General features: G+C 60.5%; 43 protein-coding genes and 1 pseudogene (2 of these 44 running past the window's edge). 21 read left to right on the plus strand and 23 right to left on the minus strand.

The window, feature by feature from the left end; translation table 11 throughout:
- Together smc and IB246_RS16830 are read right to left on the minus strand one after the other, a co-directional pair.
- Positions 1–1,258, minus strand: the 5' portion of a protein-coding gene (gene smc / locus IB246_RS16825; protein ID WP_008037755.1) for a chromosome segregation protein SMC. 2,231 nt of this gene lie to the left of the window's left edge; the window shows 1,258 of its 3,489 coding nt (coding positions 1–1,258); it begins with the start codon at positions 1,256–1,258; the stop codon falls past the left edge of the window.
- A 2-nt stretch (positions 1,259–1,260) separates the two neighbouring features.
- Positions 1,261–1,920 (minus strand): GntR family transcriptional regulator, encoded by a 660-nt coding sequence (locus IB246_RS16830; protein WP_008037757.1) that lies wholly within the window; start codon positions 1,918–1,920, stop codon positions 1,261–1,263.
- A gap of 266 nt (positions 1,921–2,186) precedes the next feature.
- Between IB246_RS16830 and xdhA the strand changes: the two genes are divergently transcribed.
- The 4 genes from xdhA to guaD all read left to right on the plus strand — a co-directional run bounded on the left by xdhA (position 2,187) and on the right by guaD (position 8,308).
- The gene (gene xdhA / locus IB246_RS16835; RefSeq protein WP_008037760.1) at positions 2,187–3,641 is read left to right on the plus strand and encodes a xanthine dehydrogenase small subunit; all 1,455 of its coding nucleotides are present in this window, start codon (positions 2,187–2,189) and stop codon (positions 3,639–3,641) included.
- Positions 3,634–6,033: a xanthine dehydrogenase molybdopterin binding subunit gene (gene xdhB, locus IB246_RS16840; protein ID WP_008037762.1), complete on the plus strand. Its 2,400-nt coding sequence runs from the start codon at positions 3,634–3,636 to the stop codon at positions 6,031–6,033. The genes xdhA and xdhB overlap by 8 nt, the downstream gene beginning before the upstream one ends.
- Before the next feature lie 116 nt (positions 6,034–6,149).
- Positions 6,150–6,995: a xanthine dehydrogenase accessory protein XdhC gene (xdhC, locus tag IB246_RS16845; protein WP_008027370.1), complete on the plus strand. Its 846-nt coding sequence runs from the start codon at positions 6,150–6,152 to the stop codon at positions 6,993–6,995.
- 8 nt (positions 6,996–7,003) lie between these two features.
- On the plus strand, positions 7,004–8,308 hold the full coding sequence (guaD, locus tag IB246_RS16850; RefSeq protein WP_008027372.1) for a guanine deaminase: 1,305 nt from the start codon (positions 7,004–7,006) through the stop codon (positions 8,306–8,308).
- A gap of 154 nt (positions 8,309–8,462) precedes the next feature.
- Here guaD and IB246_RS16855 read toward each other — a convergent pair whose 3' ends face one another.
- Positions 8,463–9,227 (minus strand): GntR family transcriptional regulator, encoded by a 765-nt coding sequence (locus tag IB246_RS16855; RefSeq protein ID WP_008027375.1) that lies wholly within the window; start codon positions 9,225–9,227, stop codon positions 8,463–8,465.
- Between the two features lie 375 nt (positions 9,228–9,602).
- On the opposite strand from IB246_RS16855, the gene IB246_RS16860 reads away from it, so the two are divergent.
- Positions 9,603–10,796 (plus strand): benzoate/H(+) symporter BenE family transporter, encoded by a 1,194-nt coding sequence (locus IB246_RS16860; RefSeq protein WP_008037765.1) that lies wholly within the window; start codon positions 9,603–9,605, stop codon positions 10,794–10,796.
- Positions 10,797–10,979: 183 nt separating this feature from the next.
- On the opposite strand, the gene IB246_RS16865 is transcribed toward IB246_RS16860, so the two are convergent.
- Positions 10,980–11,324 carry a YggL family protein gene (locus tag IB246_RS16865; protein ID WP_008027379.1) on the minus strand — a complete coding sequence of 115 codons (345 nt, stop codon included), beginning with the start codon at positions 11,322–11,324 and terminating at the stop codon, positions 10,980–10,982.
- Between the two features lie 234 nt (positions 11,325–11,558).
- Here IB246_RS16865 and dacB point away from each other — a divergent pair, with 234 nt between their 5' ends.
- Positions 11,559–13,019 (plus strand): D-alanyl-D-alanine carboxypeptidase/D-alanyl-D-alanine-endopeptidase, encoded by a 1,461-nt coding sequence (dacB, locus tag IB246_RS16870; protein WP_008037767.1) that lies wholly within the window; start codon positions 11,559–11,561, stop codon positions 13,017–13,019.
- A gap of 128 nt (positions 13,020–13,147) precedes the next feature.
- Here dacB and IB246_RS16875 read toward each other — a convergent pair whose 3' ends face one another.
- Entirely contained in the window at positions 13,148–15,538 is a 2,391-nt protein-coding gene (locus IB246_RS16875; protein WP_008037769.1) for a GGDEF domain-containing protein, read from the minus strand.
- Between the two features lie 143 nt (positions 15,539–15,681).
- Entirely contained in the window at positions 15,682–17,952 is a 2,271-nt protein-coding gene (gene rlmKL / locus IB246_RS16880) for a bifunctional 23S rRNA (guanine(2069)-N(7))-methyltransferase RlmK/23S rRNA (guanine(2445)-N(2))-methyltransferase RlmL (RefSeq protein ID WP_008027386.1), read from the minus strand.
- 531 nt (positions 17,953–18,483) lie between these two features.
- Between rlmKL and rmf the strand changes: the two genes are divergently transcribed.
- Positions 18,484–18,699 carry a ribosome modulation factor gene (rmf, locus tag IB246_RS16885; protein WP_003223300.1) on the plus strand — a complete coding sequence of 72 codons (216 nt, stop codon included), beginning with the start codon at positions 18,484–18,486 and terminating at the stop codon, positions 18,697–18,699.
- Positions 18,700–19,065: 366 nt separating this feature from the next.
- Here the strand turns inward: rmf and IB246_RS16890 are convergent, their stop codons facing one another.
- Positions 19,066–20,085 (minus strand): quinone-dependent dihydroorotate dehydrogenase, encoded by a 1,020-nt coding sequence (locus tag IB246_RS16890; protein WP_032832392.1) that lies wholly within the window; start codon positions 20,083–20,085, stop codon positions 19,066–19,068.
- A gap of 229 nt (positions 20,086–20,314) precedes the next feature.
- Between IB246_RS16890 and IB246_RS16895 the strand changes: the two genes are divergently transcribed.
- The 7 genes and pseudogenes from IB246_RS16895 to cobA all read left to right on the plus strand — a co-directional run bounded on the left by IB246_RS16895 (position 20,315) and on the right by cobA (position 30,453).
- Positions 20,315–21,526 (plus strand): CmpA/NrtA family ABC transporter substrate-binding protein, encoded by a 1,212-nt coding sequence (locus IB246_RS16895; RefSeq protein ID WP_008027389.1) that lies wholly within the window; start codon positions 20,315–20,317, stop codon positions 21,524–21,526.
- Between the two features lie 15 nt (positions 21,527–21,541).
- Positions 21,542–22,117 (plus strand): ANTAR domain-containing response regulator, encoded by a 576-nt coding sequence (locus tag IB246_RS16900; RefSeq protein WP_008027390.1) that lies wholly within the window; start codon positions 21,542–21,544, stop codon positions 22,115–22,117.
- Positions 22,118–22,431: 314 nt separating this feature from the next.
- Positions 22,432–23,643: a nitrate/nitrite transporter gene (locus IB246_RS16905; protein WP_008027395.1), complete on the plus strand. Its 1,212-nt coding sequence runs from the start codon at positions 22,432–22,434 to the stop codon at positions 23,641–23,643.
- A gap of 7 nt (positions 23,644–23,650) precedes the next feature.
- The gene (locus IB246_RS16910) at positions 23,651–25,321 is read left to right on the plus strand and encodes a bifunctional protein-serine/threonine kinase/phosphatase (protein WP_008037772.1); all 1,671 of its coding nucleotides are present in this window, start codon (positions 23,651–23,653) and stop codon (positions 25,319–25,321) included.
- Between the two features lie 413 nt (positions 25,322–25,734).
- A pseudogene (locus IB246_RS16915) lies at positions 25,735–26,934 on the plus strand (NAD(P)/FAD-dependent oxidoreductase); the annotation flags it as partial.
- Positions 26,935–26,954: 20 nt separating this feature from the next.
- Positions 26,955–29,672 (plus strand): nitrate reductase, encoded by a 2,718-nt coding sequence (locus IB246_RS16920; RefSeq protein WP_008037773.1) that lies wholly within the window; start codon positions 26,955–26,957, stop codon positions 29,670–29,672.
- A gap of 10 nt (positions 29,673–29,682) precedes the next feature.
- Complete coding sequence (gene cobA, locus IB246_RS16925; RefSeq protein WP_008037774.1) at positions 29,683–30,453, plus strand: uroporphyrinogen-III C-methyltransferase; 771 nt, start codon at positions 29,683–29,685, stop codon at positions 30,451–30,453.
- A gap of 125 nt (positions 30,454–30,578) precedes the next feature.
- Here the strand turns inward: cobA and IB246_RS16930 are convergent, their stop codons facing one another.
- From IB246_RS16930 to ppsA, 8 genes are all read right to left on the minus strand, one after another.
- Entirely contained in the window at positions 30,579–31,613 is a 1,035-nt protein-coding gene (locus IB246_RS16930; protein WP_008027405.1) for an OmpA family protein, read from the minus strand.
- 107 nt (positions 31,614–31,720) lie between these two features.
- On the minus strand, positions 31,721–32,311 hold the full coding sequence (gene sigX, locus IB246_RS16935; RefSeq protein WP_017337463.1) for an RNA polymerase sigma factor SigX: 591 nt from the start codon (positions 32,309–32,311) through the stop codon (positions 31,721–31,723).
- 86 nt (positions 32,312–32,397) lie between these two features.
- Positions 32,398–33,222, minus strand: coding sequence for a mechanosensitive ion channel family protein (locus IB246_RS16940; RefSeq protein ID WP_008027407.1), 825 nt, complete (start codon positions 33,220–33,222; stop codon positions 32,398–32,400).
- A gap of 2 nt (positions 33,223–33,224) precedes the next feature.
- The gene (locus IB246_RS16945; RefSeq protein WP_007944521.1) at positions 33,225–33,473 is read right to left on the minus strand and encodes a hypothetical protein; all 249 of its coding nucleotides are present in this window, start codon (positions 33,471–33,473) and stop codon (positions 33,225–33,227) included.
- 63 nt (positions 33,474–33,536) lie between these two features.
- On the minus strand, positions 33,537–34,532 hold the full coding sequence (locus tag IB246_RS16950) for a zinc transporter ZntB (protein WP_008027409.1): 996 nt from the start codon (positions 34,530–34,532) through the stop codon (positions 33,537–33,539).
- A gap of 26 nt (positions 34,533–34,558) precedes the next feature.
- A complete protein-coding gene (rraA, locus tag IB246_RS16955) occupies positions 34,559–35,050 on the minus strand; it encodes a ribonuclease E activity regulator RraA (protein ID WP_008037775.1) in 492 nt (163 codons plus the stop codon).
- Positions 35,051–35,171: 121 nt separating this feature from the next.
- The gene (locus IB246_RS16960) at positions 35,172–36,161 is read right to left on the minus strand and encodes an alpha/beta fold hydrolase (RefSeq protein ID WP_032832384.1); all 990 of its coding nucleotides are present in this window, start codon (positions 36,159–36,161) and stop codon (positions 35,172–35,174) included.
- Between the two features lie 163 nt (positions 36,162–36,324).
- Positions 36,325–38,700, minus strand: coding sequence for a phosphoenolpyruvate synthase (gene ppsA, locus IB246_RS16965; protein ID WP_008027416.1), 2,376 nt, complete (start codon positions 38,698–38,700; stop codon positions 36,325–36,327).
- A gap of 174 nt (positions 38,701–38,874) precedes the next feature.
- Here ppsA and IB246_RS16970 point away from each other — a divergent pair, with 174 nt between their 5' ends.
- On the plus strand, positions 38,875–39,693 hold the full coding sequence (locus tag IB246_RS16970; RefSeq protein ID WP_008027418.1) for a pyruvate, water dikinase regulatory protein: 819 nt from the start codon (positions 38,875–38,877) through the stop codon (positions 39,691–39,693).
- A gap of 105 nt (positions 39,694–39,798) precedes the next feature.
- Here IB246_RS16970 and IB246_RS16975 read toward each other — a convergent pair whose 3' ends face one another.
- Complete coding sequence (locus tag IB246_RS16975; protein WP_192230087.1) at positions 39,799–41,208, minus strand: PLP-dependent aminotransferase family protein; 1,410 nt, start codon at positions 41,206–41,208, stop codon at positions 39,799–39,801.
- Positions 41,209–41,302: 94 nt separating this feature from the next.
- Here IB246_RS16975 and IB246_RS16980 point away from each other — a divergent pair, with 94 nt between their 5' ends.
- Positions 41,303–42,241, plus strand: coding sequence for a DMT family transporter (locus IB246_RS16980; protein ID WP_008036822.1), 939 nt, complete (start codon positions 41,303–41,305; stop codon positions 42,239–42,241).
- Positions 42,242–42,344: 103 nt separating this feature from the next.
- On the opposite strand, the gene prpD is transcribed toward IB246_RS16980, so the two are convergent.
- From prpD to IB246_RS17010, 6 genes are all read right to left on the minus strand, one after another.
- Positions 42,345–43,829 (minus strand): 2-methylcitrate dehydratase, encoded by a 1,485-nt coding sequence (gene prpD, locus IB246_RS16985; RefSeq protein ID WP_008036824.1) that lies wholly within the window; start codon positions 43,827–43,829, stop codon positions 42,345–42,347.
- 183 nt (positions 43,830–44,012) lie between these two features.
- Positions 44,013–45,203 carry a 2-methylaconitate cis-trans isomerase PrpF gene (gene prpF / locus IB246_RS16990; RefSeq protein ID WP_008036826.1) on the minus strand — a complete coding sequence of 397 codons (1,191 nt, stop codon included), beginning with the start codon at positions 45,201–45,203 and terminating at the stop codon, positions 44,013–44,015.
- Between the two features lie 56 nt (positions 45,204–45,259).
- Entirely contained in the window at positions 45,260–47,857 is a 2,598-nt protein-coding gene (gene acnD / locus IB246_RS16995; RefSeq protein ID WP_008036828.1) for a Fe/S-dependent 2-methylisocitrate dehydratase AcnD, read from the minus strand.
- 193 nt (positions 47,858–48,050) lie between these two features.
- Positions 48,051–49,178: a 2-methylcitrate synthase gene (gene prpC / locus IB246_RS17000; protein WP_008027431.1), complete on the minus strand. Its 1,128-nt coding sequence runs from the start codon at positions 49,176–49,178 to the stop codon at positions 48,051–48,053.
- A 136-nt stretch (positions 49,179–49,314) separates the two neighbouring features.
- Positions 49,315–50,205, minus strand: a complete 891-nt coding sequence (prpB, locus tag IB246_RS17005; protein WP_008027432.1) for a methylisocitrate lyase — start codon at positions 50,203–50,205, stop codon at positions 49,315–49,317.
- Positions 50,202–50,921, minus strand: coding sequence for a GntR family transcriptional regulator (locus tag IB246_RS17010; RefSeq protein ID WP_177318157.1), 720 nt, complete (start codon positions 50,919–50,921; stop codon positions 50,202–50,204). The genes prpB and IB246_RS17010 overlap by 4 nt, the downstream gene beginning before the upstream one ends.
- A 1,241-nt stretch (positions 50,922–52,162) precedes the next feature.
- Between IB246_RS17010 and IB246_RS17015 the strand changes: the two genes are divergently transcribed.
- From IB246_RS17015 to pabB, 4 genes are all read left to right on the plus strand, one after another.
- Complete coding sequence (locus IB246_RS17015) at positions 52,163–52,699, plus strand: ATP-dependent zinc protease (RefSeq protein WP_008042313.1); 537 nt, start codon at positions 52,163–52,165, stop codon at positions 52,697–52,699.
- 5 nt (positions 52,700–52,704) lie between these two features.
- Positions 52,705–54,240, plus strand: coding sequence for an inactive transglutaminase family protein (locus IB246_RS17020; RefSeq protein WP_008042311.1), 1,536 nt, complete (start codon positions 52,705–52,707; stop codon positions 54,238–54,240).
- Positions 54,240–55,226, plus strand: a complete 987-nt coding sequence (locus IB246_RS17025; RefSeq protein ID WP_008027343.1) for an alpha-L-glutamate ligase-like protein — start codon at positions 54,240–54,242, stop codon at positions 55,224–55,226. The genes IB246_RS17020 and IB246_RS17025 overlap by 1 nt, the downstream gene beginning before the upstream one ends.
- Positions 55,227–55,444: 218 nt before the next feature.
- Complete coding sequence (gene pabB, locus IB246_RS17030) at positions 55,445–56,782, plus strand: aminodeoxychorismate synthase component I (protein WP_192230089.1); 1,338 nt, start codon at positions 55,445–55,447, stop codon at positions 56,780–56,782.
- A gap of 87 nt (positions 56,783–56,869) precedes the next feature.
- Here pabB and thrH read toward each other — a convergent pair whose 3' ends face one another.
- Complete coding sequence (gene thrH, locus IB246_RS17035) at positions 56,870–57,487, minus strand: bifunctional phosphoserine phosphatase/homoserine phosphotransferase ThrH (RefSeq protein WP_008027341.1); 618 nt, start codon at positions 57,485–57,487, stop codon at positions 56,870–56,872.
- A 173-nt stretch (positions 57,488–57,660) separates the two neighbouring features.
- Here thrH and IB246_RS17040 point away from each other — a divergent pair, with 173 nt between their 5' ends.
- Positions 57,661–57,671 carry the beginning of a phosphoadenylyl-sulfate reductase gene (locus tag IB246_RS17040; protein ID WP_008042297.1) on the plus strand. It continues 730 nt past the right edge of the window, so 11 of the gene's 741 nt are visible here — the first part of the coding sequence; the start codon lies at positions 57,661–57,663; the stop codon falls past the right edge of the window.

A 57,671-nucleotide genomic window follows, 5' to 3' on the forward strand; every position in this document is an offset into this window, starting at 1 on the left:
TCTGACGATCAGCCAAACGCTCCATGCTGGTTTCCAGCTGCTGGATGCGTGACTGCTGGACTTCGGACTGGCGACGCGGTTCGGCGGCGGTCAGGTTGAACGTGTCCCACTGCTCCTGCCAGCCGTGCATGGTGGTTTCGGATTCTTCCAGCGCAGCGGCGGCTTCTTCGGCGGCGGCGCTGGTGACTTCCTGCTCCGGCGTGAGCATGTCCAGCTCTTCGCCGAGGGTCAGCAGCAACGTGCGGTCGTGGCCCAGATGCGACTCGGTTTCCAGGCGTGCGCGCTCGGCTTCTTTCAGATCGTCTTGCAGCTGACGCAGGCGCTGCTGCCCGTGCTGGATGCTCTGCTCGACCCGGGCGATGTCGCCACCGACCGAATAGAAACGCCCCTGCACCAGATTGAAGCGCTCCGACAGGTCATGGTGCCCGTCGCGAAAGCGTTCGATGCTCGCGTCGGCGTTGCGTTGCTCGGCCACCAGCGCTTCGAACGTGACTTCCTGGGTGCCAATGATCGCTTCGCGCTGGCCGACCTGTTCGTTCAAGGCTTGCCAGCGCAGGGCCGACAGTTGGGCCTTGAGTTGACGCTCCTCGCCCTTGTATTCCTGATACTTCTTGGCCGCCTCGGCCTGGCGGTGCAAGCGTTCAAGCTGACGCGTCAGCTCTTCGCGCAGGTCCGTCAGGCGCTCCAGGTTTTCGTGGGTGCGACGAATGCGGTTTTCGGTCTCGCGCCGGCGCTCCTTGTACTTGGAGATGCCCGCCGCTTCTTCAATGAAGTTGCGCAAGTCTTCGGGCTTGGACTCGATCAGCTTGGAGATCATCCCCTGCTCGATGATCGAGTAGCTGCGCGGGCCCAGGCCGGTACCGAGGAAGATGTCGGTGATATCGCGGCGACGGCACTTGGTGCCGTTGAGGTAATAGGTGGTCTGGCTGTCGCGGGTCACTTTGCGGCGAATGGAAATTTCCGCATAGGCGGCGTATTCGCCAAGCAGGGTGCCGTCGGTGTTGTCGAACACCAGCTCGATGCTGGCCTGGCTCACCGGTTTACGGCTGGTCGAACCGTTGAAGATGACGTCGGTCATCGACTCGCCGCGCAAGTTCTTGGCCGAGCTCTCGCCCATCACCCAGCGCACGGCGTCGATGATGTTCGATTTGCCGCAGCCATTGGGCCCGACCACCGCCGCCATGTTACTGGGGAAGTTCACCGTGGTCGGATCGACGAAGGATTTGAACCCCGCCAGCTTGATGCACTTGAGCCGCACGCTTAAGCGTCCGTCAGGGCAGAAATCACCAGATCGCAACTGCGCTGGCAATACGCGGTCAGCACGGTGCGAATCAGCGCATGGTCACGGGCGATCACGGCCGCGAGCAAGCGTTCGAACAGTTCCAGATACTCGCTCATCGAGGCCTTGCGCTGCTCCAGGGCGAGGAAGTACGCACGGCTCATGGCCGGTTGCAGATTCTCGACGGTTTCCTGCAAGTACGGGTTGTTGGCAAACCCGTACGTGGCGCGCATCACATTGAAACTGTCGTCGACGAAGGCATGGATGTCCTGGCGCTCGTAGCTCGCGGTCAGGCGCTGCTGGATCTGCACGAACGGCGCCAGGTCGGCCTGGACTTGCCAGCCAGTGGCCACGGCATTGGCGAGCAGGATGTACATCTCGCCCATCAGCGCGCACAGGCTCTGCACCTTGTGGGCGGTGAGTTCGGTCACATGCGCGCCGCGTCGCGGCAGGATCGCGATCAGGTGGCGACGCTCGAGGATCAGCAAGGCTTCGCGGACCGAGCCGCGGCTGACATTGAGGGCCAGCGTGACCTTCTGTTCCTGGATGCGCTCCCCGGGCTTCATTTCGCCACGAATGATGCGTTCGGCGAGGTGGTGAGCAATTTGCTCGGCGAGGCTGTCCGGCGCCTTGAACGTCATGGGTGTCCTTCAAATTCTTCGATCTGTACAAGCGGCGCAGTGTAGCGCACATGAGGGGTCATGGCGGAGTGCCCACTCGGCGGTTTTTGGCACGAATCCCGCAAAAAGCAGGCTAACCCGCAAGGGTCAATAATGAAGGAACGAGTCGTTGATCGACAAAATGCTATTTCCTGACCTTTAAGTCAGAAAATCATTGACCGCAAAGTCAGACCTGATAAATTCGGTCCAAGTCGGTTAACAACAATAATGAGTCTGCGAGGCCTTCCGTGATCCAGTTTTTACTTAACCAGGAACTCCGTAGCGAGCACGCCCTGGACCCAAACCTGACCGTGCTCAATTATCTGCGCGACCATGTGGGCAAACCCGGCACCAAAGAAGGTTGCGCCAGCGGTGACTGCGGCGCCTGCACCGTGGTGGTCGGCGAGTTGCAAACGGATGACGATGGCCGCGAACACATTCGCTATCGCAGCCTCAACTCGTGCCTGACGTTCGTTTCGTCGCTGCATGGCAAACAACTGATCAGCGTCGAAGACCTCAAGCACCAAGGCGAACTGCACAGCGTGCAGAAAGCCATGGTCGAGTGCCACGGCTCGCAATGCGGCTTCTGCACCCCCGGTTTCGTGATGTCGCTGTTCGCGCTGCAAAAGAACAGCGAACAACCGGACTCGCATAAAGCGCACGAAGCACTGGCCGGCAACCTCTGCCGCTGCACCGGCTATCGGCCGATTCTGCAAGCCGCCGAGCAATCCTGCTGCGGCAAGCAACCCGATCAATTCGACGCTCGCGAAGCCGAGACCATTGCACGTCTGAAGGCCATCGCGCCGACCGATATCGGCGAACTCAACAGCGGCGACAAGCGCTGCCTGGTGCCGCTGACCGTCGCCGATCTGGCCGACCTCTACGACGCTTATCCACAGGCCCGGCTGCTGGCCGGCGGTACGGACCTGGCGCTGGAAGTCACGCAGTTCCACCGCACGCTGCCGGTGATGATTTACGTCGGCAACGTCGCCGAGATGAAGCGCATCGAACGCTTTGACGATCGCCTGGAAATCGGCGCCGCCACCGCCCTCTCCGATTGCTATGAAGCCTTGAACGCCGAGTACCCGGACTTCGGCGAATTGCTGCATCGCTTCGCTTCGTTGCAGATCCGCAACCAGGGCACCCTCGGCGGCAACATTGGCAACGCCTCGCCGATCGGTGACTCGCCACCGCTGCTGATCGCCTTGGGTGCGCAGATTGTGCTGTGCAAGGGCGAAACCCGCCGCACCCTGGCCCTGGAAGATTACTTCATCGATTACCGCGTCACGGCGCGTCAGGAAAGCGAGTTCATCGAGAAGATCATCGTGCCGCGTGCCAGCGCCGAACAACTGTTCCGTGCGTACAAGGTTTCCAAGCGTCTGGACGATGACATTTCCGCCGTTTGCGCCGCCTTCAACATCCGCTTGGAAAACGGTGTGATCGCCGACGCACGCGTTGCCTTCGGCGGCATGGCTGCCATCCCGAAACGCGCCGCCAACTGCGAAGCCGTATTACTCGGTTCACCGTTCAACAACGCCACCGTCGAACGCGCCTGCGCCGCACTGGCCGAAGATTTCACGCCGCTCTCGGACTTCCGCGCCAGCAAGGAATACCGCCTGCTCAGCGCGCAAAACCTGCTGCGCAAATACTTCATTGAACTGCAAACGCCGCACATCGAGACTCGGGTGACCGCTTATGTCTAATCATCACGCTGTAGAGAAGACCCAAGCCGAACTGGCTGAACTGTTCGCCAAGGACCTGACCACCGGCGTCGGCCGCAGCGTCAAGCACGACAGCGCCGCCAAGCATGTGTCCGGTGAGGCGCAGTACATCGACGACCGTCTGGAATTTCCGAACCAGCTGCACGTTTACGCACGGCTGTCGGACCGCGCTCACGCGAAAATCATCAGCATCGACACCAAGCCTTGCTACGCCTTCGAAGGCGTGCGCATCGCCATCACCCACGAAGACGTGCCGGGGCTGAAAGACATCGGCCCGCTGATGCCCGGTGATCCGTTGCTGGCCATAGACACGGTGCAGTTCGTCGGTCAGGTCGTCATGGCCGTGGCCGCCCGCGACCTGGAGACCGCACGCAAAGCTGCCATGGCCGCGGTGATCGAATACGAAGACCTGGAACCGGTGCTGGACGTGGTCGAGGCCTTTCGCAAGAAGCATTTCGTGCTGGACAGTCACACCCATGAACGTGGTGATTCAGCGGGCGCGTTGACGACAGCGAAAAATCGTATCCAGGGCACGCTGCACATTGGCGGCCAGGAGCACTTCTACCTCGAAACGCAGATCTCGTCGGTGATGCCCACTGAAGACGGCGGGATGATCGTCTACTGCTCCACGCAAAACCCCACCGAAGTACAGAAACTGGTGGCGGAAGTGCTGGACGTGTCGATGAACAAAATCGTCGTCGACATGCGCCGCATGGGCGGTGGTTTCGGCGGCAAGGAAACCCAGGCGGCGAGCCCGGCATGTTTGTGCGCCGTCATCGCGCACCTCACCGGCCAGCCAACCAAAATGCGCCTGCCGCGCGTTGAAGACATGCTGATGACCGGCAAGCGTCACCCGTTCTATGTCGAGTACGACGTGGGCTTTGACGACAGCGGGCGCCTGCACGGCATCCAGCTGGAACTGGCGGGTAACTGCGGCTGCTCGCCGGACCTGTCGAACTCGATTGTCGACCGTGCGATGTTCCACGCCGACAACTCGTACTACCTCGGCGATGCGACCATCAACGGTCATCGCTGCAAGACCAACACCGCGTCGAACACCGCTTACCGTGGCTTCGGCGGCCCGCAAGGCATGGTCGCCATCGAAGAAGTGATGGACGCGATTGCCCGGCATCTGGCCCTCGACCCGCTGGCGGTGCGCAAGGCCAACTACTACGGCAAGACCGAGCGCAACGTCACCCATTACTACCAGACCGTCGAGCACAACATGCTCGAGGAAATGACCGCCGAACTGGAAGAAAGCAGCCAGTACGCCGAGCGCCGCGAAGCGATCCGCCGCTACAACGCCAACAGCCCGATCCTGAAAAAAGGCCTGGCGCTGACCCCGGTGAAATTCGGTATTTCCTTCACCGCCAGTTTCCTCAACCAGGCCGGTGCGCTGGTGCACGTCTACACCGACGGCAGCATCCACCTGAACCACGGTGGCACGGAAATGGGCCAGGGCTTGAACACCAAAGTCGCGCAGGTCGTGGCCGAAGTGTTCCAGGTGGAAATGGACCGCGTGCAGATCACCGCGACCAACACCGACAAGGTGCCGAACACCTCGCCGACCGCCGCCTCCAGCGGTGCTGACTTGAACGGCAAAGCTGCGCAAAACGCGGCGGAAATCATCAAGAAACGCCTGGTGGAATTTGCTGCGCGCCAGTACAAGGTCAGCGAAGAAGACGTGGAATTCCACAACGGTCACGTACGGGTTCGCGATCACATCCTGACGTTCGAAGCGCTGATCCAGCAGGCGTATTTCGCTCAGGTCTCGCTGTCGAGCACCGGCTTCTACAAGACCCCGAAAATCTTCTACGACCGCAGCCAGGCACGTGGTCGGCCGTTCTACTACTACGCGTTCGGCGCGGCGTGCTGCGAAGTGATCGTCGATACGCTGACCGGCGAGTACAAAATGCTGCGCACCGACATTCTCCACGACGTCGGCGCCTCGCTGAACCCGGCCATCGACATCGGTCAGGTCGAGGGCGGTTTCATCCAGGGCATGGGCTGGCTGACCATGGAAGAACTGGTCTGGAATGCCAAGGGCAAACTGATGACCAACGGCCCGGCGAGCTACAAGATTCCGGCGGTGGCGGACATGCCGCTGGACCTGCGGGTGAAGCTGGTGGAAAACCGCAAGAACCCGGAAGACACGGTGTTCCATTCCAAGGCTGTGGGCGAGCCGCCGTTCATGCTCGGCATCGCGTCGTGGTGTGCGATCAAGGACGCCGTGGCGAGTCTGGGTGATTACAAACATCAACCGAAAATCGATGCGCCGGCGACGCCGGAGCGGGTGTTGTGGGGCTGTGAGCAGATGCGGCAGTTGAAGGCGGCGAAGGCCGTTGAAACCGAAACCGAGTTGGCTTCGCTCTAAGACCGAGGCGCGGCCAATCGCTAGCAGGCTAGCTCCCACAGGGGAATGCGATCAACTGTGGGAGCTAGCCTGCTAGCGATGAGGCCCGGATAGACAACAGAAATGTTGAGGTGAATATGTACAACTGGATCGACGCCCTCGCCGACCTGCAAAACCGCGGTGAACCCTGCGTGTTGGTGACCATCATCGAAGAGCTCGGCTCGACGCCGCGCAATGCCGGTTCAAAAATGGTCATCAGCGCCAGCCAGACCTTCGACACCATCGGTGGCGGGCATCTGGAATACAAGGCCATGCAGATCGGCCGCGAAATGCTCGCCAGTGGCAAGCAGGACACGCACCTGGAGCGCTTCAGCCTCGGCGCCAGCCTCGGCCAGTGCTGCGGCGGCGTGACCGTGTTGCTGTTCGAACCGATGGGCCAGGTACAGGCGCAGATCGCCGTGTTCGGTGCCGGCCATGTCGGTCGCGCACTGGTGCCGCTGCTCGCCAGCCTGCCCTGCCGGGTGCGCTGGATCGATTCGCGGGAAGATGAATTCCCTGAACAGATCCCCCACGGCGTGCGCAAAATCGTCGCCGAAGAGCCGGTGGATGAAATCGACGACCTGCCCGCCGGCAGCTACTGCATCGTCATGACCCACAATCATCAGCTCGACCTTGAACTCACCGCTGCGATCCTCAAGCGCAACGACTTCGCCTACTTCGGCCTGATCGGTTCGAAAACCAAACGGGTGAAGTTCGAACACCGCCTGCGCGACCGTGGTTTTGACAGCAGCGTGCTGCAACGCATGCGCTGCCCGATGGGCATCGGCGAAGTCAAAGGCAAATTGCCTGTGGAAATCGCCATCTCCATCGCCGGCGAAATCATCGCCACCTATAACGCGAATTTCGGCCAGCACACCGCCAGCGCCGGATCGTCGATTGCCAAATTGCTGCCTGCCTCACGCCGCAGCCAAGCCTCTAATTGAGAACGCCCATGCCTCTGACTCGCAAAGCCTACCGCGCCGCCATCCTGCACAGCATCGCCGACCCCGCTGAAGTGGGGATCGAAGCCTCGTACGAGTATTTCGAAGACGGTTTGCTGGTGGTCGATAACGGCCAGATCAGCGCGCTCGGTCACGCCAGCGAATTGCTGCCAACCCTGCCCGCCGATATCGAGATCACTCATTATCAGGACGCGCTGATCACCCCCGGTTTCATCGACACCCACATCCACTTGCCGCAAACCGGCATGGTCGGTGCCTACGGCGAGCAGTTGCTGGACTGGCTCAACACCTACACCTTCCCGTGTGAAAGCCAGTTCGCCGACAAGACTCACGCCGACGAAGTCGCAGACATTTTCATCAAGGAACTGCTGCGCAACGGCACCACCACTGCGCTGGTATTCGGCAGCGTGCACCCGCAATCGGTGAATTCGTTCTTCGAAGCGGCTGAACAGCTGGATCTGCGGATGATCGCCGGCAAGGTGATGATGGACCGCAACGCGCCGGACTACCTGACCGACACCGCCGAATCCAGCTACGTCGAAAGCAAGGCGCTGATCGAGCGCTGGCACGGCAAGGGTCGCTTGCACTACGCCGTCACGCCGCGTTTCGCCCCGACCAGCACCCCGGAACAACTGACCCTCGCCGGTCAGCTGCTGAGTGAATATCCGGACCTGTACATGCAGACCCACATCAGCGAAAACCTCAAGGAAATCGAGTGGGTCAAGGAGCTGTTCCCGGAGCGTAAAGGCTACCTCGACGTCTACGATCACTACCAGTTGCTCGGCGAGCGCTCGGTGTTCGCCCACGGTGTGCACCTGTGCGATGACGAATGCGCGCGATTGGCAGAAACCGGCTCGGCCATCTCGTTCTGCCCGACTTCGAACTTCTTCCTCGGCAGCGGCCTGTTCAACCTGCCGATGGCCGAGAAGCACAAACTCAATGTCGGCATCGGCACCGATGTGGGCGGCGGCACCAGTTTCTCGCTGCTGCAAACATTGAACGAGGCGTACAAGGTCATGCAACTGCAAGGGGCGCGACTGAGCCCGTTCAAATCGTTGTACCTGGCGACGCTGGGCGGCGCACGAGCACTGCGGTTGGAAGACAAGATCGGCACACTGCAGCCGGGCACCGACGCGGACTTCCTGGTACTGGATTACAACGCCACGCCGTTGCTGAGCTACCGCTTGAAGCAGGCGAACAACATTGCCGAGACGTTGTTTGTGTTGATGACGCTGGGGGATGACCGGACGGTGTTGCAGACGTATGCGGCGGGGAATCAGGTGCATCAGCGCTAGGGTTTTTCGGGCATAAAAAAATCCCCCGCAATCGATGGTTGCGGGGGATTTTTATTGGCTTTGAGGTCGCCTTCGCGGGCAAGCCTCGCTCCTACAGGTACAGCGTAAACCCCGTAGGAGCGAGGCTTGCCCGCGAAGGCAGCGCCGCGGTCTATCAGATTTTCGCTGGCGAACGCCCTGGCTTCTTGGTCTGCAACAAATGCGAGAACACCGCATGCAAATCATCCGACGCGCTTTCTTCGTCGAGGTTGAGTTTGCTGTCGATGTGGTCCATGTGATGCATCATCAGGTTCACCGCCAGCTCACCGTTGCGCGCTTCGATCGCGTCGATCAGTTGGGTGTGTTCGTCATAGGAACAGTGCGAACGGTTGCCACTTTCGTACTGCGCGATGATCAACGAAGTCTGGGACACCAGGCTGCGCTGGAAGCTGATCAGCGGTGCATTCTTCGCCGCTTCGGCCAGTTTCAGGTGGAATTCGCCCGACAGACGAATGCCGGCACCGCGATCGCCACGGGAAAAGCTGTCGCGCTCGTCGTTGACCATCTGCCGCAACTCGGCGATCTGCTCGGCGGTGGCGTGCTGCACGGCCAGTTCAGTGATCGCGCGCTCGACCAGACGGCGGGCGAGGAACACCTGGCGCGCCTCCTCGACACTCGGGCTGGCAACCACCGCGCCGCGATTCGGCCGCAACAGCACGACGCCTTCATGGGCCAGGCGCGACAGCGCGCGGCGAATGATGGTGCGACTGACCCCGAAAATTTCCCCCAGCGCTTCTTCGCTCAACTTGGTGCCGGGCGCCAGGCGCTGTTCGAGGATGGCCTCGAAGATATGCGCGTAGACAATATCGTCCTGGGTACCGCTGCGGCCGGCTTTGCCTGCTCGCGGTTGTTTCTTGAGGGGTTGCAACTGTTCGTTCATGGGCACTCGAGTCGGGAGAACTGCGGCGAATTGACCGTGACTGTAATACGGCACAGTGGGTCGCTGGCAAGTATCGCGTAAAAAATACCGCGATTGTACACAATGGATGGTGGCAACACGACTGTACGGCTGTTTGTCGCCTTTGCTGTATCGCAACGATTGCTTACGTTTGAGTTTAGGCTTATCCGCAGAATCCGCAGCCCAATGCGCTCCCCTGTAGGAGCGAGGCTTGCCCGCGAAGGCGTCGTGTCAGTTGACATCAATGTTGAATGATATGACGCCTTCGCGGGCAAGTCGGAACGCCGCACCGCTCGCTCCTACAAGGGGATTGTGTTGCTTTGGGTATTTTCGTACGTATTAAGGAACACCGTTGTCATGAACGACGCCACGCACACGCAGCTCCGCCCATTGGCGGACACGTCCCCTTCCGCCATCGTCGCCGGGTTCATCGCGATGATGACCGGCTACACCAGCTCCCTGGTGTTGATGTTCCAGGCCGGGCAAGCGGCAGGCCTGAGCAGCGGGCAGATTTCGTCGTGGATCTGGGCGATTTCCATTGGCATGGCGGTGTGTTCGATTGGCCTGTCCCTGCGTTATCGCACGCCGATCACCATCGCGTGGTCGACACCCGGCGCGGCGTTGCTGATCACCAGCCTGGGCGGTGTGAGCTACGGCGAAGCCATTGGTGCCTACATGACCTGCGCCGTGCTGGTCACCGTGTGTGGCTTGACCGGCAGCTTCGAACGCCTGGTGAAGAAGATTCCAGCCTCATTGGCCGCCGCGTTGCTGGCCGGGATTCTGTTCAAGATCGGCAGCGAAATCTTCGTCGCCGCCCAACATCGCACCGCGCTGGTGCTGGGGATGTTTTTCACCTACCTGGTGGTCAAGCGCCTGTCGCCGCGCTACGCGGTACTCGCTGCGCTGCTGATCGGCACGGCGCTGTCAGGGTTCATGGGGCTGCTGGATTTCAGCGCGTTTCACCTGGAAGTGGCGACGCCGGTCTGGACCACGCCGCACTTCTCCCTGGCCGCGACCATCAGCATCGGCATTCCATTGTTCGTGGTGGCGATGACCTCGCAGAACATGCCAGGCATTGCGGTGCTGCGCGCCGACGGCTACACCGTGCCGGCCTCGCCGCTGATTACTACGACGGGCATCGCCTCGCTGCTGCTGGCGCCGTTCGGTTCCCACGGGATCAACCTGGCCGCCATCAGCGCAGCGATCTGCACCGGGCCGCATGCCCACGAAGACAGCAACAAGCGTTACACGGCCGCCGTGTGGTGCGGGGTTTTCTACGGGATTGCCGGGGTGTTCGGCGCGACGCTGGCGGCGCTGTTTGCCGCGCTCCCCAAAGAACTGGTGCTGTCGATTGCGGCACTGGCGTTGTTCGGCTCGATCATCAATGGCTTGAGCATTGCCATGGCCGAAGTGAAGGAACGCGAAGCGGCGCTGATCACCTTTATGGTCACGGCGTCGGGGTTGACGCTGTTTTCCGTTGGTTCGGCGTTCTGGGGGATTGTGGCGGGGGTGTTGACGCTGGTGATCCTGAATTGGCGCAAGGCTGCTTGATACACACCGCCCCCTGTAGGAGCGAGCCTGCTCGCGATGGACGTTAACGATTACGCGGGGAATCTGATACCCCGCGGTGCTCTGAAGTCCATCGCGAGCAGGCTCGCTCCCACAGGGGAGCGGGCGGTGGTTTCTGACAGGCATAAAAAAACGGCGACCCTTGGGTCGCCGTTTTTTATGACATCAAGCTACCGGATTGATCGGCTTTTCCGGGTACCAGACGTCGATCAGCGGGCTGACGGTGACTTCAGTCAGTTCGCTGCGGCCTTTGAGCCAGGCTTCAACAGCTGCACGCTGCTCTTCGGACACCGAGCCACGTTTCTGCAGGCAAACCAGACCGAAGTCGTCGCCGCCAACATAGCCCAGACCGTTGGCTTCCATGGCTTCTTTCAGGAACGCGTCGAGGAAAGCATCAATGGCTTCATCAGCCAAATCTTCTTTGAAATCCAGGTTCAGCTCGAAACCCAGCTCTTGAAATTCATCGACGCACAGTTTTTTGCGCAGACGCTGGGAACGGTTAGTCGCCATTGGAACAATCCTCATAAGTAATAACGGGCGGCACTTTAGCAGTTTAAGCCGCCAATTGCCCGACTCTCTGGGCGCAACGCGTTACCGCCGGTAAAAAAATAGCGGATTAGAAGGCGCGGGCACGGCACAAGCCGCTACACCTTGGGGCATAATGCCGACACTTTCATGACCACTGAGGGAAATTATCTTCATGCCCTCGTCTTTTTTCCCCTCGGCTGTAGGGTTTTATTTCAGATGATCAAATCTTTGCGTCCACTGCTGCTGGCCAGTCTTCTTCTCCCGCTGGCCCTCCCCCTTTCCGCCGCCACCATCAACACCGCGCTGTCGCCCAACGTCGAAAAAGCCCTCAAGGCCAGCAAGCTGCAGGACAACGCCCTGTCGCTGGTGATGATCCCGCTCAACGGTCCTGGCACCCCGACCATTTTCAACGCTGACGTCTCGGTCAACCCGGCGTCCACCATGAAACTGGTGACCACCTATGCAGCGCTGGAAATGCTCGGCCCGAACCACCAGTGGAAAACCGAGTTCTACACCGACGGCACCCTCAGTGGCGGCATTCTCAACGGCAACCTCTACCTCAAGGGTGGCGGCGATCCGAAGCTGAACATGGAAAAACTCTGGCTGCTGATGCGCGATCTGCGGGCCAACGGCGTGACACAAGTCACCGGCGACCTGGTGCTGGATCGTGGCTTCTTCGTGCAACCGCAACTGCCGGAGTTCAACGATGACGGCAATGACGAGAACAAACCGTTCCTGGTCAAACCCGATTCGCTGCTGGTCAACCTCAAGGCCCTGCGCTTCGTCGCGCGCAACGACAACGGCCGGGTGCTGATCTCGGTAGAGCCGCCGATTGCCAGCATCCGCATCGAAAACCAGGTCAAGGCCGTCAACGGCAAGCAATGCACCGGTGGCGTGCGTTACAACCCGGTGACCCAGGCCGACGGCAGCGTCACCGTGACCGTCGGCGGGCAATTGGGCGATGGCTGCAGCTCGCAGACTTACCTGTCGCTGCTCGACCACGCGACGTACACCGCCGGTGCCGTCCGGGCGATCTGGAAGGAACTGGGCGGCAGCATTCAGGGCAGGGACGTTCTGGCGCCCACGCCGAAAGACGCCAAGGTCCTGGCTCGTGCCTTCTCGCCGGACCTGGCGGAAGTCATCCGCGACATCAATAAATACAGCAACAACACCATGGCGCAGCAGCTGTTCCTGAGCCTGGGCCAGAAATTCCGCACCGACGCCGACGCCGATGACGCCAAAGCGGCCCAGCGCGTGGTGCGTCAGTGGCTGGCGAAGAAAGGCATTACCGCGCCGCACCTGGTGATGGAAAACGGTTCCGGCCTGTCCCGCGCAGAACGCGTGAGCGCCCGTGAAATGGCGGCGATGCTGCAAGCCGCGTGGCATAGCCCGTACGCTGCCGAGTTCATCAGTTCGATGCCGATTGCCGGCACCGACGGCACCATGCGCAAACGCCTGAAGACCACCGCGATGCGCGGCGAAGCCCACGTCAAGACCGGCACCCTGAACACCGTGCGCGCGATCTCCGGCTTCAGCCGCGACGTCAATGGCAACACCTGGGCGGTGGTGGCGATCCTCAACGACAAGGCCCCGTTTGGCGCATCGTCGGTGCTGGATCAGGTGCTGCTGGACCTGTATCGCCAGCCGAAACTGCCGGATACCGCTTCAGTGTTGTAAGCACACCTCAAATCCAATGTGGGAGCTAGCCTGCTAGCGATAGCGGTGTGTCAGTCGGCACATGTATTGACTGACACACCGCTATCGCTAGCAGGCTAGCTCCCACAGGGGGTTGTGTGTAGCCCGACTTAACCCAACTCCCCCTGAACCCGATCCCGTCCCGCCTGTTTCGCCGCATACACCCCCGAGTCCGCCCGCAGCAGCAACGCATCCGCGCCTTCGTCGACACGCCAACTGGCAATGCCGAAACTCGCCGTGACGACCCCGACATCGTCGATCGGTGAACTGCGCAAGCCCTGCCACAGCTCCAGCGCCAGCCCATAGGCTTGTTCGCCATCGATGTCCGGGCAGAGCACCATGAACTCTTCACCGCCCAGGCGACAGAACACATCGGTGCGACGCAGGCGATTGCCGATGCGCTCGCACACCGCCTGCAACACCCGATCGCCCACGGCGTGGCCATGCTGGTCATTGATGCGTTTGAAATGGTCGATGTCGAGCATGATCACCGACAACTCGCCGCCACCGCGCTCCACACGAACCATCTCGGTGGTCAGGCGCTCCTGGAAGTAGCGACGGTTGTGGATCCCGGTCAGCGAGTCGGTGATCGACAGCGCCCGCAGCTCTTCTTCGACGCGCTTGAGGTCGGAGATGTCCGAGATATAGCCATGCCAGAGCACGCCGCCGCCGGGCAGTTCCTCCGGGGTCGCTTCGCCACGGACCCAGCGCACCCCTCGCGTTGGCAACTGCACGCGGTACTCTTCGCGCCACGGGCTGAGCGTGTCCGCCGACGCCCGGATCGAAGCGCGGACCCGGGTGGTGTCCTGGGGGTGAATCCGGGTGAAAATCGCTTCGGCATTGAGCAACAAGACGTCCGGCTCGAGCTCGTAGATATCGCGGATGCCGTCGCTGGCGTAGATCACACTGAAGCGCCCGTCGAATTCCATCTTGAACTGGTAAATCCCGCCGGGCACATGGGCGCTGAGTTTCTTCAAGAGCAAATCCCGTGCGGCGAGCGCTTCATACACGCGCTTGCGCTCGGTGACGTCGATGCAGATCGCCAGGTGCCCGACCCACAAACCTTGCTCGTCGAGCACCGGGGTCGCCAGCATGTTCACCGTCAAATGGCTGCCATCGCCACGCACCAGCGTCCACTCCCGCGCCTCGTGACCGCCCTCCTCGCCGCCCTCGACCAACATCGCCTGGCAGGTGGGAATCGGTTTGCCATAACGTGCACTCAACTCGGCCGAACGCGCGGCAAGTTCCCGGGGCAGGTGCAGGTTTTCCAGGGTCATGTGCCCCACCACTTCCACGCTTGAGTAGCCGAGCATCTGCTCCGCCCCGGCGTTGAACGTGCTGATGACGCCGCGCAGGTCGGTGGCGATGATTGCCACCTGGGTCGCGGCATTCAACACGCCACGCAGTTGACCATGGGTACCGCGCAGCTCCTGCTCTCGGGCGCGCAACTCCTGGGTCCGCTGCTCGACCATTTTCAGCGCGCGTTGCCGCTGACTGACCAACACATAAAGCAGCGAGCTGAGCAGCAGACTGAGCAAACCACCCAGCACCACCAGGCTGCTGACCGAAGAGTGGTTGGCTTGCAGGAAAGCCTCGCTGGGCTGGATGTCGACCTGATAGTCATGGTCGGCCAGCCGCAGCAGCCGGGTCGCGGACAACTCACTGACGGCAGGGCCGTTGGGCGATTCGTAAAGCACTTCGTGCTGTTCTTCGATGGACAGGTCGAGGATTCGCACTGACAGATAATCACGGCCCGCTTCCGGCAAGCCATCGGCCAGCAACTGCCGCATGCTGATCACCGCCATCACATAACCGTAAGGTTTCGTGTCTGGACTTTTGCGTGGCATGACCGGTGCCACCAGCAACACGCCCCGCGCATAAGCCGGCTCGATAGCGACAAGATGCATCGGCTGCGACACCGCCATCTGGCCATGCTGGTCCGCCCGGTCCAGGGTGGCACGGCGCAGGGGCTGCGCGGCAAGGTCGTAACCCAACGGTGAGCCGAGCTTGCTCTGGGTCTGGCTGTACAGCACCGCGACATACTCATCGCGCTCCGCCGCCAATTGCAGCTGACCGTCGGCATTGAGCTCACGAATGTTGAAATCGGGTACCCCCTCTTTCCGCACCCGACGCTCAAACTCCGCCCGCTCGGCACGGCTGACCCGCAGGGCGAACGAATAGGCCTGAGTCCGGTGCAGCAAAGGTTGGGTGTAACCGTCGAATTCCTCACGGGCAACCGAATCGGAATTGACAAAGAACCGGCGCAGGCCATCGAGGCGCTGCTCCTGATCTTCGAAGCGTTCTTCGATACGGCTGTAACGTTCACTGGCCAGCAGTTGGAAACGTTGCCGTAATTGTTGGTGAAACAGATTCAGGGTCGACCAGGCGAGCAACCCGGTGAGTACCCCGCCGACGACCAATACAAACAGCGCGACCAGCCAGGCCGAGACGTCTTCACTGATAAAACCCAGGATCTTTGGGCGCACGGCGTGCAACGACATAGAGGCAACTCAAAACGCCAGGTGCCGGAAAAGCCCATTGGCCATGCGATGAGTTATAGCTATTAGCCATCAATTTGACCAGCACTGAAAGAAGCCAAGAGCCTTTAAAAATCAAGGCTCTGTGGATCCAATGCAAAAAACTGTCAACGCGCAGTGATTTTCCAGGCCCGGTGGATCTTGCCGTTGCGGGCGAAGTCCGGATCGATGGTCTGGGTCGTGATCTCCTCGACCGCGTAACGCTCGGTGAGGTTTTCCTCGAGCGCGAACTTGCGGAAGTTGTTGGAGAAGTACAACACGCCACCCGGCGCCAGTCGCGCCATGGCCAGGTCGATCAACTGCACCTGATCGCGCTGCACGTCGAAGATCCCTTCCATGCGCTTGGAGTTGGAGAAGGTCGGCGGGTCGATGAAGATCAGGTCGAACTCGTCACGGCAGGCATCCAGCCAGACCATCACGTCGCTCTGCTCCAGACGGTTCTTGTCGGAGAAACCGTTCAGCGACAGGTTGCGACGCGCCCAGTCGAGGTAGGTTTTCGACAAGTCGACGCTGGTGGTGCTGCGCGCGCCGCCTTTGGCTGCGTGGACGCTGGCCGTCGCGGTGTAGCAATACAGATTGAGGAAGCGTTTGCCGGCCGCCTCTTTCTGGATGCGCATGCGCATTGGCCGGTGGTCGAGGAACAGCCCGGTGTCGAGGTAGTCGGTGAGGTTGACCAGCAGCTTCACGCCACCTTCGTTGACCTCGACGAACTTGCCTTGTGCCGCCTGGCGCTCGTACTGCTTGGTGCCGCTCTGACGCTCGCGACGCTTGACCACTACGCGGTTCTTGTCGATGTTCAATGCCTGCGGAATGGCTGCCAGTGCATCGAACATGCGCGCCGAGGCTTTTTCCGGGTCGATGGATTTCGGCGCGGCGTATTCCTGGACGTGGACCCAATCCTGATACAGGTCGATGGCCATCGAGTATTCCGGCATGTCGGCATCGTAGACGCGGTAGCAGTCGATGCCTTCACGCTTGACCCACTTGCCCAGCGCCTTGAGGTTCTTTTGCAGGCGGTTGGCAAACATTTGCCCGCCTTCGCTCAAACGCGGTTGCTCGATCACCGGAGCGGGTGCCGCGGCCGGTTTGATCGGGTTACCGTTTTTGTTGTACTGGCGTTCCTGCGGCTCGTTTGGCGCCTGATCGTATTCCGCCTGCTCGCGCTCGACCTGACGCTGTTCCGGGGTGCGACGCTCGCCGGTGACGAACTGATCCGGCGTGACCTTGATCAGCAGCAGCTTGCACGGTAACGCGCCGTTCCAGAACGAATACTGTTTGTGGCTGCGGATGCCCATGCGCTTGCCCAGGTCCGGCGCGCCGGTGAACACCGCCGCTTCCCAGTTCAGGCAGGCCTGACGCAGACGCTCGCCGAGGTTCTGGTAGAGGTAGAGCAAGCTCGCCTCGTCACCCAGACGCTCGCCGTACGGTGGGTTGCAGATCACCAGGCCTTTCTGGTTCTGGTCCGGACGCGGCTCGAAGGTGCCGACTTCGCCCTGGTAGATCTTGATCCACTCGCTCAGGCCGGCACGCTCGACGTTGTTGCGGCCCGGTTGAATCAGGCGCGGGTCGGCTTCGTAGCCACGAATCCACAGCGGTGGCTTGGCCAGACCGGCCGCAGCGCGCTCGGTGGCTTCTTCGTGAAGCTTTTTCCACAGCGCTGGCACGTGGCCAAGCCACGCGGTGAAACCCCACTGCTCGCGACGCAGGTTCGGTGCCATATCGGCGGCGATCATCGCCGCTTCGACGAGGAACGTACCGACACCGCACATCGGGTCAGCCAGCGCGCCGCCGTCGGCGGCAATGCGCGGCCAGCCGGAACGGATCAGGATGGCGGCCGCGAGGTTTTCCTTCAGCGGCGCCGCGCCTTGCTGCAGGCGATAGCCACGCTGGTGCAGGCTGTGGCCGGAGAGGTCGAGGGACAGGATCGCTTCGCCACGGTCCAGACGCAGGTGAATGCGCAGGTCAGGGTTGAGTTTGTCGATGGACGGACGGTCGCCCTGCGGAGTGCGCAGTTTGTCGACGATGGCGTCTTTGACTTTCAGGGCACCGAAGTGCGTGTTGTCGATGCCCGAACCGTGACCGCTGAACTCGACGGCCAGGGTGCCATCGTTGAGCATGTGGTCTTGCCACTCGATATCGAGCACGCCGTGATACAGGTCTTCGGCGTCCTTCATCGGGAAACGCTTGAGCACCAGCAGCACCCGGTTCGCCAGACGCGACCACAGGCACAGGCGATAAGCGGTTTCCATGGTCGCCATGCCGCGCACGGCAGAGGTGTGCTCACGCGCTTCTTCAAGGCCAAGCCCGACGGCTTCCTCGATGAGCAGGCCTTCGAGGCCTTTGGGGCAAGTGAGGAAGATTTCGAATTGATCGGACATTGGAATTTCAGAGCCTTTGGCTAAGTGAACCGACAACGCATTGCCGGCCCGGTTTTCAATCAGGCGCTTTTCTAAAAGAGCGCCCGCGTGGCACGAAGGTGTGCCGTCCCACCCGTGCTGCTCAGGTTAGAAGAGCTTAGATGCACGGGCAGATAAAAAAGTTGATGCAACAAAATGTCATAACTCGACCCTTCGTCGAATAATGCCCGAGACCAACGCGAGGCATTCTCACTAAAGGATTAACCCCATCATCCTGCGGGGGGCCGATCATACAGGGCTTTGGCTAATAAACACGGGACAAACATCGTGTTACTTATGGCCATAGCATCTTTATGGTTACGTCCTTATGACAAAACGATCATTCCCTCGATGTGACGCATTGGTTAGAACTCAATACAGGTTGGCGCCACAACGGACGTCAACACCTTGGCTCGCCACGCCGGCAGCGAGCCCCCCAACGGCAGACATTTCTGCCAGACCTCGATTGAGGTCAACGCGATACATACAGTCAACAAGTGAGGGCAACACCCTATGAGAAGACTTAAGCGTGATCCGTTGGAAAGAGCATTTTTGCGCGGATATCAATATGGCGTTGGTGGCAAATCCCGTGAGCTTTGCCCATTTACTCTACCGTCAGTACGCCAAGCCTGGATTAACGGCTGGCGAGAAGGACGCGGCGACAACTGGGACGGTATGACCGGCACTGCGGGAATCCATAGACTCAACGAACTTCACGCCGTCGGCTAACACAGGGCACACACTCCGACACGACAACCTGATTACGTAACGACTTACCACGCACGCCCCATCCGGGCGGCGGGCTTCGGCCCAGGGGCTCCTTCAAGGGGCCCTTTTTTATGCCTGCTCTTCGGCCAGACACAACCCCTGTAGGAGCCGGCTTGCCGGCGATGGCGTCCTATCAGGCGATACATGAGTCGCTGACCCACCGCCATCGCCGGCAAGCCGGCTCCTACAAGGGTTATGCAATGCTGCGAAAGCGATCTCGAGGACGCCAACGACCTTGTAGGAGCACGGCTTGCCGGCGAAAGCGATCGTCAGGACGCCTTCGCTGGCAAACGGAACGCCGCCCGGCCGCTCCTACAGATACGGGGTTTAGCGCAGGGCGGCGATGGCGTCCACGGACTCGCGAATCAGCGCCGGGCCTTTGTAGATGAAGCCGGAATAGAGCTGCACCAGGCTCGCACCCGCCGCGATTTTCTCGGCGGCATGCTTGCCTTCGGTGATGCCGCCCACGGCGATGATCGGCAAACGACCCGCCAACTCGGCCGCCAGCACCTTCACGGTGTGGGTGCTCTTGTCACGAACCGGCGCCCCGGACAGACCGCCCGCCTCGTCACCGTATTCCATGCCTTCGACGCCAACGCGGCTCAGGGTGGTGTTGGTGGCGATCACCGCGTCCATCCCGGTTTCGATCAGCGCTTGAGCGACTTGTGCGGTTTCTTCGTCGGTCATGTCCGGTGCGATCTTGATCGCCAACGGAACATGTTTACCGTGACGCAACGCCAGCTCGGCACGACGAGTCGCCAGGTCAGCCAGCAATTGCTTGAGCGAATCACCGAACTGCAGGCTGCGCAGGCCCGGGGTGTTCGGCGAGCTGACGTTGACCGTCACATAGCTGGCGTGGGCGTAGACCTTGTCCAGGCAGATCAGGTAATCGTCGACCGCACGCTCGACCGGGGTATCGAAGTTCTTGCCGATGTTGATGCCCAGCACGCCCTTGTACTTGGCCGCAGCCACGCGGGCCAGCAGGTGATCGACGCCGAGGTTGTTGAAGCCCATGCGGTTGATGATCGCTTCAGCTTCCGGCAAACGGAAAATCCGTGGTTTCGGATTGCCCGGCTGCGGACGCGGCGTGATGGTGCCGATTTCGACAAAACCAAAACCCAACTGGGCAAAACCGTCGATGGCCGCGCCGTTCTTGTCCAGACCTGCCGCCAGACCCACCGGGTTCGGGAAGTCCAGGCCCATGACGCTTACCGGCATTTTTGCCGGCGCCTTGCACAGCAAGCCGTTGAGGCCCAAACGCCCGCCCGCGCCGATCAGGTCCAGGGACAGATCGTGGGAGGTTTCCGGGGAAAGTTTGAACAACAGCTGACGGGCCAGGGTGTACATGGGCGGCGTTGACTCGAGTGGCGGCGAAATGAGGCGGCGATTATAGCCGGGCATCGGGGTCGCAAGCGAGGCGCGCGACAAAATCAGCAAGCGATGGCATATGCCTTGCACCAACACAGGCATCAGCACTCATGCCAACGACGGGATGAGTGGAAGGACAATGGCGTCGTCACCCGGCTTTGCTTGCGCGAAGGCCTGGGACGACGTTTTTTTTGGAAGGTGTTTTGCCATGAATGAAACCACAGCGGGCCCTCTGGCCTGGGTCAACGGCAGCGATGCCCCGGAAAAGACCGACATCAACCTCGGTTTCATGGCCTTGAGCGATTGCGCCTCGGTGGTGGTCGCCGCCACTCAGGGCTTCGCCCAGCCCTACGGCCTGACCTTGAACCTCAAGCGCCAGTCTTCCTGGGCCAACCTGCGGGACAAACTGGTCAGCGGCGAACTCGATGCCGCCCACAGCCTGTACGGTTTGATCTACGCCGTACACCTGGGCATCGGCGGCGTGGCGCCGACCGAGATGGCGGTACTCATGGGCCTGAACCAGAACGGCCAGAGCATCAACCTTTCCCACGGCTTGCAGGCGTTGGGCGTGACCGGTCCTGAAGCACTGGACCGCCACGTGCACCAAACTCGCCCAAAACTCACCTTCGCCCAGACTTTTCCGACCGGCACCCACGCCATGTGGCTGTATTACTGGCTGGCGAGCCAGGGCATTCATCCGCTGCATGACGTCGACAGTGTGGTGGTGCCACCACCGCAAATGGTCGCGCACCTGCAAGCCGGGCGAATCGACGGTTTCTGCGTCGGTGAACCCTGGTCCGCCAGCGCCGTGAAACACAATCTCGGCTTCACCATGGCAACGACCCAGACCATCTGGCCCGATCATCCGGAAAAAGTCCTCGGCTGCACCCGCGCCTTCGTCGAGCAATACCCCAATACCGCCCGGGCGCTGGTGAAGGCGATTCTGGAGGCCAGCCGCTTCATTGAAGAAAGCGTCGAGAATCGCCGCAGCACCGCGCAGTTGCTGAGCGCCCCCCAATACCTGGACGCGCCGCTCGACTGCATCGAACCGCGCCTGCTCGGCGACTACGCCGACGGCCTCGGCAACCGCTGGCAAGACCTGCACGCGCTGCGCTTCCATGGCGCTGGCGAGGTCAATCAGCCTTATCTGTCCGATGGCATGTGGTTCATGACCCAGTTCCGTCGTTGGGGTTTGCTGCGCGACGACCCGGACTACCTCGCCGTGGCCCGTCAGGTCCAGCAACTAGACTTGTATCGAGAGGCCGCCAGCGCGGTCGATGTCGATTCTTCGGCCAGGGAAATGCGCAGCAGCCAGTTGATCGACGGCAAAATCTGGGACGGCTCGGACCCGGCCGGATATGCCCGCAGCTTCAAACTGCACGCCATGAGCGACAGCTCGCCCCTACTCGCCAGCCGCTGACAGGAGACTACGAACATGCTGCGTATCCTGCTGATCAACGACACCGCGAAGAAAGTCGGCCGCTTGAAGGCCGCCCTGACCGAAGCCGGATTCGAGGTCATCGACGAGTCCGGCCTGACCATCGACCTGCCCGCGCGCGTCGAAACGGTGCGTCCGGATGTGATTTTGATCGATACCGAGTCACCGAGCCGCGATGTGATGGAGCAAGTGGTGCTGGTGAGTCGAGACCAGCCACGGCCGATTGTGATGTTTACCGACGAACATGACCCCGACGTGATGCGTCAGGCGATCAAGTCCGGGGTCAGCGCCTACATCGTCGAAGGCATCCACGCACAACGCTTGCAGCCGATTCTCGACGTGGCCATGGCACGCTTCGAAAGCGACCAGGCCCTGCGCGCGCAACTGCACGCCCGCGACCAGCAACTGGCCGAGCGCAAGCGCATCGAGCTGGCCAAGGGGCTGCTGATGAAGATGAAGGACTGCAACGAAGAAGAGGCCTACACGCTTATGCGCCGCCAGGCCATGAGCCGGCAGCAGAAGCTGATTCAGGTGGCGGAGCAGATCATTGCGATGAGTGAGCTGCTCGGCTGAAGGCCCCTTCGCGGGCAAGCCTCGCTCCTACAGAGGAATTGCGTTCGAACTGTAGGAGCGAGGCTTGCCCGCGAAAGGGTCGACCCGGTCTCGGACTGTTGGCACAAATCTCGCTAAGCAATCACTACAGGTAACCAACGGCGGTTGCCCCACCTACGACAAAGACGTCGCTCACCTCATTTGCCCATGGCGAATCGGGTGGCGGCGTTTTTTTGTTTTGGCCCCACAGACCGGGGCCGGTGGTGCGGCCGTTGCGGCCCCCCACCTGCAAGCTCATGACTCCTTCTCGAGACGACTCACAGCTGAGGTGCGCGATGAATTCAAGCTTCTGGAAATCCGGCCATACCCCGACCCTGTTCGCGGCCTTTCTCTATTTCGACCTGAGTTTCATGGTCTGGTACCTGCTCGGCCCTCTGGCGGTGCAGATCGCCGCCGACCTGCACCTGACCACCCAACAACGCGGGCTGGTGGTGGCCACGCCGATTCTGGCCGGGGCCGTACTGCGCTTTATCATGGGCATGCTGGCGGATCGCCTGTCGCCAAAAACCGCCGGGCTGATCGGCCAGGTGATCGTCATCTGCGCCCTGTTCGTCGCCTGGAAGCACGGCATCCAAAGTTACGAACAAGCGCTGCTGCTGGGCCTGTTCCTCGGCATGGCGGGCGCGTCGTTCGCCGTGGCCCTGCCGCTGGCGTCGCAGTGGTATCCGCCGCAGCATCAAGGCAAGGCCATGGGCATCGCCGGGGCCGGTAACTCGGGTACCGTGCTGGCCGCGCTGATCGCTCCGGTGCTGGCCGCCGCGTTCGGCTGGAGCAACGTGTTCGGCTTCGCGCTGATCCCGCTGATCCTGACCATCATCGTCTTCGCCTGGCTGGCCAAAAACGCCCCTGAGCGGCCGAAAGCCAAGTCGGTGTCCGACTACTTCAAAGCCTTGGGCGACCGCGACAGCTGGTGGTTCATGTTTTTCTACAGCGTGACCTTTGGCGGCTTCATCGGCCTGGCCAGCGCCCTGCCCGGCTACTTCAACGACCAATACGGCCTGAGCCCGGTGACTGCCGGTTACTACACGGCGGCCTGCGTGTTTGGCGGCAGTTTGATGCGTCCTCTGGGCGGCGCACTGGCCGACCGCTTCGGCGGGATCCGCACATTGCTGGCGATGTACACGGTGGCGGCGATCTGCATTGCGGCGGTGGGTTTCAACTTGCCGAGTTCCTACGCGGCGCTGGCACTTTTCGTCTGCACAATGCTCGGCCTGGGTGCCGGTAACGGCGCGGTTTTCCAATTGGTCCCGCAACGTTTTCGTCGCGAGATCGGTGTGATGACCGGCCTGATCGGCATGGCCGGTGGCATCGGTGGCTTCGCCCTCGCGGCAGGCATGGGCGCGATCAAGCAAAGCACCGGCAGTTATCAACTGGCGCTGTGGTTGTTCGCCAGCCTCGGCGTCCTCGCCTGGTTCGGCCTGCACGGTGTGAAGCGTCGCTGGAGAACCACTTGGGGTTCGGCGGCCGTCACTGCTGCGCGGGTGTGAGGGCTGAATGAGCCTGCAACTGAGTTTTGCCGAAGCCAGCGCCATCGGTCCGCGCGAGGAGAACCAGGACGCCCTGCGCCTGGTGACGCCGGCCCCGGCACTGGCGGCGAGCAAGGGTTACCTGTTCGCCATCGCCGACGGCGTCAGCCAGTGCGCCGATGGCGGCCTCGCGGCACGTTCGACCTTGCAGGCGCTGGCGCTGGACTACTACGCCACCCCGGAAACCTGGGGTGTCGCCCAGGCACTGGATCGTTTGCTGCTGGCACAAAATCGCTGGCTGCAAGCCAATGGCGGTGGGCAACCGCTGTTGACCACCGTCAGTGCCCTGGTCGTGCGCGGCAGGCGTTTTACCTTGGCGCATGTCGGGGACTGCAGGGTTTATCGCTGGCACGCCGATCAATTGCAGCGGGTCACGGAGGACCACGTCTGGGATCAACCGGGCATGCAGCATGTGCTCAAACGGGCACTCGGCCTCGATCAGCATCTGGTGCTGGATTTTCTCGATGGCGAACTGCGGCTGAATGAGCATTTCGTGCTGCTCAGCGACGGCATCTGGGCTGTGCTGGGCGACACCGCGATTGCGGCGATTCTGCGCGATCAACCGGATCTGCACAGCGCCGCGCAAACCCTGGTGAATGCGGCGCATCTGGCGGGCAGTCAGGACAACGCCAGCGCGTTATTGGTGCGGGTCGATGCCCTCGGTGAAACGAGCATCGGCGATGCGTTGATTCATGTGCAGCAATGGCCACTGCCGCCAGCGCTGAAACCGGGCCAGACGTTTGAGGGCTGGCACGTCGAAGGAATACTCGGCCAAAGCCAGCAGTCGCTGCTCTATCGGGTGCGCGACGCTCAGCAACAACCCTGGCTGCTGAAAACCCTGCCCGGCGCGTTGCGCGACGATCACCTGGCCGGGCAAGCCTTGCTGTCGGAGGAATGGTTTCTCAAGCGCGTGGCCGGTCGGCATTTCCCTGAAGTCCATGCCGCCAGTCAGCGTCAGCATTTGTACTACGTGATGCGTGAATATTCCGGCTCGACTTTGGCGCAACTGGCCGAGCGAACCACAACGCTGCCGCTGGCCCAATGGCAGGATCTGGCGGAACGTTTACTGCGGGCGGTCGGTATGTTGCATCGACGGCAGATTCTGCATCGCGACATCAAACCGGAGAATCTGCTGCTGGGGGATGACGGCGAGCTGCGGTTGCTGGATTTCGGCCTGGCCTACTGCCCCGGCCTGTCTGAAGATCAGGCATCGACCCTGCCCGGAACACCCAGTTACATTGCGCCGGAAGCTTTTCGCGGTGACGCGCCGAGCCCGCAACAGGATCTGTATGCGGCCGGCGTGACCTTGTATTTCCTGCTCACCGGGCATTATCCCTACGGCGAAATCGAAGCGTTCCAGCGTCCACGGTTTGGTGTACCGGTCAGCGCCAGTCGCTACCGCCCGGACCTGCCCGAGTGGATCGCACAAAGCCTGGAACGCGCGGTGGCAGCGGACCCGGCGGAGCGATTCGAAACTGCGGAAGAATGGTTATTGGTGCTGGAACAGGGTGAACGACGCAGTTTGAGCGTACGGCCCCGGCCGCTGCTGGAGCGCGAGCCAGTGAAGGTCTGGCGGACGTTGGCGTTGGTGGCGCTGCTGGTGAATGTGGTGCTGCTGGTTTTGCTGTTTCGCGGCTAGACCGAGTCGCGCCTTTCGCGAGCAAGCTTCGCTCCTACAGGTTGCGGGTTGATCGACCTGTAGGAGCCGAGCTTGCTCGCGAAGGCGGACTGACAGCCAACACAAATCCATCAGCAACCCGCTCCATTAGCGGGCACCACGCTTCGATTCGGTGCAGAAGCCCCCTTTGATTAAGCACTCCGAGCCAACAAAACCGGGTGTAGGTCAACTTGGCACAACCACTGCATTACCTCTCTCAACAGACATAAAGCCCAGCCTTCAACGACGAAGGATGCGCTTCCCGAGAGAACGGGACCAGGACAAAGGCGTCCTCGCTAGGCAACTAGCGGGACGCCTTTTTTTGTTTGCGCAAAATTTGTCGAGCACGACCTGAACGCCCTGTCGAGGCGGGGCCGAGCTCCCCGGAGAACCTGATGAAAAAACTAAAACTGGTGATGATCGGCAACGGCATGGCCGGGGTTCGCACCCTGGAAGAGCTGCTCAAGCTGAGCAACGAGCTGTACGACATCACGGTCTTCGGTGCCGAACCCCATACCAACTACAACCGCATCCTGCTGTCGCCGGTACTGGCCGGCGAGCAAACCTTCGAAGAGATCGCGCTCAACGACCTGGACTGGTACCTGGACAACAACATCAAGTTGCTGCTCAACCGCAGAGTCGTAGAAATCGACCGGATCAAACGTCGGGTCATCGCCGACGACGGCACCGAGGCCGAATACGACCGCCTGCTGATTGCCACCGGCTCGACCCCGTTCATCCTGCCGATCCCGGGCAACACGTTGCACGGCGTGATCGGCTACCGCGACATCGCCGACACCCAAGCCATGATCAACACCGCAAAAACCCACAAGCACGCGGTGGTCATCGGTGGCGGCCTGCTCGGTCTGGAAGCGGCCAATGGCCTGATGCTGCGCGGCATGCACGTCACCGTGGTGCACAACGGCGAATGGTTGCTGGAGCGGCAACTGGACAGCGTCAGCGGCCGCTTGCTGCAAACCGCGCTTGAGGACCGTGGCCTGCACTTTCGCCTGTGCGAGCAAACCCAGGCCTTGCACGATGCCGGCAATGGCCGGGTCGGCTCGGTCGAGTTCAAGAACGGCGACCGCATCCCCGCCGACCTGGTGGTGATGGCCGCCGGCATCCGCCCCGCGACCGAACTCGCGGAGCGCTCCGGCCTCCCGTGCAACCGTGGGATTCTGGTCAACGACACCCTGCAAACCTACGACCCACGGGTTTACGCCATCGGCGAATGCGCCAGCCATCGCGGCATCGCCTACGGCCTGGTGGCGCCGCTGTTCGAACAGGCCAAGGTCTGCGCCAACCATCTCGCACAGCTTGGCTTCGCCAGCTACAAAGGCTCGGTGACCTCGACCAAATTGAAAGTCACCGGCATCGACCTGTTCTCCGCCGGCGATTTCATGGGCGGCGAAGGCACCGAAACCATCACCCTTTCCGACCCTATCGGCGGGATCTACAAAAAACTGGTGATCAAGGATGACGTGCTGGTCGGGGCCTGCCTGTACGGCGACACGGCCGATGGCGGTTGGTATTTCCGGCAGATTCGCGAGAACCGGAATATCGACGAAATCCGCAATCACCTGATGTTTGGTGAAACCATGCGGGAAGCCAGCTGATGAACAGCCAGATCACCGCCTCCACCTGTTGCTACTGCGGGGTCGGCTGCGGCGTGCTGATCGAGCATGACGGCGAGCGCATCCTCGGCGTCAGCGGCGATCCGGCCCACCCGGCCAACTTCGGCAAGCTGTGCAGCAAGGGCTCGACCCTGCACTTGACCGGCGACCTCGCGGCCCGAGCGCTGTACCCGGAACTGCGCCTGGGCAAAGGCCTGGCCCGCAGCCGCACCGACTGGGACACCGCCCTCGATCACGCCGCCAGCGTGTTCGCCGAAACCATCGCCGAACATGGTCCGGACAGCGTGGCGTTTTACATCTCCGGGCAGTTACTGACCGAGGACTACTACAGTTTCAACAAACTGGCGCGAGCGTTGGTCGGCACCAACAACATCGACAGCAATTCGCGCCTGTGCATGTCATCGGCAGTGGTCGGCTACAAGCGCAGCCTCGGTGCCGACGCACCGCCATGCAGTTACGAAGACCTTGAGACAAGCGACTGCGTGATGATCGTCGGCAGTAACATGGCCTACGCCCACCCGGTCCTGTTTCGTCGCCTGGAAGAGGCCAAATCCCGCCGACCACAGATGAAAGTCATCGTCATCGACCCTCGTCGTACGGATACCTGCGACTTGGCTGACCTACATCTGGCGATTCTTCCCGGCACCGATGTCGCCTTGTTCCATGGGATTTTGTACCTGCTGCTGTGGGAAGGCTGGATCGACCGCGACTTCATCGAGACCCACACCGAAGGCCTGGCTGAACTGAAAAACCTGGTGCGCGACTACACGCCTCCAATGGTCTCGCAGCTGTGCGGGATCAGCGTTGAGCAACTGCAGCAATGCGCCGAGTGGGTCGGGACCTCGCCGAGCTTTCTGTCGCTGTGGTGCATGGGACTGAACCAGTCCACCGCCGGCAGTGCGAAAAACAGTGCGCTGATCAACCTGCACCTGGCCACCGGGCAGATCGGCCGTCCCGGCGCAGGACCTTTCTCCCTGACCGGTCAGCCGAATGCCATGGGTGGCCGCGAAACCGGCAGCCTGTCGAACCTGCTGCCAGGCCATCGCGAAGCGGCCAATGCCGAGCATCGCGCAGAAGTCGCAGCCTACTGGGGCGTGGATCAACTGCCGGCAAACACCGGGCTCACCGCGATCGAATTGTTTGAGCAGGTTCGTAACGGAACCATCAAAGCCCTGTGGATCGCCTGCACCAACCCCGCGCAATCGATGCCGGACCAGAGCGCCGTGCGCGAGGCCCTGCAAGCCTGCCCGTTCGTGGTGTTGCAGGAAGCCTTTCGCACCACTGAAACCGCCGCGTTCGCCGACTTGCTGCTGCCTGCTGCCAGTTGGGGCGAAAAAGACGGCACGGTGACCAACTCCGAACGGCGGATTTCCCACGTTCGCCGGGCGATTGTCGCTCCCGGAGAAACGCGTTCCGACTGGGCAATTACAGTGGATTTCGCACAGCGCCTGGAAAAATACCTGCGTCCCGGACAACCCAGTCTGTTTGCGTTCGACACCCCGGCGCAGGTCTTCGATGAGTACAAACTCCTGACGCGCGACCGGGATCTGGATTTGTCCGGTATCAGTCATGAGCTGATTGATCGTCTCGGTCCACAGCAATGGCCGTTTCCCGCCGGCGCCCGTGAAGGTACGGCCCGACTGTATCGGGACGGAATTTTCCCGACCGCCAACGGGCGTGCCCGGTTCGTGGCCGATCCGTACCTTGCCGCCAAGGAACAACGCGATGGGCAATTCCCGCTGACCCTGATCACCGGCCGCCTGCGCGATCAATGGCACGGTATGAGCCGCACCGGCACTGCCGCGCAGTTGTTCGGTCATGTCAGCGAGGCCGTACTGAGCCTGCACCCGGATGAATTGCATCGCCATGGACTGCAACCCGGAGAACTGGTCAGCTTGAAAAGCCGTCGCGGCGCGGTGATTGTCGCCGTGGGCAGCGATGACAGCGTGCGTCCGGGCCAGGCGTTTCTGCCGATGCACTGGGGCGACCGGTTCCTGAAGGGCGGGGTCAATGCGCTCACCCAACCGGCGTTCGATCCGTTGTCGAAACAACCGGAACTCAAACACAGCGGCGTACGAATCGACCCCGTGCATTTGCCCTGGAACCTTTTCGTACTGATTGAGGGCGATGTTCAACAGCATTTTGAGACGCTACGACCGCTCTGTGAGGCGTTTTCCTACGTCAGCCTCAGCCTCACCGGTCGCGAGCGCCCTGCGCTGCTCATACGCGCTGCCAGCGCCACAGCGCCAGATCCGCAATTGTTATGCGAAATCGACCACTGCCTTGGGCTCAATGAAGGGCCGGTCCTGGCGTACGACGACCCACGGCGCGCCATCGGCAAACGGGTGCGGATCGAGCATGGCCGGATCACCGCGATTCGCCTGGCCGGTGAAACCCTCGCACAGCACTGGCTGCAGGACCTTTGGCAAGAAGGTCGCGCCGATGAACAACTGCGGCGCTGGCTGCTTGCACCGCTGAGCGCACCACCGGGCAACGCCGCCACATCGGTTGCTGGCACTAAAACCTTGTGCAACTGCAAAAACGTCAGCCAAGGCGCGGTCTGTGCCGGTATCCGTCGAGGCCTGGATTTGCAGGGGTTGAAACAGGAATTGGGCTGCGGCACGCAATGCGGCTCGTGCGTCCCGGAAATCAAGCGTTTGCTGGCCGCCACGGCGCAGCCGATCGCCGTCATCTCGTGAGGAAAACACTATGAACGCAAAAGTCTGGCTGGTGGGTGCGGGTCCTGGTGACCCGGAATTGCTGACCCTCAAAGCCGTCAGGGCGCTGAGCGAAGCGGATGTGGTGCTGATCGACGACCTGGTGAATGGCGCCGTGCTGGAACATTGCCCGCAGGCGCGGATCATTCCGGTGGGCAAGCGCGGTGGTTGTCGCTCGACGCCTCAGGCGTTCATTCATCGATTGATGCTGCGTTATGCCCGACACGGCAAATGCGTGGTGCGGCTCAAGGGTGGCGATCCATGCATTTTTGGGCGGGGCGGTGAAGAAGCGCAGTGGCTGCGCGAACGCGGGGTCGATGTGGAGCTGGTCAATGGCATCACCGCCGGGCTGGCCGGTGCGACGCAATGCGATATTCCATTGACCCTGCGGGGCGTTGCGCGTGGCGTGACACTGGTCACCGCCCACACTCAGGATGGCAGCAGCCTGAATTGGCAAGCCCTGGCGCAAAGTGGCACAACGCTGGTGGTGTACATGGGCGTGGCGAAGCTCAGTGAAATTCGCGAGCAACTGCTGGCCGGAGGGATGGCGGCGGATACGCCGGTGGCGATGATTGAAAACGCTTCCCTGCCGCATCAACGGGAATGTCGGAGCGATCTGACAGCGATGGAGGAAGATGCCTGCGCCTTTGAGCTGAAAAGCCCGGCGATTCTGGTGATCGGTACGGTGGCGGCACACCCCGAAACCTGTAGGAGCCAGCTCGCTGGCGAAGAACTTGAGATCACCTCAGCGTGTCAGGCTTAAAGCGTCATCGTTGACGACCATCGCCGGCAAGCCGGCTCCTACAGGGGGCCGGTGATTCGAAAACCCAAATCGCAGGCAAAGAAAAGCCCGGCCTAAGCCGGGCTTTTCTCAGAGCTGCGGGCTAATTACTTAGCTTGAGCTTCAACCTGCGCTTCTACGCGACGGTTTACAGCGCGGCCAGCGTCAGTTTTGTTGTCAGCAACTGGGCGGGATTCGCCGTAGCCAACAGACTGAACGCGGGACGATTCAACACCGTACTGGTTGGTCAGAACTTGCTTAACGGCGTTTGCACGACGCTCGGACAGTTTCTGGTTGTAAGCGTCAGGACCGACGTTGTCAGTGTGACCTTCAACAGTAGTGGTGGTGGATGGGTACTGCTTCATGAAGTCAGCCAGGTTCTTGATGTCGCCGTAGCTGTTGGTTTTAACAACAGATTTGTCGAAATCGAACTTAACGTCCAGCTCAACACGAACGACTTCGGCAACTGCTGGGCAGCCATCAGCGTCAACAGTTACGTTGGCTGGGGTGTCCGGGCACTTGTCAACGTTGTCGCAAACGCCATCGTTGTCGCTGTCGGAGCAGACTTCAGCTGGTGCTGGAACTGGAGCAGCTGCAGGCTTGGAGCCGCCACCGAAGTTCACACCGATACCGACGCTTGGAGCCCACTCGGTGTCACCTTGGTCGATGTTGTACTGAGCTTCAACGCCGGCACGGGCGTAGAAATTGTCAGTGAAGTACAGCTTGGCACCGCCGCCAACGTTGGCGAAGGTGGAACCGTTACGACCACCGCGATCGTTCTGACCGATGCTCTGATCGGAGAAGCCGGCCGAAACGTACGGACGCAGCATGTCGCCTGGGTTGTTGAAGTGGTACAGAGCGTCCAGGGCAGTGTTGGAGCCCTTGATGTTCTTGCCCGACTCGCTACGAACGTTGTGCACTTCGTCGTAGCCCAGACGCAGTTCAACGTCGTCGGTCAGGAAGTAACCAACCGAACCACCGAACAGGTTGCCGTCGTTTTTGAAATCGCGCTGGCTATCGTAATACTCTTTCTTTGCAAAGCCTTCGATTTCAACTGCGCCTTGGCCTTGTGCCAATGCGCCGAACGAAGTGGCCGCAATAAGAGAACCAATGGCCAAGCCCAAGGTGTTTTTCAGTTTCATCCGTTAAATCCCCATCTGGTGATTGTGAAGCAGTCCCGCAAACCGGGGGACAACTCGGCGGCAAGTCTATCAGAACTTGCCTACACGTAAGAGATATTTGCGCCGAACTAAGTTTCAGCAATGCCTGCAAATTTCTCACGCAATTTGTCTAGAGCGCGTTTGTAACGCATTTTTGTCGCACTCAAACCCATGTGCATGATGTCTGCGATCTCCTGAAACTCTAGCTCTGCGACAAATCGTAGCACCAGAATTTCACGGTCAATCGGGTTCACATACACTAGCCAGCGATCAAGCCCGCCCTTCTCCTCGGGTTTCGGCGCCTTTTCTTCAGACGCTTCCTCGAGGGGGTCCAGACTCAATGCGTCCATCAAGCGACGCTTTCGCCGTTCTTTCCGATACTGTGTGATGCACTCGTTGTACGTGATGCTATATAGCCATGTCTTGAACTTCGATTTACCTTCGAAGTTCTTCAAGCCATACAACACCTTCAACATCACTTCCTGACAGACATCGTCTGCATCGCGATCGTTCCCAAGATATCGTGCACAAACGTTAAATAATGTTCGTTGGTAACGGCGCATCAATTCTTCATAGGCGCGCGTTACGTGAAACAGCTCGGTATGCGAGCGCGCGACCAACTCCTCATCAGAGAGCTCGCGGGGGTCGTAGCGCGTGGAGAGCGATTGAGCTTTATTCAAAACAAGTCTGGCCGACAGTCAGGTCAATGTCCGCCGCAGCCCTTCAGGGCATTTTGCGGCGGCATACATTAGCAGGGTTTGCCGGGTTAGCGGCTACTCACATGCTGCTCCAGGAGAATCCGATTAGAGAGAGAGACTAGCTCACCCTCATCGGTCAGCAATGTGGTCTTAACCGTGCCGATCTCTTCGATCTGACCTTCGACCTCGCCAACACGCACTTGTTGCCCAACCTGATACAACTCACGCACATAGATTCCCGCAAGAATCTGACCGGCAATTTCCCGGCTTCCCAACCCCATGGCCAGCGCTACCGCCAGACCAACGGTAATCAAAACAATCACAATCACATGGTTGAGCAGGTCAGTCTTGACCTCCAACTGGCTGATTGCGACCGAAATACTGATGATAATCACCAGGCCCTGGGCAATTCGCCCCAGCCCGGCGGCGTAATCCAGCCCTACGCCCTCTGCCGCACCTCGCACCAGCCCATTGGCCAGTTGTGCCAGCAAAACACCTACCAGCAGCACCAGCGCGGCGCCAAACACTTTCGGCAAATACAGCGCAAGCATGTCCAGCGTAGCCGAAACTCGCTCAAGTCCAAGCGATTCTGCTGCAGAAACCAGAAAAATCAGCAAAACGAACCAATAGACAATTTTGCCTATCAGCGTCGAAATCGGCACTTGAAGGCCAGCCCGGGACAGCAATTTTGTCAGACCGGTGCCGCCCATCAAGCGGTCGAGACCGAGCTTGGCGAGCAACTTGGACAGCAAAGTATCCAAAAGTTTCGCCACGACGAAACCCAACAGCAGCACGACCAGTGCGCCGAACAGGTTTGGAATGAAATTCGCAACCTTGGTCCATAACGCAGTCATTGCAGTGACGAGGCTCTGAGTCCAGAGATCAAGTTCCATATTCAATCAGCCTTATCAGCAGTGCGAACGGTAGGTTTACGGTGACGGGAAACCGGCGAGACGTGAGCCGATCCGTTGTTCAAGGCGATCATCAGCGCGGGCAACCAGCGGCCCAGCAGGCTGAACAGATCACCGGCGCCGACCTGGCGGTTGGCGGTTTTCAGGACGCGCCCAAGACACGCATCGTCGTCGCGGGTGGACGGCGAAGCGTTCAGCATGTCACGCAAAGACTGTTCAAACGGATCGTGCATACGCACCTCTCGTGATGTCTGTGAAAGACGCGGTCAAATTTACCCGGGTCACATGGCGCATCGTCATACCCAGCGCAAACGTCGGAATAACCACCACTGCCCCAGTGCCACCGAGATCATCATCAGGCAGGCAATCAGGAAGCCATACGGGCTGGCAGAGAACGGAATACCGCCGACGTTGATACCCAAAAGACCGGTCAGAAAACTCATCGGCAAAAAGATTCCGGTGATGATCCCGAAGCGGTACATCGTGCGATTCATACGCACGCTCAAACGTCTGTCCTCGGCCTCGAGGACCAGCCCCACCCGCTCCCGGGTCAATTCCAGCTCTTCGAGATAGCGGGTCAGGCTGTTGTTCAATTCGTTCCAGTAGTCGCCGTCATCTTCGACAAACCAGGGTAGTTTTATCCGGGTCAGTTGTCCGAAAATATCCCGCTGCGGTGCCAGGAAACGTTTCAGCGCAGCAGCCCTGCGACGGATCTGCAAAATGGAGTCATGCTCGGGTGAATACCGTTCGTCGGCATCCAGTTTTTCTTCTTCCTCATCGACCACTTCCGAGAGGCAACTGACCAGATCCTGCACTTTGTTGGTGAGGTACTGGGCCATATAAAGGATCAGTTCGGAGGCGGTCTTCGGCCCCTTGCCTTCCGCGAGCTGCACCAGCAACTCGTCGGTGGCGCGCAATGGACGCAGGCGCAGGGAAATAACCCGCTGTGCCGAGGCGAAGATCCGCACCGAGACCATGTCTTCCGGCTCGGCCCCTGGGTTGAGGTTGACCCCACGCAAAAATAGCAGCAGTTCGCTGTCGGAAAGCTGTAGAAGACGCGGACGGGTGTTCTCTTCCAGCAGCAGATCACAGCTGAATTCGCTCAGACCGCTGGATTTGCGCAGCCAGGTCTGGGTTTGCGGGTGACTGCGATCCCAGTGCAGCCACAGGCTTTCATGGGCCTGAAGCTGCAAGTCATCGAGTTCAGTCCGGGCTATCGAACGCGCGCCGCCTTTACCATCCAGCACCAGGGCATGCACCAGCCCCCACTGCGCGTTTTCTTCCTCGAACATCCTCACCCCTTCGGTTGGTGCAACGCTTATTCAGGCATCTTCAGCGGGCTTGGCGAGATGATCACGCCATTATTGTCCGCATAAATGTATTCGCCTGGACGGAACGTCACACCGGCAAACGTCACCACAACGTTGAGATCGCCAATGCCACGTTTGTCGGTTTTCATCGGGTGACTGGCCAGGGCCTGAACGCCCAGATCAGTCTGCGCGATGACATCGACGTCGCGGATGCACCCGTAGATCACCATCCCTTCCCAACCGTTTTTAGCGGCTTTCTCGGCGATCATGTCGCCCAGCAGCGCGCGACGCAGGGAACCGCCACCATCGACCACCAACACCTTGCCATTACCCTTGAGTTCGGCTTGCTCCTTGACCAGCGAGTTGTCTTCGAAGCACTTGATGGTCACGATTTCGCCGCCGAAGGAATCACGGCCGCCGAAATTGCTGAACATCGGTTCCAGCACCTGTACCAGTTCCGGATAGGCATCGCACAGGTCAGGCGTGAGGTAATGGTTCATCGAGAAACTCCTGTAAAGAGGAAGACAATCGAGGATGTCGCAAAGTGACCAGAAAAGCTCAATGCGTCATATCTTAGCCGCAAGCCGATCAGAGCGGAATGCCCTTGATAGAGCATCGGGCTCAGACTGCCGAGGCCAAATCCGCTTTTTCACCGAGCAAAGGCGTGTGCTGGTCCGACAGCCAACGCGCCACCAACGGCCAGACTTCGGCTTGAGCCGCTTTGCTGACCAACATTTCCACGTGACCGAAATTGTCGCCAAAGCCCTGCTCGCGGCCAAGGTTGATGAATTGCTTGTGCTCGGAACCGATCTGATCAAACAACTTGCGGCACGCCCACGCTGGATCCTGATGATCGCTGACGGCACTCACGGCCAACACAGGGCTCTGAACGTCAGCCAATCCGGCCCACCAATCCTTGTCGGCATCGCCAAAACGCCCGAACAGGCCATACCAACGCATGCTTTCCAGGGCCAGGCCAATCGGCTCGTCCTCCGGGCCGCGCTTGAGCCGTGAACCGGACAATTGGGCGAAACGCTTGAGAATGAAGCGCCCGCTCCACTCCACCGGCGGAATTTTCAACGGCCAATAGGTGCGGCTGACTTGCGTACCGAAGAATGCCGCAGACGCCACGACCGGTTCACCGATGTACCCGCCACCCAAGGCTGCCGCCAGGGTAATACCACCCAGCGAGTGACCGATCCAGTGCGGAACCTGGCCGCTCTGCTCGCGCACGAACGCGCCAATGGCCGGCAGATCGTAACGAGCGTAGTCGGCGACGCGGTTCTTGCGATAGTTCTGGTTGCGCTGGGACAGGCCATGACCGCGCATTTCCGCGATCCACACATCGAATCCCAGACGCGCCAGATAGGCGCCCAGCCCCAGGCCTTTTGGGGAGAACCAGAAGCGCCGATTGGAAAAGCTGCCGTGCAACAGAATCACCGGCACACCACCGTGCGCGGGCGCGTCCGCCATGCCCAGACGGGTCACGGCCAGTTCCACGGTGCCGTCAGGGCTGTTGCCGGGTTTCAAACGATAGACGTCTTCGCTCAGATCGCCGCGCCGCTCGGCGCTGATCAGGGCGACAGGAAATAGGTTGCTGCTGCTTTGCATAGTCTCTTGCACAAAAAAGGGCGGCATCCAGAGGAGCCCGCCCTACTTCAATCTCTTAAAACGGCCACCCCCTGTAGGAGCACAGCTTGCTGGCGATAGCGATTTTGAAGACGCCATCGCGGGCAAGCCTTGCTCCTACAGTGAGCGAGCCGTTCCCACACCATCAAGCCGAAGCTTGACCTTCAGCCAGGAAGAACCAGGTTTCCAGTACGGAATCGGGGTTCAACGAAACGCTTTCGATGCCCTGCTCCATCAGCCACTTGGCCAGATCAGGGTGGTCCGAAGGACCCTGACCGCAGATACCGATGTACTTGCCCGCCTTGTTGCACGCAGCAATGGCGTTCGCCAGCAGCTTCTTGACCGCAGGGTTACGCTCGTCGAACAGGTGAGCGATGATCCCGGAGTCACGGTCCAGGCCCAGCGTCAGCTGAGTCAGGTCGTTGGAGCCGATGGAGAAACCGTCGAAGAACTCAAGGAATTCTTCCGCCAGAATCGCGTTGGACGGCAGTTCGCACATCATGATCACGCGCAGACCGTTGTCGCCACGGGCCAGACCGTTTTCGGCCAGCAGGTCGACGACCTGGCTCGCTTCGCCCAGGGTACGGACGAACGGCACCATGATTTCAACGTTGGTCAGGCCCATCTCGTTGCGCACACGCTTGAGGGCGCGGCACTCGAGCTCGAAGCAGTCACGGAACGATTCGCTGATGTAACGCGAGGCGCCACGGAAGCCCAGCATCGGGTTTTCTTCTTCCGGCTCGTAAAGCTTGCCGCCGATCAGGTTCGCGTATTCGTTGGACTTGAAGTCCGACAGACGCACGATGACCTTTTTCGGATAAAACGCAGCCGCCAGTGTGCTGATGCCTTCGACCAGTTTCTCGACGTAGAAGCCGACCGGATCGTTGTAACCGGCGATGCGCTTGTCGACGCTGTCCTTGATTTCCTGCGGCAGGCCGTCGTAGTTCAACAGCGCTTTAGGGTGCACACCGATCATGCGGTTGATGATGAATTCCAGACGGGCCAGGCCCACACCGGCGTTCGGCAGTTGCGCGAAGTCGAAGGCGCGGTCCGGGTTGCCGACGTTCATCATGATCTTGAACGGCAGGTCCGGCATGGCATCCACGGAGTTTTTCTTGATGTCGAAGCCCAGCTCACCTTCGAAGATGTAACCGGTGTCGCCTTCCGCACAGGAAACGGTCACGCCCTGGCCGTCTTTCAGCAGTTGGGTGGCGTTGCCGCAACCGACCACGGCCGGAATGCCCAGTTCGCGAGCGATGATCGCCGCGTGGCAGGTACGACCGCCACGGTTGGTGACGATGGCGCTGGCGCGCTTCATGACCGGTTCCCAGTCCGGGTCGGTCATGTCGGAAACCAGCACGTCGCCTGGCTGGACTTTGTCCATCTCGGACACGTCCTTGATGATCCGCACTTTACCGGCGCCGATGCGCTGGCCGATGGCGCGACCTTCAACCAGCACGGTGCCGGTTTCTTTCAACAGGTAACGTTCCATGACGTTGGCCTGGGTGCGGCTCTTCACGGTTTCAGGACGGGCCTGAACGATGTAGAGCTTGCCGTCGTCGCCGTCTTTGGCCCATTCGATGTCCATCGGGCACTGATAGTGCTTCTCGATGATCATCGCTTGCTTGGCCAGTTCGCTGACTTCGGCGTCGCTCAGGCAGAAACGTGCGCGATCGGCCTTGTCGACGTCGATGGTCTTGACCGACTTGCCGGCCGTGGCGACTTCGCCGTAGATCATCTTGATGGCTTTGCTGCCCAGGTTGCGACGCAGGATGGCCGGACGACCGGCGGCCAGCGTGCCTTTGTGGACGTAGAACTCATCCGGGTTCACCGCGCCTTGTACGACGGTTTCACCCAGGCCGTAGGCGCCGGTGATGAACACCACGTCACGGAAGCCCGATTCGGTATCGAGGGTGAACATCACGCCGGCGGTGCCGGTTTCGGAGCGGACCATGCGCTGCACGCCAGCCGACAGGGCGACCAGCTTGTGGTCGAAGCCCTGGTGCACGCGGTAGGAGATCGCACGGTCGTTGAACAGCGAAGCGAACACCTCTTTGGCGGCGCGAATGACGTTTTCGACACCACGGATGTTCAGGAAGGTTTCCTGCTGACCGGCGAAGGAAGCGTCCGGCAGGTCTTCGGCGGTAGCGGAAGAGCGCACGGCCACGGCCATGTCAGGGTTACCGGCCGACAGCGTGGCGAACGCGGTGCGGATCTCGGTGTTGAGCTTCTCGGGGAACTCGGCTTCCATGATCCATTGACGGATCTGGGCGCCGGTCTTGGCAAGGGCGTTGACATCATCGACGTCCAGGGCGTCGAGGGCGGCGTGGATCTGATCGTTCAGGCCGCTCAGTTCCAGAAAATCACGATAAGCCTGAGCTGTCGTGGCGAAGCCACCGGGCACCGATACACCGGCACCTGCAAGGTTACTGATCATCTCGCCCAGGGATGCGTTCTTGCCCCCCACATGCTCAACATCGTGTTTGCCGAGCTTATCGAGGGAAACTACGTACTCTACCAAGGTGATCTCTCCACTAACTGTGTTGGAAAAGCTCAGAAGCCGGCGCTCGAAAGGAGCATTTGCCGGCTGTATGGCCTGGACCTGGAAAATAAGTGAGAATGCGGGCCACTCGAGGCCGGCAAACCGCGCCTATCATATCCAAGATTCGTCACTAGCTTAAGGCCCAAGGTGCAAATGAAACGATCTGCTTTCTTTATCTCCGATGGCACCGGCATTACCGCCGAAACCCTGGGTCAAAGCCTCCTGGCGCAGTTCGAAAACATTACCTTCAGCAAATTCACGCGGCCGTACATCGACAACGTGGATAAAGCGCGGGCCATGGTACAACAAATCAACAAGGCCGCCGAAACCGACGGCTTCCGGCCGATCATATTCGACACCATCGTCAACCAGGACATCCGTGAGATCCTCGCGACGTCCAATGGTTTCATGATCGACATTTTCTCGACTTTCCTGGCACCGCTTGAACAGGAACTGACCGAGCATTCTTCCTACACTGTCGGCAAGTCTCACTCTATCGGTGGCAACTCCAATTACATGGAACGCATCGAGGCGGTGAACTTTGCCCTCGACAACGACGACGGTGCGCGCACGCATTATTACGACAAGGCCGACCTGATCCTAGTGGGGGTGTCGCGTTGTGGTAAGACGCCGACGTGCCTGTACATGGCGATGCAATTCGGCATCCGCGCGGCCAACTATCCGCTGACCGAAGACGACATGGAGCGCCTGACGCTGCCAAACGCCCTGCGCGCCCACCAGCACAAGTTGTTCGGGCTGACCATCGACCCGGACCGCCTGACCGCGATCCGCAACGAGCGCAAGCCCAACAGCCGCTATTCGAGCTACGCGCAGTGCGAGTTTGAAGTGCGCGAAGTGGAGAATCTGTTCCGCCGCGAGAATATTGCGCACATCAACTCCACGCATTTTTCGGTGGAAGAGATTTCGGCGAAGATTCTGGTGGAGAAAGGTGTGGAGCGGCGGTTCAAGTAGTTATTCAGCGTCTGCCAGGCCGCCATCGCGAGCAGGCTCGCTCCCACAGGGGTTTTGTGAACGCCGCAAATCCACTGTGGGAGCGAGCCTGCTCGCGATGAACGATTACACGGTCTCTGTTAATGCTCCGACCAACACTTCAAACCCTCGAATCAACAATCCATCATCCCCCGCCGAATTGCACACACTCGCCCGAATGAACTGCGGCACCGCCCCATGCCCGACCGCAAACGCCTCGGCGGTGGCGACCAGGTAATTGTTCTCCTTGAGTTCTGCCGCAATCTGCGACGCCCGCCACGGCTCGGGCACTTCGATCCAGAAGTGCGGGCTGTCGGGATGGGTTTTGTACACCACACCCTCCAACACTCCACTGACCAACGCCTTGCGCCGACCGATCTCGATAATCTGCTGAGCCAGCAACTGCGCCGCACTACCGTTTTCGATCCAAAGGCTCGCCACCTCCAGCGCCAACGGACTGGCCATCCAGCACGTTCCGCGTACCGCCGCGCTCAAGCGCCCGATCAACGGTTGCGGCGCATGCAGATAACCGACGCGCAACCCCGCCGAAACCGCTTTGCTCAGGCTGCCGATCAACACCGAGCGCTCCGGGGCGAAATAGCTCAAGGGTAACGGTCGCTGCCGAGCCAACACCGCGTGGGCTTCATCCTCAAAGATCAGCAGATTGTGCTGCCGACAGACCTCGGCAATCGCCTCACGCCGTGGGACGGACATCACCGCCGCCGTAGGATTCTGGATCGTCGGCGTGCAGTACAGCGCCGACACACGATGGTTGCGGCAAACGTCTTCCAGCGCATCCGGCATCAGCCCTTCGTCATCCATCGCGACGCCGATCAGTTTGATCCCAAGCATGCGTGCAACGCTGATCAACCCCGGGTAAGTCAGGTGCTCCGTGACCACGGTATCGCCCGCCTTGAGCAACCCCATCAAGGCACACAACAGACCGTGCTGGCCGCCGTTCACGCATACGACCTGCTCGGCATCCGGCACAAATTGCAGGTGCCGTAACCAGTGCGCACCCGCTGCACGATGGCGTAGCGATCCGGCATCGGCGGTGTAGCCACTGATGCTCTGCAAGGCATCGGGATCGTGCGCCAACGCCTGCAAGCTCTGGCTTAAAAACAGTGCTTCCTGCCCCGGAATCGGTTGATTACGGCTCATGTCGAAACATGCCTGCGGCTCGTCGCTGACATTGCGAAAGCCAGCATCGCGCTGACGTTCCATCCCGCGCTGACGCACGTAAGTGCCATCTCCTACGCGAGCGACCACCCGTCCTACGCGTTCGAGTTCGCCGTAAGCACGGCTGACGGTGCCGATGGTCACGCCGAGGCTGTCGGCCAACAGCCGATGTGGCGGCAGTTTGCAGCCGGGCTCGATCACACCTTCCACGATCGCTTTTTCCACGGCGTCCGCCAGGCGCTTGTACTTCACGCCCAGTCCGTTGACGAGCCCGTCGCGCAGGATTGACACCATGGCAATACTTGCTTTGACACTCATTTAAGTCCCGAATAGCGTGCTTTAAGCAGGTTCAATCAGGGATAGACCTTTTGCAGATGCAGGTCAATTCCGACAAAAAAAAAGGAACTCGATCATGTCCATCGCTCTCAGCGCGAATTCAAGCACTGGAAAACCCTGGTTAGCCGCGCTGATCACCAGCGTCCTGTTTCTGATCGTGTGCCTGAGCTGGGGAACGACATGGCTCGGGATCAAGATTGCGGTTGAAACGGTGCCACCGCTGACTGCCGCCGGGCTGCGGTTCCTGATCGCCTTTCCGTTGTTCCTTGTTTTCGCCCTCATCCGTCGTGAGCCGTTGATGTTCCCCAAGGAAAGCCGCTGGTTTTTCCTGTTCGTGACGCTGTCGTATTTCAGCCTGCCGTATTACTTGCTCAATTACGGCGAGATGCATGTTTCGTCCGGGCTCACGGCCCTGTTGTTCAGTTGCATGCCGGTGTTCATCCTGGTGTTTTCCGCGCTGTTTCTGCGAGAAAAAATCTACCCGTCACAAGTGCTCGGCATTGCCATCGGCTTCGGCAGTCTGTTCATGATTATTCGCAGCCAGGGATTGCATCTGGACCACGCTGAACTGTTCGGCGTGCTGGCGATTCTCTGTGCGGCGGTGATGCATGCGTTGTGTTACGTGGTGACCAAGAAACACGGCTCGGCGATCAGCGTCATTACCTACAACACGCTGCCGATCGGCATTGCGGGCTTGATGCTGTTTGTCGCGGGGCTGAATGTCGAAGCGCCGGTGTTCGATGGGATCAGCCTGCGTTCCTGGGGCGCCCTGCTCTATCTTGGGCTGGTGGCGTCGGTGGGTGGGTTTATCGTTTATTTTTTGCTGCTCAAGCGCTTGAGCCCGATCATTTTGTCGTTTGTGTTCATCATTTTTCCGGTGTTCGCGGTGGTGATCGGCGCTTGGTATGAGGGGCAAAGCCTTTCGCGAGAGTTGATGATCTATTCGGCGATTCTGTTGACAGGGTTTGCGATCACCAAATTACCGCTAGAGAAATGGCTGACACGGAACCTGTAGGAGCCAGCGGTGCGGCGATCCGACTTGCCGGCGAAGACGTATTCAAGGACGCCTTCGCCGGCAAGTCGGATCGCCGCACCGCTGGCTCCTACAAGGGGTTCCGTCAGATTACGAACAGGTCCATGAAGCGGTTCACCGGTGTGGCTTCAAGCGCTGCCTGATCCTTGCACAAGGCAAAAACCTCGGCACTGCGCTGGCCGGTGAAGCGTGTCGCCAGGTTGGCTTTGAACTTGTCTTCCAGCAACGGAATGCCGTCGGTGCGGCGCCGGCGATGGCCGATCGGGTATTCCACCACCACGTTCTCGGTGCTGGAGCCGTCCTTGAAAAACACCTGAATCGCGTTGGCGATCGAGCGTTTGTCAGCCTCCAGGTATTCGCGGGTGAAGCGCGGGTCTTCGACGATGACCATTTTCTCGCGCAGCACATCGATGATCGGGTGCGCCGCGTGGAATTCGTCTTCGTATTGCTCGGCCACCAGATTGCCGAACGCCAGCGGCACCGCGGCCATGTATTGCAGACAATGATCGCGGTCCGCCGCATTGGCCAGCGGGCCGACCTTGGAAATGATGCGGATCGCCGACTCATGGGTGGTGATGACGATTTTGTCGATTTCGTGCAGGCGATTCCGGACTTTCGGATGCAAGGTGACGGCCGCTTCGCAGGCGGTTTGTGCGTGGAATTCGGCCGGGAAGCTGATCTTGAACAGCACATTTTCCATCACGTAACTGCCGTACGGGCGGGAGAAACTGAACACACGTTTGCCTTCAGGCTTGAGCGCCAGGTCGTTGTTGCTGTGGCTGAACAATACGTCGTAGAAGCCCCACTGTTTGGCGGTCAATACGCCGGGGATGCCCATCTCGCCACGCATCGCGATGTCGGCCAGACGCACGCCCCGGCTGGTGGCATCGCCCGCCGCCCAGGATTTGCGCGACCCGGCATTCGGTGCATGCCGATACGTGCGCAACGCCTGACCATCAGCGAAAGCATGGGACAACGCCGACAGCATCTGCTCGCGATTGGCGCCCATGAGTTTGGCGGTGACAGCGGTCGAGGCAACTTTCACCAGGATGACGTGATCAAGGCCTACACGGTTGAAGGAGTTTTCCAGCGCAATCACGCCTTGAATCTCGTGGGCCATGATCATCGCTTCGAGTACGGCGCGAACGGTCAGCGGCGCATCGCCATTGGCCAGGCGCTTCTGCGACAGGTGATCGGCCACCGCAAGAATGCCCCCGAGGTTATCGGAAGGATGCCCCCATTCGGCGGCGAGCCAGGTGTCGTTGTAGTCGAGCCAGCGCACGATGCAGCCGATGTCCCAGGCTGCCTTGACCGGATCGAGACGGTAGCGGGTGCCCGGTACGCGAGCGCCGAACGGGACGACGGTGCCTTCGACAATCGGGCCAAGGTGCTTGGTGCATTCGGGGAAGCGCAAGGCCAGGAGGCCGCAGCCCAAAGTGTCCATCAGGCAATTGCGGGCAGTGTCGAGGGCTTCTTTGGATTCGATTTTGAAGTTGAGGACGTAGTCGGCAATGTCCTGCAGGACCGTGTCGTAGTCGGGGCGGTTGTTCAGGTCGACGTTGGTGCTCATGTTCGATTCACTCGTAAAGTGGTTCGTTGATGGGACCTCGGTTCAGGTAAATCACATTCTTATAATTGAAATGCGGTCCCCTGTAGGAGCCGGCTTGCTGGCGATTCAGACGACTCGGTATGTCAGGCAGACCGCGTTGACGGGATCGCCAGCAAGCCGGCTCCTACAGGGTTCGGTGTCGGGTTAGAAGGCGTCGCCAGGCACACGCACGAAGCCTTCCATCAACACCCGCGCACTGCGGCTCATGATGGCTTTCTTGACGATCCACTCGCCGTTCACCTGGCTGGCTTCAGCGCCTACGCGCAACGTGCCGGACGGATGACCGAAGCGCACGGCGTTACGTTCGACACCACCCGCCGCGAGGTTTACCAGCGTGCCGGAAATCGCCGCCGCAGTGCCGATGGCCACCGCTGCGGTACCCATCATCGCGTGGTGCAACTTGCCCATCGATAACGCGCGCACCAACAGGTCGACATCCCCCGTGGAAATCGCTTTACCGCTGGAAGACACGTAGTCCGCAGGCTTTGCAACGAAGGCCACTTTCGGCGTGTGTTGACGTTTGGCCGCTTCATCCAGATTCGAAATCAGCCCCATGCGCAACGCGCCATACGCACGAATGGTCTCGAACATCGCCAGCGCTTTCGGATCACTGTTGATGGCGCCCTGCAACTCGGTGCCGGTGTAACCGATGTCTTCGGCATTGACGAAGATGGTCGGAATACCCGCATTGATCATGGTCGCCTTGAAGGTCCCGACGCCGGGCACTTCGAGGTCATCCACCAGGTTGCCGGTAGGGAACATCGAACCACCGCCGCCCTCTTCTTCTGCCGCCGGGTCCATGAATTCGACCTGCACTTCGGCCGCCGGAAAGGTCACGCCGTCGAGTTCGAAATCACCGGTTTCCTGCACTTCACCGTTGGTGATCGGCACGTGAGCGATGATGGTCTTGCCGATGTTGGCCTGCCACACGCGCACCACCGCCACACCGTTGTGCGGAATGCGGCTGGCATCGACCAGACCGTTGCTGATGGCGAACGAGCCGACCGCTGCGGACAGGTTGCCGCAGTTGCCGCTCCAGTCGACGAAAGGTTTGTCGATGGATACCTGACCGAAAAGGTAATCGACGTCGTGATCAGCCTTGATGCTTTTCGACAGAATCACGGTTTTGCTGGTGCTGGAGGTCGCGCCGCCCATGCCGTCGATTTGCTTGTCGTACGGGTCGGGGCTGCCGATCACCCGCAACAACAAGGCATCGCGTGCCGGGCCTGGAACCTGCGCCGCTTCGGGCAAGTCTTTCAGGCTGAAAAACACGCCTTTGCTGGTGCCGCCACGCATGTAGGTGGCGGGGATTTTGATTTGAGGTGCGTGAGCCATTGGTGCTCCTTCAAAGCAAGTAGGGGACTTAAAATCCCCTGCCTGCCAAACGTGTTTTAGACGGCAACCGCCGATTCTTCGAGGAAGTCCTGGGCAAAGCGTTGCAGCACGCCACCGGCCTCGTAGATCGACACCTCTTCGGCGGTGTCGAGACGGCAGGTGACCGGCACCTCGACGCGCTCGCCATTCTTGCGATGGATCACCAGCGTCAGCTCGGCGCGCGGCGTACGATCACCGATCACGTCGTAGGTTTCGCTGCCGTCGATGGCCAGGGTGTGGCGGTTGGTGCCCGGCTTGAACTCCAGCGGCAACACGCCCATGCCCACCAGGTTGGTGCGGTGGATGCGCTCGAAACCTTCGGCGGCAATCGCTTCCACACCGGCCAGACGCACGCCTTTGGCCGCCCAGTCGCGGGACGAACCCTGACCGTAGTCGGCGCCGGCAATGATGATCAGCGGCTGCTTGCGTTCCATGTAGGTTTCGATGGCTTCCCACATGCGCATGACCTTGCCTTCCGGCTCGACGCGGGCCAGCGAACCCTGCTTGACCTTGCCGTTTTCCTGGACCATTTCGTTGAACAGTTTCGGGTTGGCGAAGGTGGCGCGTTGCGCGGTCAGGTGGTCACCGCGGTGCGTGGCGTAGGAGTTGAAGTCCTCTTCCGGCAAGCCCATTTTCGCCAGGTATTCGCCGGCGGCGCTGTCGAGCATGATCGCGTTCGACGGCGACAGGTGATCGGTGGTGATGTTGTCCGGCAGCACCGCCAGCGGGCGCATGCCCTTGAGCGGACGTGCGCCGGCCAGCGCGCCTTCCCAGTACGGCGGACGGCGGATGTAGGTGCTCATCTCGCGCCAGTCGTACAGCGGCGCGACTTTCGGGCCGGTGTCTTCGTGGATGGCGAACATCGGAATGTAGACCTGACGGAACTGCTCCGGCTTCACCGACGCTTTCACCACCGCATCGATTTCTTCATCGCTCGGCCAGATGTCTTTCAGGCGGATTTCCTTGCCATTCGCATCCAGGCCCAACACATCTTTTTCGATGTCGAAACGGATGGTGCCGGCGATGGCGTACGCGACCACCAACGGCGGCGAAGCGAGGAACGCTTGCTTGGCGTACGGGTGAATCCGGCCATCGAAGTTGCGGTTGCCGGAGAGCACGGCCGTGGCATACAGGTCACGGTCGATGATCTCTTGCTGGATCACCGGATCGAGCGCGCCGGACATGCCGTTGCAGGTGGTGCAAGCGAAAGCCACGACGCCGAAACCGAGTTGCTCCAGTTCATCCGTCAGGCCCGCTTCATCGAGGTACAAGGCTACGGTTTTCGAGCCCGGTGCCAGGGACGATTTGACCCACGGTTTGCGGGTCAACCCGAGCTTGTTGGCGTTGCGCGCCAGCAGGCCGGCAGCGATCACGTTGCGCGGGTTGCTGGTGTTGGTGCAGCTGGTGATGGCGGCGATGATCACCGCGCCGTCCGGCATTTGCCCCGGCACGTCGTCCCACTGGCCGGAGATACCTTGAGCCGCCAGATCCGAGGTTGCGACGCGGGCGTGCGGGTTGCTCGGGCCGGCCATGTTGCGCACCACCGAGGACAGGTTGAAGGTCAAGCCGCGCTCGTATTGCGCGCCCTTCAGGCTGTCGGCCCACAGGCCCGTGGTCTTGGCGTAGTTCTCGACCAACTGCACCTGCTCGTCTTCGCGGCCGGTGAGTTTCAGGTAGTCGATGGTTTGCTGGTCGATGTAGAACATCGCCGCCGTGGCGCCGTATTCCGGGGCCATGTTGGAGATGGTTGCGCGGTCGCCGAGGGTCAGCGCAGAGGCGCCTTCGCCGAAGAATTCCAGCCATGCGCCAACGACTTTTTGCTTGCGCAGGAACTCGGTCAGCGCCAGCACCATGTCGGTGGCGGTGATGCCCGGTTGCAGCTTGCCGGTCAGTTCAACGCCGACGCTTTCCGGCAGGCGCATCCACGATGCGCGGCCGAGCATTACGCTTTCCGCTTCGAGGCCACCGACGCCGATGGCGATCACGCCCAACGCATCGACGTGCGGGGTGTGGCTGTCGGTGCCGACGCAGGTGTCGGGGAACGCCACGCCGTCACGCACCTGAATCACCGGCGACATTTTCTCCAGGTTGATCTGGTGCATGATCCCGTTGCCCGGCGGGATCACGTCAACGTTCTTGAAGGCTTTTTTGGTCCAGTTGATGAAGTGGAAACGGTCTTCGTTGCGACGGTCCTCGATGGCGCGGTTCTTCTCGAACGCCTGCGGATCGAAGCCACCGCGCTCGACGGCCAGCGAGTGATCGACGATCAGTTGCGTCGGCACCACCGGGTTCACTTGCGCCGGGTCGCCACCTTGCAAAGCGATGGCGTCACGCAGGCCGGCGAGGTCGACCAATGCGGTCTGGCCGAGGATGTCGTGGCACACCACGCGAGCCGGGAACCATGGGAAATCGAGGTCGCGTTTGCGCTCGATGAATTGCTTCAGGGATTCGGTGAGCGTGGCCGGGTCGCAGCGACGCACCAGGTTTTCCGCCAGCACGCGGGAGGTGTACGGCAGAGTGTCGTAGGCGCCGGGCTGGATGGCTTCGACTGCCGCACGGACGTCGAAATAATCCAGATGGCTGCCGGGCAGCGGTTTACGGAATTCAGTGTTCATCGTCAGGACTCGGTCACGGTAATAACAAAAGGCGGGGCGGCACCAGAATTTGATTGGAAAACCGCCCCCCTGTAGGAGCGAAGCTTGCTCGCGAAAGCGGTGTACCAGTCGACATTGATTTGGAATGTCAGACCGCCTTCGCGAGCAAGCTTCGCTCCTACAAGGTTCACGGCTCGGTGCCCGCCCCCACCATTCAGCGTTGTTCGATTGGCACGAACTTGCGCTGTTCGACGCCGGTGTATTCGGCGCTCGGGCGGATGATGCGGTTGTTGGCACGTTGTTCGAACACATGCGCCGCCCAGCCGGTCAGGCGCGAGCAGACGAAAATCGGCGTGAACAACTTGGTCGGGATACCCATGAAGTGGTACGTCGACGCATGGTAGAAATCGGCGTTGGGGAACAGTTTTTTCTGCTCCCACATGGTCTTGTCGATGGCTTCGGAAACCGGGAACAAGACGGTGTCACCCACCTCTTCAGCGAGCTTCTTCGACCAACCCTTGATTACCTCGTTGCGCGGATCGTTGTCCTTATAGATCGCGTGGCCGAAGCCCATGATCTTGTCCTTGCGCTCGAGCATGCCGAGGGTGCCTTTGATCGCCTCTTCCGGCGATTTGAAGCGCTCGATCATTTCCATCGCCGCTTCGTTGGCGCCGCCGTGCAGCGGACCGCGCAGGGAGCCGATGGCGGCGGTGATGCAGGAGAACAGGTCGGACAAAGTCGATGCACACACCCGTGCGGTGAAGGTCGAGGCGTTGAATTCGTGTTCCGCGTAGAGGATCAGCGAAACGTTCATCACCTTGACGTGCAGCTCGCTCGGTTTCTTGTCGTGCAGCAGGTGCAGGAAGTGGCCGCCGATGGAGGGCTCGTCGCTCACGCAACTGATGCGTTTGCCGTCGTGGCTGAAGCGATACCAGTAGCACATGATCGCCGGGAACGCGGCCAGCAGGCGGTCGGTTTTGTCATGCTGCTCGGAGAAATCCTTCTCCGGCTCGATGTTGCCCAGGAACGAGCAACCGGTGCGCATCACGTCCATCGGGTGGGCGTCGGCGGGGATGCGTTCCAGCACTTCTTTCAGCGCTTGCGGCAGGTCGCGCAGCTTGCCGAGTTTGCTCACGTAAGCGGCGAGTTGCGCCTGGGTCGGCAGTTCGCCGTACAGCAGCAGGTAAGCCACTTCTTCGAATTGGGCGTCAGCCGCCAGTTCGCGAACGTCGTAGCCGCGATAGGTCAGGCCTGCGCCCGACTGGCCCACGGTGGACAGTGCGGTTTGCCCGGCAACCTGGCCACGGAGCCCGGCGCCACTGAGTACTTTTGCTTCGGCCATTGCTGTCTCCAGTTTTTGAATTTGTTAGGGAAACTTGTGGGAGCGAAGCTTGCTCGCGAAAGCGGTGTCTCAGACGACATTGATTTTGAATGTCAGTCCGTCTTCGCGAGCAAGCTTCGCTCCTACAGGGCTTTCATTACTTTTTAGCAGCGAACAACGCATCGAGCTTCTGCTCGAACGTGTGGTAGTCGATGCGATCGTAAAGCTCCATGCGCGTCTGCATGGTGTCGATCACGTTCTGTTGCGTACCGTCGCGGCGGATCGCGGTGTAGACGTTTTCCGCGGCCTTGTTCATGGCGCGGAACGCGGACAATGGGTATAGCACCAGCGACACATCGGCACCGGCCAACTGCTCGGTGGTGTACAGCGGCGTCGCGCCGAATTCGGTGATGTTGGCCAGGATCGGCGCTTTCACACGGCTGGCGAACAGCTTGTACATCTCCAGTTCGGTGATGGCTTCCGGGAAGATCATGTCGGCGCCGGCCTCGATGCACGCCGCAGCGCGATCCAGTGCGGATTCCAGGCCTTCAACAGCCAGGGCGTCGGTGCGAGCCATGATCACGAAGCTGTCATCGGTGCGCGCATCAACAGCGGCCTTGATGCGGTCGACCATTTCCTGCTGCGAAACGATTTCTTTGTTAGGACGGTGACCGCAGCGCTTGGCGCCAACCTGGTCTTCGATGTGAATCGCCGCCGCGCCGAACTTGATCATCGACTTCACGGTACGGGCGACGTTGAACGCAGAGGAACCGAAACCGGTGTCCACGTCCACCAGCAGCGGCAGGTCGCAGACGTCGGTGATACGGCGTACGTCGGTCAGCACGTCGTCCAGGCCGGTGATGCCCAGGTCCGGCACGCCGAGGGAGCCGGCAGCGACGCCACCGCCCGACAGGTAAATAGCCTTGAAACCGGCGCGCTTGGCCAGCAACGCGTGGTTGGCGTTGATCGCGCCGACCACTTGCAGCGGATGTTCGCTGGCGACCGCATCGCGGAAACGCTGGCCTGGAGTGCTCTTGTTGGAACTCATGACTCACCTCGTTCAGTGGCTGTCGGGTTAGCGCCGTCCTGGTAGTGACGGGCGATATTGCGTTTGGAGGCGCCGATGTGACGGCGCATCAACAACTCGGCCAGTTCACCGTCACGGTCGGCGATGGCATCGAGAATCCGGTGGTGCTCGGCAAAGGCCTGGCGCGGGCGATTGGGCGTGGTGGAAAACTGGATGCGGTACATGCGCACCAGTTGATAAAGCTCGCCGCAAAGCATCTGCGTCAGGGTGCGGTTGCCGCTGCCCTGGATGATTCGGTAGTGGAAGTCGAAATCGCCTTCCTGCTGGTAGTAGCCGACACCGGCTTGAAACGCGGCGTCGCGCTCGTGGGTTTCGAGGACCCGGCGCAGTTCGTCGATTTCTTCGACCGTCATGCGTTCGGCGGCCAGGCGACAGGCCATGCCTTCGAGGGATTCGCGGATTTCGTAGAGTTCCAGCAGCTCGGCATGGCTCAGGGAGACCACTCGTGCGCCGACGTGCGGCACGCGAACCAGCAGGCGCTGGCCTTCCAGACGGTGGATCGCCTCGCGCAGCGGGCCGCGGCTGATGCCGTAGGTGCGCGCCAGTTCCGGTTCGGAGATTTTGCTGCCCGGGGCGATCTCGCCTTTGACGATGGCCGCCTGAATGCGCCGGAAGACGTTCTCGGAAAGTGTTTCCGAATCGTCTTGGGCAATGACTGGGGGATCGAGTTGATCCAGCATATTGTCGACACCTTGAAAGCTGATGCGGCAAAAACTAGCGAATAGCGGGGTAATAGTCAAAGGATAAATAGGTATTGTCGACAATCGTCTAATAACCTATCTGCTTTTTGTAGGAGCGAAGCTTGCTCGCGAAGGCTGTGTGTCAGGCGGTCGGTTTTTTGGGGGTGTACATATCCGTTACTGCGGTCACGGCTGCTTATGGTTTCGCTTTTACAGCGAGTCACTTTCGAAAAGCGCGAAAGTAACCAAAGCGCTTTTGCCCCTTTCGTTCGGTGCCTCGCTGTGGCTCGGCATGCCCTCGCTCCGGTCCTGCTCCGTGGGCCCGCCGCCATCGGCCATCCATGGCCGGGGGCGGCTAACCCGGCATCCATGCCGGGTTGCCCACTACGCAGAACCTGCGCTCGGCCTCTCGAGGGGGCGCTTAGATCAAAAGCTGAAGGCGAGCTAACGCTCGGCCTGATGAGTGGTGAAAATCAAAAGCAAACGCGATTCCCTGTAGGAGCCGGCTTGCCGGCGAAAAACGCCCAGACACCGCGTTTATCCAGACAGCCCGCGTCATCGTTTACGTCCATCGCCAGCAAGCTGGCTCCTACAATTTCGACCGTGTGAACCCAATCCCATGTAGGAGCCGGCTTGCTGGCGATAGCGGTGTATCAGTCGACGCATTTATCGCCTGAACAGACGCCATCGCCAGCAAGCCGGCTCCTACACGGGATCGGTGTACATATCCGGAATGAGGGAACGCGCGCACCAAAGAGCCAGGTCGGCTTTCAGGCCGCCTCGGCGGCTGTGGCGGTAGTCGCCCCCTCGAGAGGCCGAGCGTAGGTTCTGCGCAGTGGGCAACCCGGCATGGATGCCGGGTTAGCCGCGCACGGCCAGGGATGGCCGATCGCGGCGGGCCCACGGAGCAGGGCCGGAGCGAGGGCATGCCGAGCCACAGCGAGGCACCGAACGAAAGGGGCAAAAGCGCTTGGTTACTTGGCGCTCTTCCAAGTGACTCGCCGTAAGGGCGAAACCAATCCCCGCCATCACCCAAATAACGGATATCCCCCCCATCACCCAAACACCAAACCCAAGAGCCCAGCGCTGGCGCCATAAAACCACCGTGCTAGAATGCCGCCCGCATTTGTTTGTGACATCTGCACGAACTGTCACAAATAGTTGATAGGCATACGAGGGAGCTTGCGCAGCGATGCCAGGGCCTTGAATCGAACACGGACCGCTGCGCACCAGGATTTATGAGACTCAAGCCCTTCCCCACCTTCCTTTATCTGCTTTGCCTGCCCGGTGTCGCCGCGGCGGGGGAAAAAACCGTGTACGGCCTCAACGAGTACGCCTCGCTGGACGGCATCAATCTGGAAGTCGCGGCCAAACTCGACACCGGGGCGAAAACCGCCTCCCTGAGTGCCCGCGACATCAAACGCTTCAAACGCAACGGCGAGTCCTGGGTGCGCTTCTATCTGGCGATCGACGCAGCTCACTCGCACCCGATCGAACGACCACTGGCCCGCGTCAGCAAGATCAAGCGCCGTGCCGGCGACTACGACCCGGAAGAAGGCAAGAAGTACACCGCCCGTCCGGTGATCGAGCTGGATATCTGCATGGGCTCGGCGTTACGCAGTATCGAAGTGAACCTTACCGACCGCAGCGCTTTCCAATACCCGCTCCTGATCGGCTCCGAAGCGCTCAAGCGCTTTGATGCGCTGGTCGACCCCAGTCTTAAATACGCTGCTGGCAAACCCGCCTGCGCCACCGACGCTCATACCGCAGAGTAATTCCAATGCGCTCTCTTACCCTCCATCTGAAAATGCTGATCGCCATCCTGGTGGTGCTGGGCATTTCAGTTACGGCCTATCAGATCTTCGTGCTCGGCATTCCCGTGACCGAAGACGCCACCGACGACTTGTGGAACATCGACGCCAAGGTCGAGTTCGTCGCCAGTGCCAAAGACCCGGTCAAGATCCAGATGTTCGTGCCACCGCTGAGCCGTGATTTCGTCAGCCTCAACGAAAGCTTCATCTCCAATAATTATGGCGTGGCCGTGAACCGTATCGACGGCAACCGCAAGGTGACCTGGTCGGCACGCCGGGCCAAAGGCAACCAGACCCTTTATTACCGCCTGGTGCTGACCAAGCGCTACACCGGTGAAAAATCCAAGGTCAAAGGCCCGACCTTCCGCGACAGCATCGCCGTCGAAGGCGCGGAAAAAGTTGCCGCTGAAGCCTTGCTCGCGCCGATCCGCCAGCACTCGGCCGACGTCGAAACCTTCATCGGCGAAGCGATCAAACGGGTCAACAACGTCAACGACGACAACGTGAAACTGTTGCTGGGCGGCGATCCGTCCAGCGGGCACAAGGCCAAAATCGTTGAACTGGTCCTGTCCATCGCCCACGTGCCGGTGGAAAAGGTCCACACCATCCGCCTCGTGGCCGACCAGCCGCAAACCCCGGAACTCTGGCTGCGCAGCTTCAACGGCACCGACTGGCTGTACTTCAACCCGGAAACCGGCGAGCAAGGCCTGCCGACCGACCGCCTGTTGTGGTGGACCGGTGACGAAAACCTGATCACCGTCGATGGCGGCAAGAAAGCCACCGTCACCTTCAGCATGAACAACAGCGAAATGAACGCCATTCGCCTGGCCAAGCTGACCGACGAAAACACCGACGCCAATTTCCTCGAATACTCGCTGTACGGCCTGCCGCTGCAAACCCAGCAGACTTTCATGATCATGGTGATGATCCCGATCGGCGTGCTGGTGATCCTGATCCTGCGCAACCTGATCGGCTTGCAGACCCTCGGCACCTTTACCCCGGTGCTGATCGCCCTCGCCTTCCGCGAAACCCAGCTTGGGTTCGGCATCGTCCTGTTCACCATCATCACCGCGCTAGGGCTGTCGCTGCGCTCCTACCTTGAACACCTGAAGCTGCAAATGCTGCCGAGGCTGTCGGTGGTGCTGACGTTTGTGGTGGTGCTGATCGCGGCGATCAGCCTGTTCAGCCACAAGCTGGGCCTGGAACGCGGGTTGTCCGTGGCGCTGTTCCCGATGGTGATTCTGACCATGACCATCGAACGCCTGTCGATCACCTGGGAAGAACGCGGCTCCGGGCATGCGATGAAAGTGGCCATCGGCACGTTGTTCGCTGCGTCCCTGGCGCACCTGATCATGAGCGTGCCGGAGCTGGTTTACTTCGTGTTCACCTTCCCGGCAATCCTGCTGATCCTGGTGGGCTTCATGCTGGCGATGGGTCGTTATCGCGGCTACCGCCTGACCGAACTGGTGCGTTTCAAGGCTTTCCTGAAGAAGGCTGACGCCTGATGTTCGGCTTCTGGAAGACCTGGAAAGCCCTGGAAGCCCGGGGCATCATGGGGATCAATCGGCGCAACGCGGACTACGTGCTCAAGTACAACAAGCGCAGCCTGTACCCGATTGTCGATGACAAGATCATCACCAAGGAGCGCGCCATCGCCGCCGGCATTCATGTGCCGGAACTGTATGGCGTGATTTCCACCGAGAAGGAAATCGACAACCTCGACGAAATCATCGGCGGGCGCAGCGATTTCGTGATCAAACCGGCCCAGGGCGCCGGTGGCGACGGCATCATTGTCATTGCCGACCGCTTCGAGGGGCGTTATCGCACGGTGTCCGGCAAGATCATCAGCCATGAGGAAATCGAGCACCACGTCTCCAGCATCCTCACCGGACTGTATTCGCTGGGCGGCCACCGTGACCGTGCACTGATCGAATACCGCGTGATCCCCGACCAGATCTTCAAAAGCATCAGCTACGAAGGCGTGCCGGACATTCGCATCATCGTGTTGATGGGCTATCCGGTCATGGCGATGTTGCGCTTGCCGACGCGCCAGTCCGGCGGCAAGGCCAACCTTCACCAGGGCGCCATCGGCGTCGGCGTCGACCTCGCCACCGGCCTGACCCTGCGCGGCACCTGGCTGAACAACATCATTGCCAAGCACCCGGACACCACCAACGCGGTGGACGGTGTGCAACTGCCCTACTGGGACGGCTTCATGAAACTCGCGGCCGGCTGTTACGAGCTGTGCGGACTGGGTTACATCGGGGTCGACATGGTGCTGGACCAGGAGAAAGGCCCGCTGATTCTTGAGCTGAATGCCCGGCCGGGGTTGAACATCCAGATCGCCAATGATTGCGGCCTGACGTTGCGCACCCATGCGGTCGAGGCGCGGCTGGAAGAGTTGAAAGCACGCGGGATTACCGAGACCGTCGAGGAACGCATGGCGTTTGTGCAGGAGATGTTCGGGCATATTCCTGCGGTTGAGGGTTGATCCGGGACCGAGTCGCGCCCTTTCGCGGGCAAGCCTCGCTCCTACAGAATACGTGTGCCCCCCTGTAGGAGCGAGGCTTGCCCGCGAAGACTTACTCACAGTCACCAAACCATTCAACCCTACCTCCAATCTGCCAATCCCCGACATCCCCTCTAGGAGCAATTCCCCGAGGGGACTACAATCGCCACCCCCGCCTCGATGGCTGATCTGCCCCGCCCATGCTGACCTGTTCCGTACATCCGCTCCCCTATCGCGCCAACCCCGCCAAGTACTTCGCGGCGATCCGTCATGCCCCCGGCGCCGTGCTGCTCGACAGTGGCCGGCCAACGGCTGATCGCGGGCGTTATGACCTGCTCAGTGCCTGGCCACTGGAACAACTGGCGGTAATGCCTGACGAAAGCGGTGGCGATTTCCTGCAACGCCTTCGCGACAATCTGACACGACTCGGTGAGGCGGCGCTGGCACCTGACCTGCCCTTCGCCGGTGGCCTGATCGGCTACCTGAGCTACGATTTCGGCCGCCACCTGGAAAACCTGCCGAGCCAGGCACAGGACGATCTGCAATTGCCGGATGCGCGTTTCGGGCTCTACGACTGGGCACTGATCAGCGATCACCAACGGATGACCAGTCAGTTGGTGTTCCACCCGTCGCTGATCGACAGCGAACGTCAACGCCTGATCACGCTGTTCAGTCATCCCGTGGCTGAAATGATCGAATCGTTCAAGCTCAAGGCACCGATGAGCGCCGACCTGAGCGCTGATGACTATCGCCAGGCGATAGAACGTATCCAGCAATACATTCAGGCCGGTGACTGCTACCAGGTCAATTTTGCCCAACGCTTCCGCGCCAAGTGCCAAGGTGATCCGTGGGCCGCGTACTGCGCGTTGCGCGCGGCGTGCCCGACGCCATTCTCCGGTTTCCAGCGCCTGCCCGACGGTGGCGCAGTGCTGAGCCTGTCGCCGGAGCGCTTCGTCAAAGTCAGCGACCGCCACGTGGAGACCCGCCCGATCAAGGGCACTCGCCCCCGTGGTCAGAACGCAGCCGAAGATGCGGCGAACGCCGCCGAACTCCTGGCCAGCCCCAAGGATCGCGCAGAAAACCTGATGATCGTCGACCTGCTGCGCAATGACCTCGGCCGTACGTGCCGCATTGGCTCGGTGCGGGTGCCGGAGTTGTTCAGTCTCGAAAGCTATCCGAATGTGCATCACCTGGTGAGCAGCGTAACCGGTGAACTGGCGGATGACCGGGATGCGCTGGACCTGATCGCTGGCAGCTTCCCCGGCGGTTCGATTACCGGGGCGCCGAAGATTCGCGCGATGCAGATCATTGATGAACTGGAGCCGACCCGACGCGGTTTGTACTGCGGTTCGTTGCTGTATCTGGATGTACGCGGCGAGATGGACAGTTCAATCGCGATCCGCAGCTTGCTGGTCAAGGATGGGCAGGTGTGTTGCTGGGGCGGTGGCGGGATCGTTGCGGATTCGCAATGGCAGGCCGAGTATCAGGAGTCGATCACCAAGGTGAAGGTGTTGCTCGATACCCTGCAAAACCTTTGAAAGCTTCGCGGGCAAGCCTCGCTCCTACAGGTGATCACCGCCCTCTGTAGGAGCGAGGCTTGCCCGCGAAGGCGTCCTAGAAAACGCCTACAAACTCAACGCCCGATTCGAAGCCTTGATGAACTCCTGCTTCAAGTCCTCAAACGTATGCACCGCCGGGAATTGCGGGAACTCGCGAATCACGTTATCCGGCGCATGGAACAGAATCCCCGCATCCGCCTCGCCCAGCATCGTGGTGTCGTTGTAGGAATCCCCCGCCGCAATCACCCGGTAGTAAAGACTCTTGAACGCCAGAACCGACTGACGTTTCGGATCTTTCTGACGCAACTGATAGCTCGTCACCCGCCCGGCATCGTCGGTAATCAGACGATGGCAGAGCAAGGTCGGGAAACCCAATTGGCGCATCAGCGGTTGGGAGAACTCGTAGAACGTGTCCGACAGAATCACCACCTGAAAGCGCTCACGCAGCCAGTTGACGAACTCGATGGCACCGTCCAGCGGCTTCAATGTGGCGATCACTTCCTGGATGTCGGTGAGTTTCAGGCCATGCTCATCAAGAATCCGCAGGCGCTGCTTCATCAGCACGTCGTAGTCGGGAATATCCCGAGTGGTGGCCCTGAGGGATTCGATTCCGGTTTTTTCGGCGAAGGCGATCCAGATTTCCGGGACCAGCACACCTTCAAGATCCAGACAGGCAATTTCCACAAGACACTCCCATTTGTATTGATTATTGAGTCGAGCGAGCAAAAGGACTGCCGAACTCTAGCGACTCGCACTGACCTGCGCAACGCAGAGGGCGCGCCAGTAGTTGCAGGATTTTGTTACCATCAAGCCCATATAGAGCGCCCAGCGCCACCGACCTGTAGGAAGCCGCCCTGATGAGCCCATC

The sequence above is a fragment of the Pseudomonas sp. PDM01 genome (genome assembly GCF_014852325.1).
GTDB classification, from domain to species: Bacteria; Pseudomonadota; Gammaproteobacteria; order Pseudomonadales; family Pseudomonadaceae; genus Aquipseudomonas; species Aquipseudomonas migulae.

Bases quoted from the DNA above. Each gene is read 5' to 3' on its own strand.
- IB246_RS17015 (WP_008042313.1), top strand. From the start codon at position 52,163: ATGAGACTCAAGCCCTTCCCCACCTTCCTTTATCTGCTTTGCCTGCCC.
- IB246_RS16945 (WP_007944521.1), bottom strand. From the start codon at position 33,473: ATGCACGATCCGTTTGAACAGTCTTTGCGTGACATGCTGAACGCTTCG.
- IB246_RS16830 (WP_008037757.1), bottom strand. From the start codon at position 1,920: ATGACGTTCAAGGCGCCGGACAGCCTCGCCGAGCAAATTGCTCACCAC.
- IB246_RS16910 (WP_008037772.1), top strand. From the start codon at position 23,651: ATGAGCCTGCAACTGAGTTTTGCCGAAGCCAGCGCCATCGGTCCGCGC.
- rmf (WP_003223300.1), top strand. From the start codon at position 18,484: ATGAGAAGACTTAAGCGTGATCCGTTGGAAAGAGCATTTTTGCGCGGA.
- IB246_RS17025 (WP_008027343.1), top strand. From the start codon at position 54,240: ATGTTCGGCTTCTGGAAGACCTGGAAAGCCCTGGAAGCCCGGGGCATC.
- cobA (WP_008037774.1), top strand. From the start codon at position 29,683: ATGAACGCAAAAGTCTGGCTGGTGGGTGCGGGTCCTGGTGACCCGGAA.
- prpB (WP_008027432.1), bottom strand. From the start codon at position 50,205: ATGAGTTCCAACAAGAGCACTCCAGGCCAGCGTTTCCGCGATGCGGTC.
- pabB (WP_192230089.1), top strand. From the start codon at position 55,445: ATGCTGACCTGTTCCGTACATCCGCTCCCCTATCGCGCCAACCCCGCC.
- dacB (WP_008037767.1), top strand. From the start codon at position 11,559: ATGATCAAATCTTTGCGTCCACTGCTGCTGGCCAGTCTTCTTCTCCCG.
- IB246_RS16950 (WP_008027409.1), bottom strand. From the start codon at position 34,532: ATGTTCGAGGAAGAAAACGCGCAGTGGGGGCTGGTGCATGCCCTGGTG.
- IB246_RS16895 (WP_008027389.1), top strand. From the start codon at position 20,315: ATGAATGAAACCACAGCGGGCCCTCTGGCCTGGGTCAACGGCAGCGAT.
- rlmKL (WP_008027386.1), bottom strand. From the start codon at position 17,952: ATGTCCGATCAATTCGAAATCTTCCTCACTTGCCCCAAAGGCCTCGAA.
- acnD (WP_008036828.1), bottom strand. From the start codon at position 47,857: ATGAACACTGAATTCCGTAAACCGCTGCCCGGCAGCCATCTGGATTAT.
- IB246_RS17020 (WP_008042311.1), top strand. From the start codon at position 52,705: ATGCGCTCTCTTACCCTCCATCTGAAAATGCTGATCGCCATCCTGGTG.
- IB246_RS16960 (WP_032832384.1), bottom strand. From the start codon at position 36,161: ATGCAAAGCAGCAGCAACCTATTTCCTGTCGCCCTGATCAGCGCCGAG.
- rraA (WP_008037775.1), bottom strand. From the start codon at position 35,050: ATGAACCATTACCTCACGCCTGACCTGTGCGATGCCTATCCGGAACTG.
- IB246_RS16940 (WP_008027407.1), bottom strand. From the start codon at position 33,222: ATGGAACTTGATCTCTGGACTCAGAGCCTCGTCACTGCAATGACTGCG.
- IB246_RS16875 (WP_008037769.1), bottom strand. From the start codon at position 15,538: ATGTCGTTGCACGCCGTGCGCCCAAAGATCCTGGGTTTTATCAGTGAA.
- xdhC (WP_008027370.1), top strand. From the start codon at position 6,150: ATGTACAACTGGATCGACGCCCTCGCCGACCTGCAAAACCGCGGTGAA.
- xdhB (WP_008037762.1), top strand. From the start codon at position 3,634: ATGTCTAATCATCACGCTGTAGAGAAGACCCAAGCCGAACTGGCTGAA.
- IB246_RS16920 (WP_008037773.1), top strand. From the start codon at position 26,955: ATGAACAGCCAGATCACCGCCTCCACCTGTTGCTACTGCGGGGTCGGC.
- IB246_RS16905 (WP_008027395.1), top strand. From the start codon at position 22,432: ATGAATTCAAGCTTCTGGAAATCCGGCCATACCCCGACCCTGTTCGCG.
- IB246_RS16855 (WP_008027375.1), bottom strand. From the start codon at position 9,227: ATGAACGAACAGTTGCAACCCCTCAAGAAACAACCGCGAGCAGGCAAA.
- guaD (WP_008027372.1), top strand. From the start codon at position 7,004: ATGCCTCTGACTCGCAAAGCCTACCGCGCCGCCATCCTGCACAGCATC.
- IB246_RS16900 (WP_008027390.1), top strand. From the start codon at position 21,542: ATGCTGCGTATCCTGCTGATCAACGACACCGCGAAGAAAGTCGGCCGC.
- IB246_RS16970 (WP_008027418.1), top strand. From the start codon at position 38,875: ATGAAACGATCTGCTTTCTTTATCTCCGATGGCACCGGCATTACCGCC.
- IB246_RS16890 (WP_032832392.1), bottom strand. From the start codon at position 20,085: ATGTACACCCTGGCCCGTCAGCTGTTGTTCAAACTTTCCCCGGAAACC.
- prpF (WP_008036826.1), bottom strand. From the start codon at position 45,203: ATGGCTCACGCACCTCAAATCAAAATCCCCGCCACCTACATGCGTGGC.
- IB246_RS16865 (WP_008027379.1), bottom strand. From the start codon at position 11,324: ATGGCGACTAACCGTTCCCAGCGTCTGCGCAAAAAACTGTGCGTCGAT.
- IB246_RS16860 (WP_008037765.1), top strand. From the start codon at position 9,603: ATGAACGACGCCACGCACACGCAGCTCCGCCCATTGGCGGACACGTCC.
- prpD (WP_008036824.1), bottom strand. From the start codon at position 43,829: ATGAGCACCAACGTCGACCTGAACAACCGCCCCGACTACGACACGGTC.
- IB246_RS16930 (WP_008027405.1), bottom strand. From the start codon at position 31,613: ATGAAACTGAAAAACACCTTGGGCTTGGCCATTGGTTCTCTTATTGCG.
- IB246_RS16980 (WP_008036822.1), top strand. From the start codon at position 41,303: ATGTCCATCGCTCTCAGCGCGAATTCAAGCACTGGAAAACCCTGGTTA.
- prpC (WP_008027431.1), bottom strand. From the start codon at position 49,178: ATGGCCGAAGCAAAAGTACTCAGTGGCGCCGGGCTCCGTGGCCAGGTT.
- IB246_RS16975 (WP_192230087.1), bottom strand. From the start codon at position 41,208: ATGAGTGTCAAAGCAAGTATTGCCATGGTGTCAATCCTGCGCGACGGG.